56 protein-coding genes and 1 riboswitch (2 of these 57 cut by a window edge) are annotated in these 55,490 nt (G+C 63.4%); of the genes, 29 read left to right on the top strand and 27 right to left on the bottom strand.

Annotated features, from left to right (window positions below; all coding sequences use genetic code 11):
- The 4 genes from trpS to ACFUCV_RS04185 all read right to left on the bottom strand — a co-directional run.
- A protein-coding gene (gene trpS, locus ACFUCV_RS04200; protein ID WP_380812331.1) for a tryptophan--tRNA ligase crosses the window boundary here: on the bottom strand, positions 1-546 show its 5' portion. Its footprint begins 483 nt before the window's first position; the window shows 546 of its 1,029 coding nt (coding positions 1-546); its start codon is at positions 544-546; the stop codon falls past the left edge of the window.
- 14 nt (positions 547-560) lie between these two features.
- A complete protein-coding gene (locus ACFUCV_RS04195; protein ID WP_380812376.1) occupies positions 561-1,391 on the bottom strand; it encodes an exodeoxyribonuclease III in 831 nt (276 codons plus the stop codon).
- 66 nt (positions 1,392-1,457) lie between these two features.
- Entirely contained in the window at positions 1,458-2,057 is a 600-nt protein-coding gene (locus ACFUCV_RS04190) for a hypothetical protein (protein ID WP_380812329.1), read from the bottom strand.
- Positions 2,058-2,219: 162 nt separating this feature from the next.
- Positions 2,220-2,990 (bottom strand): GAP family protein, encoded by a 771-nt coding sequence (locus tag ACFUCV_RS04185; RefSeq protein WP_380812327.1) that lies wholly within the window; start codon positions 2,988-2,990, stop codon positions 2,220-2,222.
- A gap of 125 nt (positions 2,991-3,115) precedes the next feature.
- Between ACFUCV_RS04185 and ACFUCV_RS04180 the strand changes: the two genes are divergently transcribed.
- The 4 genes from ACFUCV_RS04180 (at position 3,116) to ACFUCV_RS04165 (ending at position 6,712) form a co-directional block, all read left to right on the top strand.
- Positions 3,116-4,465, top strand: coding sequence for a sensor histidine kinase (locus ACFUCV_RS04180; protein WP_380812325.1), 1,350 nt, complete (start codon positions 3,116-3,118; stop codon positions 4,463-4,465).
- Positions 4,462-5,133 (top strand): response regulator, encoded by a 672-nt coding sequence (locus tag ACFUCV_RS04175; protein ID WP_380812323.1) that lies wholly within the window; start codon positions 4,462-4,464, stop codon positions 5,131-5,133. The genes ACFUCV_RS04180 and ACFUCV_RS04175 overlap by 4 nt, the downstream gene beginning before the upstream one ends.
- Before the next feature lie 185 nt (positions 5,134-5,318).
- The gene (locus ACFUCV_RS04170) at positions 5,319-6,398 is read left to right on the top strand and encodes a M4 family metallopeptidase (RefSeq protein WP_380812321.1); all 1,080 of its coding nucleotides are present in this window, start codon (positions 5,319-5,321) and stop codon (positions 6,396-6,398) included.
- Positions 6,395-6,712, top strand: a complete 318-nt coding sequence (locus ACFUCV_RS04165) for a protealysin inhibitor emfourin (protein ID WP_380812319.1) — start codon at positions 6,395-6,397, stop codon at positions 6,710-6,712. The genes ACFUCV_RS04170 and ACFUCV_RS04165 overlap by 4 nt, the downstream gene beginning before the upstream one ends.
- 129 nt (positions 6,713-6,841) lie before the next feature.
- On the opposite strand, the gene ACFUCV_RS04160 is transcribed toward ACFUCV_RS04165, so the two are convergent.
- Positions 6,842-7,714: a bifunctional methylenetetrahydrofolate dehydrogenase/methenyltetrahydrofolate cyclohydrolase gene (locus tag ACFUCV_RS04160; protein WP_380812317.1), complete on the bottom strand. Its 873-nt coding sequence runs from the start codon at positions 7,712-7,714 to the stop codon at positions 6,842-6,844.
- Between the two features lie 5 nt (positions 7,715-7,719).
- Positions 7,720-9,006, bottom strand: coding sequence for a serine hydroxymethyltransferase (gene glyA / locus ACFUCV_RS04155; protein WP_380812315.1), 1,287 nt, complete (start codon positions 9,004-9,006; stop codon positions 7,720-7,722).
- 81 nt (positions 9,007-9,087) lie between these two features.
- Positions 9,088-9,176: riboswitch (ZMP/ZTP riboswitch) on the bottom strand.
- A gap of 64 nt (positions 9,177-9,240) precedes the next feature.
- On the opposite strand from glyA, the gene purU reads away from it, so the two are divergent.
- From purU to ACFUCV_RS04120, 7 genes are all read left to right on the top strand, one after another.
- On the top strand, positions 9,241-10,098 hold the full coding sequence (gene purU, locus ACFUCV_RS04150; protein ID WP_380812374.1) for a formyltetrahydrofolate deformylase: 858 nt from the start codon (positions 9,241-9,243) through the stop codon (positions 10,096-10,098).
- A 50-nt stretch (positions 10,099-10,148) separates the two neighbouring features.
- Entirely contained in the window at positions 10,149-11,138 is a 990-nt protein-coding gene (locus ACFUCV_RS04145) for an aldo/keto reductase (RefSeq protein ID WP_380812313.1), read from the top strand.
- Between the two features lie 26 nt (positions 11,139-11,164).
- Complete coding sequence (locus ACFUCV_RS04140) at positions 11,165-11,683, top strand: gamma carbonic anhydrase family protein (RefSeq protein ID WP_380812311.1); 519 nt, start codon at positions 11,165-11,167, stop codon at positions 11,681-11,683.
- Between the two features lie 138 nt (positions 11,684-11,821).
- Positions 11,822-13,009 (top strand): ROK family transcriptional regulator, encoded by a 1,188-nt coding sequence (locus ACFUCV_RS04135; protein WP_380812309.1) that lies wholly within the window; start codon positions 11,822-11,824, stop codon positions 13,007-13,009.
- 158 nt (positions 13,010-13,167) lie between these two features.
- The gene (locus tag ACFUCV_RS04130; RefSeq protein ID WP_380812307.1) at positions 13,168-14,457 is read left to right on the top strand and encodes an ABC transporter substrate-binding protein; all 1,290 of its coding nucleotides are present in this window, start codon (positions 13,168-13,170) and stop codon (positions 14,455-14,457) included.
- Between the two features lie 92 nt (positions 14,458-14,549).
- Complete coding sequence (locus tag ACFUCV_RS04125) at positions 14,550-15,455, top strand: carbohydrate ABC transporter permease (RefSeq protein ID WP_380812305.1); 906 nt, start codon at positions 14,550-14,552, stop codon at positions 15,453-15,455.
- A gap of 50 nt (positions 15,456-15,505) precedes the next feature.
- Complete coding sequence (locus tag ACFUCV_RS04120) at positions 15,506-16,348, top strand: carbohydrate ABC transporter permease (RefSeq protein WP_380812372.1); 843 nt, start codon at positions 15,506-15,508, stop codon at positions 16,346-16,348.
- Between the two features lie 106 nt (positions 16,349-16,454).
- On the opposite strand, the gene ACFUCV_RS04115 is transcribed toward ACFUCV_RS04120, so the two are convergent.
- Positions 16,455-17,153: a DNA alkylation repair protein gene (locus ACFUCV_RS04115; protein ID WP_380812303.1), complete on the bottom strand. Its 699-nt coding sequence runs from the start codon at positions 17,151-17,153 to the stop codon at positions 16,455-16,457.
- A gap of 79 nt (positions 17,154-17,232) precedes the next feature.
- Here ACFUCV_RS04115 and ACFUCV_RS04110 point away from each other — a divergent pair, with 79 nt between their 5' ends.
- Positions 17,233-18,330, top strand: a complete 1,098-nt coding sequence (locus ACFUCV_RS04110; RefSeq protein ID WP_380812301.1) for a Gfo/Idh/MocA family protein — start codon at positions 17,233-17,235, stop codon at positions 18,328-18,330.
- A gap of 69 nt (positions 18,331-18,399) precedes the next feature.
- Here ACFUCV_RS04110 and ACFUCV_RS04105 read toward each other — a convergent pair whose 3' ends face one another.
- From ACFUCV_RS04105 to ACFUCV_RS04075, 7 genes are all read right to left on the bottom strand, one after another.
- Positions 18,400-19,107, bottom strand: a complete 708-nt coding sequence (locus tag ACFUCV_RS04105; RefSeq protein ID WP_380812369.1) for an ABC transporter ATP-binding protein — start codon at positions 19,105-19,107, stop codon at positions 18,400-18,402.
- On the bottom strand, positions 19,100-19,933 hold the full coding sequence (locus ACFUCV_RS04100; protein ID WP_380812367.1) for an ABC transporter ATP-binding protein: 834 nt from the start codon (positions 19,931-19,933) through the stop codon (positions 19,100-19,102). Before ACFUCV_RS04100 ends, ACFUCV_RS04105 begins: the two co-directional genes overlap by 8 nt.
- Before the next feature lie 101 nt (positions 19,934-20,034).
- Positions 20,035-21,240: a branched-chain amino acid ABC transporter permease gene (locus ACFUCV_RS04095; protein ID WP_380812299.1), complete on the bottom strand. Its 1,206-nt coding sequence runs from the start codon at positions 21,238-21,240 to the stop codon at positions 20,035-20,037.
- Positions 21,237-22,244, bottom strand: coding sequence for a branched-chain amino acid ABC transporter permease (locus tag ACFUCV_RS04090; protein ID WP_380812297.1), 1,008 nt, complete (start codon positions 22,242-22,244; stop codon positions 21,237-21,239). The genes ACFUCV_RS04095 and ACFUCV_RS04090 overlap by 4 nt, the downstream gene beginning before the upstream one ends.
- 136 nt (positions 22,245-22,380) lie before the next feature.
- The gene (locus tag ACFUCV_RS04085; RefSeq protein ID WP_380812295.1) at positions 22,381-23,619 is read right to left on the bottom strand and encodes a branched-chain amino acid ABC transporter substrate-binding protein; all 1,239 of its coding nucleotides are present in this window, start codon (positions 23,617-23,619) and stop codon (positions 22,381-22,383) included.
- Positions 23,620-23,758: 139 nt separating this feature from the next.
- Positions 23,759-25,195: an MFS transporter gene (locus ACFUCV_RS04080; protein ID WP_380812293.1), complete on the bottom strand. Its 1,437-nt coding sequence runs from the start codon at positions 25,193-25,195 to the stop codon at positions 23,759-23,761.
- Positions 25,196-25,294: 99 nt separating this feature from the next.
- The gene (locus ACFUCV_RS04075; protein ID WP_380812291.1) at positions 25,295-27,514 is read right to left on the bottom strand and encodes an NADP-dependent isocitrate dehydrogenase; all 2,220 of its coding nucleotides are present in this window, start codon (positions 27,512-27,514) and stop codon (positions 25,295-25,297) included.
- A 182-nt stretch (positions 27,515-27,696) separates the two neighbouring features.
- On the opposite strand from ACFUCV_RS04075, the gene ACFUCV_RS04070 reads away from it, so the two are divergent.
- Positions 27,697-28,200 (top strand): ferritin, encoded by a 504-nt coding sequence (locus tag ACFUCV_RS04070; RefSeq protein WP_380812289.1) that lies wholly within the window; start codon positions 27,697-27,699, stop codon positions 28,198-28,200.
- 110 nt (positions 28,201-28,310) lie between these two features.
- Here the strand turns inward: ACFUCV_RS04070 and purH are convergent, their stop codons facing one another.
- On the bottom strand, positions 28,311-29,978 hold the full coding sequence (purH, locus tag ACFUCV_RS04065) for a bifunctional phosphoribosylaminoimidazolecarboxamide formyltransferase/IMP cyclohydrolase (protein ID WP_380812287.1): 1,668 nt from the start codon (positions 29,976-29,978) through the stop codon (positions 28,311-28,313).
- Between the two features lie 118 nt (positions 29,979-30,096).
- On the opposite strand from purH, the gene ACFUCV_RS04060 reads away from it, so the two are divergent.
- The 5 genes from ACFUCV_RS04060 (at position 30,097) to ACFUCV_RS04040 (ending at position 35,305) form a co-directional block, all read left to right on the top strand.
- Positions 30,097-31,647 (top strand): glycoside hydrolase family 3 protein, encoded by a 1,551-nt coding sequence (locus ACFUCV_RS04060; protein WP_380812285.1) that lies wholly within the window; start codon positions 30,097-30,099, stop codon positions 31,645-31,647.
- Between the two features lie 47 nt (positions 31,648-31,694).
- On the top strand, positions 31,695-32,633 hold the full coding sequence (gene murQ / locus ACFUCV_RS04055) for an N-acetylmuramic acid 6-phosphate etherase (protein WP_380812283.1): 939 nt from the start codon (positions 31,695-31,697) through the stop codon (positions 32,631-32,633).
- A 163-nt stretch (positions 32,634-32,796) separates the two neighbouring features.
- Positions 32,797-34,149, top strand: a complete 1,353-nt coding sequence (locus ACFUCV_RS04050; protein ID WP_380812281.1) for an MFS transporter — start codon at positions 32,797-32,799, stop codon at positions 34,147-34,149.
- Between the two features lie 235 nt (positions 34,150-34,384).
- Positions 34,385-34,687, top strand: coding sequence for a hypothetical protein (locus ACFUCV_RS04045; protein ID WP_380812279.1), 303 nt, complete (start codon positions 34,385-34,387; stop codon positions 34,685-34,687).
- Positions 34,688-34,690: 3 nt separating this feature from the next.
- On the top strand, positions 34,691-35,305 hold the full coding sequence (locus ACFUCV_RS04040; RefSeq protein WP_380812277.1) for a DedA family protein: 615 nt from the start codon (positions 34,691-34,693) through the stop codon (positions 35,303-35,305).
- Positions 35,306-35,358: 53 nt separating this feature from the next.
- Here ACFUCV_RS04040 and purN read toward each other — a convergent pair whose 3' ends face one another.
- From purN to ACFUCV_RS04020, 4 genes are all read right to left on the bottom strand, one after another.
- The gene (gene purN / locus ACFUCV_RS04035; RefSeq protein ID WP_380812275.1) at positions 35,359-35,922 is read right to left on the bottom strand and encodes a phosphoribosylglycinamide formyltransferase; all 564 of its coding nucleotides are present in this window, start codon (positions 35,920-35,922) and stop codon (positions 35,359-35,361) included.
- Between the two features lie 33 nt (positions 35,923-35,955).
- The gene (locus tag ACFUCV_RS04030) at positions 35,956-37,206 is read right to left on the bottom strand and encodes a DUF6350 family protein (protein WP_380812273.1); all 1,251 of its coding nucleotides are present in this window, start codon (positions 37,204-37,206) and stop codon (positions 35,956-35,958) included.
- A gap of 250 nt (positions 37,207-37,456) precedes the next feature.
- On the bottom strand, positions 37,457-37,660 hold the full coding sequence (locus tag ACFUCV_RS04025) for a cold-shock protein (RefSeq protein WP_038467205.1): 204 nt from the start codon (positions 37,658-37,660) through the stop codon (positions 37,457-37,459).
- Positions 37,661-38,234: 574 nt separating this feature from the next.
- Positions 38,235-38,708, bottom strand: coding sequence for a DUF1810 domain-containing protein (locus ACFUCV_RS04020; RefSeq protein WP_380812271.1), 474 nt, complete (start codon positions 38,706-38,708; stop codon positions 38,235-38,237).
- A gap of 424 nt (positions 38,709-39,132) precedes the next feature.
- On the opposite strand from ACFUCV_RS04020, the gene ACFUCV_RS04015 reads away from it, so the two are divergent.
- Positions 39,133-39,423 (top strand): hypothetical protein, encoded by a 291-nt coding sequence (locus ACFUCV_RS04015; RefSeq protein ID WP_380812269.1) that lies wholly within the window; start codon positions 39,133-39,135, stop codon positions 39,421-39,423.
- A gap of 187 nt (positions 39,424-39,610) precedes the next feature.
- Positions 39,611-40,000 carry a hypothetical protein gene (locus tag ACFUCV_RS04010; RefSeq protein ID WP_380812267.1) on the top strand — a complete coding sequence of 130 codons (390 nt, stop codon included), beginning with the start codon at positions 39,611-39,613 and terminating at the stop codon, positions 39,998-40,000.
- Here ACFUCV_RS04010 and ACFUCV_RS04005 read toward each other — a convergent pair.
- From ACFUCV_RS04005 to ACFUCV_RS03990, 4 genes are all read right to left on the bottom strand, one after another.
- Positions 39,984-40,913, bottom strand: a complete 930-nt coding sequence (locus ACFUCV_RS04005; protein WP_380812265.1) for a DNA-methyltransferase — start codon at positions 40,911-40,913, stop codon at positions 39,984-39,986. The genes ACFUCV_RS04010 and ACFUCV_RS04005 overlap by 17 nt on opposite strands.
- A gap of 61 nt (positions 40,914-40,974) precedes the next feature.
- A complete protein-coding gene (locus tag ACFUCV_RS04000) occupies positions 40,975-41,802 on the bottom strand; it encodes a glycosidase (RefSeq protein ID WP_380812263.1) in 828 nt (275 codons plus the stop codon).
- A 220-nt stretch (positions 41,803-42,022) separates the two neighbouring features.
- Complete coding sequence (locus tag ACFUCV_RS03995; protein WP_380812261.1) at positions 42,023-42,862, bottom strand: DUF3883 domain-containing protein; 840 nt, start codon at positions 42,860-42,862, stop codon at positions 42,023-42,025.
- A gap of 269 nt (positions 42,863-43,131) precedes the next feature.
- On the bottom strand, positions 43,132-44,631 hold the full coding sequence (locus ACFUCV_RS03990; protein ID WP_380812259.1) for a SulP family inorganic anion transporter: 1,500 nt from the start codon (positions 44,629-44,631) through the stop codon (positions 43,132-43,134).
- 244 nt (positions 44,632-44,875) lie between these two features.
- On the opposite strand from ACFUCV_RS03990, the gene ACFUCV_RS03985 reads away from it, so the two are divergent.
- From ACFUCV_RS03985 to idi, 4 genes are all read left to right on the top strand, one after another.
- The gene (locus tag ACFUCV_RS03985; protein ID WP_380812257.1) at positions 44,876-45,706 is read left to right on the top strand and encodes a tryptophan-rich sensory protein; all 831 of its coding nucleotides are present in this window, start codon (positions 44,876-44,878) and stop codon (positions 45,704-45,706) included.
- A 9-nt stretch (positions 45,707-45,715) separates the two neighbouring features.
- Positions 45,716-45,883: a hypothetical protein gene (locus ACFUCV_RS03980; RefSeq protein WP_380812255.1), complete on the top strand. Its 168-nt coding sequence runs from the start codon at positions 45,716-45,718 to the stop codon at positions 45,881-45,883.
- Positions 45,884-46,059: 176 nt separating this feature from the next.
- Complete coding sequence (locus tag ACFUCV_RS03975; protein WP_380812253.1) at positions 46,060-47,853, top strand: hypothetical protein; 1,794 nt, start codon at positions 46,060-46,062, stop codon at positions 47,851-47,853.
- A 36-nt stretch (positions 47,854-47,889) separates the two neighbouring features.
- Positions 47,890-48,438, top strand: coding sequence for an isopentenyl-diphosphate Delta-isomerase (idi, locus tag ACFUCV_RS03970; protein WP_380812251.1), 549 nt, complete (start codon positions 47,890-47,892; stop codon positions 48,436-48,438).
- Positions 48,439-48,441: 3 nt separating this feature from the next.
- Here the strand turns inward: idi and ACFUCV_RS03965 are convergent, their stop codons facing one another.
- Complete coding sequence (locus ACFUCV_RS03965; RefSeq protein WP_380812249.1) at positions 48,442-49,281, bottom strand: SDR family NAD(P)-dependent oxidoreductase; 840 nt, start codon at positions 49,279-49,281, stop codon at positions 48,442-48,444.
- Positions 49,282-49,514: 233 nt separating this feature from the next.
- On the opposite strand from ACFUCV_RS03965, the gene ACFUCV_RS03960 reads away from it, so the two are divergent.
- The 5 genes from ACFUCV_RS03960 to ACFUCV_RS03940 all read left to right on the top strand — a co-directional run bounded on the left by ACFUCV_RS03960 (position 49,515) and on the right by ACFUCV_RS03940 (position 53,585).
- Positions 49,515-51,071, top strand: a complete 1,557-nt coding sequence (locus ACFUCV_RS03960) for an FAD-dependent oxidoreductase (RefSeq protein ID WP_380812247.1) — start codon at positions 49,515-49,517, stop codon at positions 51,069-51,071.
- A gap of 165 nt (positions 51,072-51,236) precedes the next feature.
- Entirely contained in the window at positions 51,237-51,656 is a 420-nt protein-coding gene (locus ACFUCV_RS03955; protein WP_380812245.1) for a CBS domain-containing protein, read from the top strand.
- Between the two features lie 31 nt (positions 51,657-51,687).
- Entirely contained in the window at positions 51,688-52,107 is a 420-nt protein-coding gene (locus tag ACFUCV_RS03950) for a DUF6098 family protein (RefSeq protein ID WP_380812243.1), read from the top strand.
- Between the two features lie 117 nt (positions 52,108-52,224).
- The gene (locus ACFUCV_RS03945) at positions 52,225-52,422 is read left to right on the top strand and encodes a stress protein (protein WP_380812241.1); all 198 of its coding nucleotides are present in this window, start codon (positions 52,225-52,227) and stop codon (positions 52,420-52,422) included.
- Between the two features lie 281 nt (positions 52,423-52,703).
- Positions 52,704-53,585, top strand: a complete 882-nt coding sequence (locus ACFUCV_RS03940; protein WP_380812239.1) for a manganese catalase family protein — start codon at positions 52,704-52,706, stop codon at positions 53,583-53,585.
- A gap of 99 nt (positions 53,586-53,684) precedes the next feature.
- Here ACFUCV_RS03940 and ACFUCV_RS03935 read toward each other — a convergent pair whose 3' ends face one another.
- From ACFUCV_RS03935 to ACFUCV_RS03925, 3 genes are all read right to left on the bottom strand, one after another.
- Positions 53,685-54,167: a DUF4383 domain-containing protein gene (locus ACFUCV_RS03935; RefSeq protein WP_380812237.1), complete on the bottom strand. Its 483-nt coding sequence runs from the start codon at positions 54,165-54,167 to the stop codon at positions 53,685-53,687.
- 121 nt (positions 54,168-54,288) lie between these two features.
- Positions 54,289-54,990 carry a hypothetical protein gene (locus tag ACFUCV_RS03930; protein ID WP_380812235.1) on the bottom strand — a complete coding sequence of 234 codons (702 nt, stop codon included), beginning with the start codon at positions 54,988-54,990 and terminating at the stop codon, positions 54,289-54,291.
- A 35-nt stretch (positions 54,991-55,025) separates the two neighbouring features.
- Positions 55,026-55,490, bottom strand: the 3' portion of a protein-coding gene (locus ACFUCV_RS03925; RefSeq protein WP_380812233.1) for a TetR/AcrR family transcriptional regulator. The gene runs 288 nt beyond the window's last position; only the last 465 of its 753 coding nucleotides appear in the window; the start codon falls outside the window, past its right edge; the stop codon is at positions 55,026-55,028.

The raw sequence follows: 55,490 nt of genomic DNA, 5'->3' as shown, positions 1-55,490 counted from the left end.
TTCGGGCACCACAAAGGTCTCGCCAAAACGGAAGTTGAAGCGTTTGGCCAGGTCACGGGCCAGTTCCACATGCTGGCGTTGGTCATCACCCACGGGAACCCCCTCGGGGCGGTACAGCAAAATGTCCGCGGCCATCAGCACCGGGTAGGTAAAGAGGCCCACGCTGGACTGCTCCGCACCACCCTTGGCCGACTTGTCCTTGAACTGCGTCATCCGCGACGCCTCGCCAAAGCCGGTGAGGCAGTTCAGCACCCATGCCAGCTGTGCATGCTCGGGCACGTGGGACTGCACAAACAGTGTGGACTTCTCCACATCAATTCCGCCGGCAAGGTACTGGGCGGCGGTCTTGCGGGTACGGGCCCGCAGTTCCGCAGGGTCCTGCGTGACGGTGATGGCGTGCATGTCCGGGATGAAGAACAGTGTCTGGTAGTCGTCCTGGTTCTTCACCCAGTTGACCAGGGCGCCAAGGTAGTTTCCCAGGTGCAGCGAGTCCCCGGAGGGCTGCATGCCGGAAAGTACGCGTGGGCGGGCGGCGGTTTCACTCATGGGGGGAAGGTCCTTTAGAACTTGTAGTCGACGACGAGCGGGGCGTGATCGGAAAAGCGGCTTTCGTAGGACTCGGCCCGGTCCACCACTGCCTGCTCGGCCTTGGCCAGAAGCCCGGGGGTGGCCATATGGTAGTCGATCCGCCATCCAGTGTTGTTGGTGAAGGCCTGCCCGCGGTTGGACCACCAGGTGTAGGGGCCCTCCACCTCCCCCGCCAGTTCACGGGCCACGTCCTTCCAGCCAATTTCCGCTCCGAAGAACCTGTCAAAGTAGGCCCGTTCCTCAGGCAGGAAGCCGGCGCGCTTGACATTGCCCTTCCAATTTTTAATGTCCAGGGTGGAATGGCCCACGTTCAGGTCCCCCACCACCAGGGCGTGGTCGCTGGCCGCGGCCAGCTGCGGCAGACGGCCCACCATGGTGTCCAGGAAACGGAACTTGTCATCCTGCTTGGGGGTGCCCACCTCGCCCGAGTGCACGTAGGCGCTGACGATCGTCAAGGTGGTGGGTGCGCCGTCGGAACCGATAAGGGCGTAGTCGGCCTCCACCCAGCGGCCGGTGGTGGCAAAGTAGTCATCTCCAATGCCGCTGCGGGTCGCCACGGGGGCAATGCGGTCCTTGCGGGAGGCAATCAGCACCCCGGCCCGGCCCTTGGCCTCGGCTTCGGCATGCAACAGGTGCCATTCCTCCCCCAGGAAACCCTCCACAATGGCATCGGGTGCGCGCACTTCCTGCAGACAAAGTATGTCCACATCCCGCGCGGCAAGCCAGGGCCCCATCCCGTTTTTATAGGCGGCCCGCAGACCATTGACGTTGACACTGGCGACCCGCAGGCGACCGTTTTCCATAGCATTGCTCACTTGTTCAACCTTACCTGCAGGACGGCGTGGAGACCTTGATTGCAGCTGTGGCGGCTAGTCGACCACGACGCCGCTGACGGGTTCGTCGCCGTCGCGGGCGCTGGTGGGCTGCTGGGACCGCCCGGCGTTTTTCCGTGCCATGGCGGCGTCCATTTTGGCCTCTTGGGCCTCCCAGTTCGGGTTGATCATGCCCCGGCCGTTGGCTGCCGTGATGTCAATGGTTTCCAGGGCCCTGGCCACCATTGCGGAGTCCCTGCCCAGGTATTCGTTGACCACGCCCACCTGGACGTTGATGATTTTAAAGGAGTGGTCGAGTTTGAGGTCCCGGGCCTTTTGCGCCGAGCGTGAGTCCGAATCCTGGGATACCAGGCGCGTGCCGCCGTCGGATCCGGCGGCGCCGCCCTGCTGCGCCATTTGGGCCTGCGCCAGCGCCACCTGGCGGGCGCCAAAGGCTGCGGCCTTGTGCACGCCAATGTACACAAAGGTGGACAGCACCAGCCAGCCCAGCGCAACGGCGGCAATGACCCACCCCAGAATCGTGGAACTGTTGGCCGCGAACACCAGGGCCACCAGGAAAACGGCGGCCAGCACCATGGTGCCAAGTCCGGAGAACTTGCTGGGTTTGGACATTTTGCCGGTTCCAAGAGAAGTCATGGCTTCATTCTCTCAAATCCGCGGCGGCCGCAGAACCGGCTTCCACCAGTGGCGAACGGCGCAGCCCAATTCCACGCCGCTGCGCCGAGACCGACCCAGCGCCGTCGGGTCCGATGCGGCGCCGCGTCTGACCCGACGGCGCCGGGTCGGTCTCGGCGCGCACTACGTGAAAGGGTTCCAGGCGGCCGTGGGCGCAAGCGCTGCCAGGCCGGCCCGGAGCAGCAAAAAGCCCACAATTCCCAGCACCCACAGCAGGGTCTCGCCGGCAAACTTCCCCAGCTTGTGGTTCAGCCACTGGAAAAGCGGATCCAGCCGGGCACCGAGCGAGGCCCTGAGCGCCAGCAACAGCACCGCCGGCAGCAACATCACCAGGCAGTAGAGGGCCAACACGGATATTTCCCCCGGCAGCGCCAGCGTTGAGTGTGAAATTAATCCAATGGCCACCAGATACGGCAGCATGGTGGGCAGCTCCAGCAGACCCGCAATCAGGGCCAGGCCGAGCAATCCGCCAGGGCTGTGCAGTGCCCGGGACAGCCGTGTCCGCCATTTGACCTCCGGACTGCCTGGCGCGGGTGAAGACTGGCCGTCCGGTCCTGCCATGACTGCCTGTTTCCGGGCCTTCCTCGCCGGATCCGGGCGGAACGCGAACGCCAGCATGCCGCCGCCGCCGAGCACCATGGCCCACTGGACCACCGGCACGGCCGTCAGGGACTGCTCCCCCAACCCGTTGAGGATCCAATCAGCCCCGCTGAGGGCAGCGATTCCCACCAGGAAATAAAAGCCCGCCAGCACGCCCAGGTACAACAGGATCCGCGGGACAATCCGGCGGGCATCCGGGCGCAGCATGAGCCACAGCGGAATCAGCAAGGTGCCAATGCTGGTGCTGTCAATGAGCGCCAAAACCGCCAACTGGGCATGGATTGCAAGTGTCATGGCTTCAGCGTGCCAAGGACGGGCCCGGACGGCGTCGGCCAAGGGAACCATGCCCGTGTCATACCTTCGTCCCATTGCTGCGTGCCCGTCTTGCCCGGCGCCGCACCGCACCGGAAGATGGGGCTATGGAACAATCCCCGGCCGCCGCCCCGCACCTGCCCCGGCGGCTGCTCACCAGCTGGCTGGCACTGGACGTGCGCGCCCTGGCCAGGACCAGGGTCGAGGATCTGGCCTTGGCCGGGGGTTACTTTGTGCTTTTCTGGCTCCTGGAAGCAGTCAATTTCACTGCGTTCGGCAGCCTCAAGGTGCAGTGGCTGGCGTCGGCTTGGCCGGCTCTGGCGGTCCTTGGCTGCTGTGGCGTCTTGTTCCGCCGCACCGCCGCCCCTGCCATGGCCTGGATGTGCGGCATTGCCGCAATGGGGCTGCTGCTGGCCGGACATGCGGGAGCCTTCATCTTGATTTTTGAGCTCTTTTTCTCGGTGGTCCTCTTCGCCACGCCAAGGGCTTCCCTACGGGCCTCCCGCACCGCGTGGGTCCTCTCGGCCCTCCTGCTGCTCACCGTCTACGGCTCATCGCGGGACGCCGGCCTGACTGTGGCCGCTGGATTCGTGGCGGTGCTGACCCTCCTGACGCCGGTGGAGTGGGCCGGGAACCTGCGCAAGGCAACTGTCCTTGCCCAAAGCGAGTCTGCCCGTGCGGACGCCGTCCACGAGGCCGCCGCGCAAAGGCTTCTCGCTGAACGGAACGCCCATGACCTCGCCCTGGAACAGGCACGCCAGCATATGGCGCGTGAACTGCACGACGTGATCTCGGCCCGGCTCTCCGCCATCGCCCTGCAGTCAGGCGCGGCCCTCCACGCGGCCCGGAGCGGTCCCGAGTCGGCCCTCCTGCGCCAGATCCGCAAGGAAAGTGTGGCCGGCCTGGATGAACTCAACACCATGATCCGCTTGCTCCATTCGGGCGGGTCGAGCCAGGCTCCGGGCCAAATTTCAGAGCTGCGGGCACTCATTGAGGGTCATCGCGCAGCAGGGCAGAGGGTGGATTTCTCCATTGAGCTGCCCGACGGCGGCCAGCACCTGCCGCCGGCCGTACAGACCACCGTGTACCGGATTGCGGCCGAGGCGCTCGCCAACGCCGCCAAGCATGCGCCCGGAACAGCCGTGCACCTCTCCCTGTCCTCCGCGTCCGTCCCGGCAGCGGACACGCCGGCCCCGGAGATGCCGGCCCCGGACACGCCACCCGCCGGGCATGAACTTTTGCTGCGCGTGGGCAATGCGCTGCCCCTGCAGCCTGCAGGCCCCCCGTCCGGAACCGGAACAGGACTGCCCAGCATGCATTTTCGTGCCGCGCACGCCGGAGGATCACTAAGTGCCGGCCCGGTGGCCAATGCCTGGCAGGTTCTCCTGCGGTTGCCGCTTGCCGGCCCGGCAAACCCCGCAAGCTTCAAAACCGCCCACGAAGGGAACCTGGCATGAACACGCCCACCCCGGCCGCGCCCCGGCCCATCACGGTGCTTATTGCCGATGACCATGGGGCCATCCGGCTTGGCATGCGCATGGTGGTGGACACCTCGGCGGACATGGAAGTGGTGGGCGAGGCCGGTGACGGTGCAAGCGCCGTGGCCATGGCGCGGGCGTTGCGCCCCGACGTGGTGCTCATGGACCTGCGCATGCCCGTCATGGACGGCATCGAGGCCACCAGGATCATCACGGCGGAAGGCCTGTCCACGGTGCTGGTGCTGACCACCTTTGACCATGACACCCAGCTCTTTGGTGCCCTGCGCGCCGGAGCGGCCGGGTTCCTGCTCAAGACCGCGGAGCCGGAGGCAATCACCGCGGCCCTGCGCCGGGTCCACGAGGGCGACCAGGTCATTGCCCCGGAGGTGACGGCGCGGATCGTGGCCGCGGCGCTTTCAGCCAACATGCCTGCAGCCCAGGGCCCCGGGGAGCCGCCGGGCTGGGAGCACCTCACCGAGCGTGAACGTGAAGTATTCGGCGCCCTGCGCCAGGGGTTGACGAACTTTTCCATCGGCCGCCGGCTGGGCATTTCCGAAACCACCGTGAAGACGCACGTTTCGCGGGTGCTGGCCAAGTTGGGGTTGCAGAGCCGGGTGCAGGTGGCCCTTTTGCCAACGTGGCGCTGACCGGGCACGCCGAGGCCAGTGCAGTGCCATGCCGCCAGCAGCCAGCAGCCAGCAGCCAGCAGCGCCATCCTTGCCGTTGGCTGGCATTGGGCGCATCATGGTGGGACGGCGCATTCTCTGCCGGACAACGGCAGCACGGCCGCAGCGAGGGCCAAGTGAGCTGCCACGGGGGAAGGAACGGGACCATGCCGGCTTTGACGAGAACCACGCGGTGCACCATTGCCCCGCCGGATCTGCTGGGGCGTTTGGCGCTCGACGGCGACCCTGAACAGCGTGAAGCCGCCGTCCGGGCCCTGGCCACCTCCGCGGCCATGCGTTCCCAACGTGCCGTGATCGGCCGGTTGAACCGACAGCTCAACGTCAACATTGGGGCCATGGTGGGCTTCGACGTCGCCCCCGACCGCCGTTTGACCGTCTATGACAACCAGAACAAGGGCCGGACCTTCCTGCCCGGGGTCCGGGCCCGCGACTGGGGACAGCCGCCGGTGGCGGACGAGGCCGTCAACCAGGCCTACGACGGCAGCAGCGCCACCTACGAGTTTTACCGCCAGGTGTACCAGCGCAACTCCCTCGACGGCGCCGGACTGGAGCTTGTCTCCTCCGTCCACTACGGCGTCGCCTTTGACAACGCATTCTGGGACGGGGCCCAAATGGTTTACGGGGACGGCAGCGGCCGGATTTTCCAGGTCGGCGGACTCACCCGCTCCCTGGATGTGATTGCGCATGAATTGACCCACGGCGTCACCGAGTTCACCGCGGGGCTGGTCTACAGCAAACAGTCCGGGGCGCTCAATGAGTCCTTCTCCGACGTCTTCGGCTCGCTGGTCAAGCAGTACAGCCTCAAGCAGGAGGCGGCCGACGCCAGCTGGCTCATTGGGGAGGGGATCCTGGTTCCCGGTCTCGGAACCGCGCTGCGCTCCATGCTGAATCCGGGCACGGCATACTCCGGCGACCGGCAACCGGGCCACATGGACGACTATGTGGACCTGCCGGACAACAACGACCCCCGCAATGACAATGGCGGGGTCCACATCAACTCCGGCATCCCCAACCGCGCATTCGCCCTGGCTGCCACAGCCTTGGGCGGGCACGCCTGGGACAAGGCGGGCAGGATTTGGTACACGGCGCTCACCAACAGGCTGCGCCCCAACACCCAGTTCGACGAGGCCGCCCGGGCCACCGTCGACATTGCCGGATCCCTGTTCAGCTCCACCGAGCAGGACGCGGTCCACAACGCTTGGAAAGAGGTCGGCGTTCTGACATGAAATTGACAATCCGCAGGGGCGGCGGTCTGGCCGGCATTGTGGCGCAGACGGAACTCGACGCCCAAAAACTGCCGCAGCCTGCCGCCGAAGCCTTTGCCGGCGAGGTGGCCCGCGCCGAGCTCCAGCTCCAACCTCCGCCGCCGCCCCCGCCGGCCAGCCGCTGGGCCGATGCCCAGCTGTACGAAATCTCCTTGGAGGAGGCGGGCCCGCCGGTGTGCGTGCACTTCACGGATGAGACCCTGCCGGAAAACGTCCGCCAGCTCATGGCCTGGGTGGACGGCCGCCCGGAGCGCACCGAATCCATCGGGTACTAGGCCGTTTCGGCCCACCCACGAGGCGCCCCACCCACAAAGCGGCCCACGCACAAGACGGGCGCCGCACGGAAGGTGGTTTCCGTGCGGCGCCCGCCGCCGTGGCACCCGTGACGGGTGGGCCCGGCTGCCTCAGGCGCGCTCGGCGGCCTCCACCACGTTGGCCAGCAGCATCGCGCGGGTCATGGGGCCCACACCACCCGGGTTGGGGGAGATCCAGCTGGCAACCGACGCTGCAGCAGGCTCCACGTCCCCGGTGACAACTGCCTTGCCATTGCCGTCATCGACCCGGCTGACGCCCACGTCCAGGACGATGGCACCGGGCTTCAGGTCCGCGGCCTTGATCATGTGCGGCACGCCGGCGGCGGCAACCACCACGTCGGCGGTCCGCAGTTCGGCGGCCAGATCCTGCGTCCCGGTGTGGGCCAGGACCACCGTGGCGTTGATGTCGCGGCGGGTCAGCAGCAGGCCCATGGGCCGGCCAATCGTCACGCCGCGGCCCACCACCAGCACCCGCTTGCCGTTCAAGGCAATCCCATGGCGTTCCAGCAGCACAATGCAGCCCTTGGGCGTGCACGGCAGCGGCGAGGCCATGGGCCGGTTCACATTGGCCACCAGGCGCCCCAGGTTCATGGGGTGCAGGCCGTCGGCGTCCTTGGCCGGGTCAATGGCCTCCAGCACCACATCCTGGTCAATGTGCGCCGGCAGCGGCAGTTGGACAATGTAGCCGGTGCAGGACGGGTCCGCATTGAGCCGGCGCACGGCGGCCAGGACCTCTTCCTCGGTGGCGGTGTCCGGCAGATCAATGCGGATGGACTTAATGCCCACTTCGGCGCAGTCCTTGTGCTTTCCGCCCACGTACCACTGCGAGCCCGGATCCGAGCCCACCAGGATGGTGCCCAGACCCGGGGTGACGCCACGGGCGGCGAGGGCCGCAACACGTTCGGTCAGTTCGGATTTGATGGCGGCGGCGGTGGCCTTGCCGTCAAGAATTTGCGCCGTCATGCTTTTTACCATTCTTCCTGGCCGGGGTACAGCGGGAAGTTCGCAGCGAGTGCCTTGACGCGGGCGCTGAGGGCGTCGACGTCGGCACCCCCCTTCAGGGCAGCGGCAATGATCTCGCCAACTTCGGTGAATTCCTTGGCGCCAAAGCCGCGGGTGGCCAATGCCGGGGTGCCAATGCGCAGCCCGGAGGTGACCATCGGGGGGCGGGGGTCGAACGGCACGGCGTTGCGGTTGACGGTGATGCCCACGCTGTGCAGCAGGTCCTCGGCCTGTTGGCCGTTCATTTCCGAGTTGCGCAGGTCCACCAGCACCAGGTGCACATCGGTGCCGCCGGTCAGCACGGAGACGCCGGCTTCGGCAACGTCGGGTGCGTTCAGGCGCTCGGCGATGATCTTGGCGCCTTCCAGGACGCGGGCCTGGCGTTCGGCGAACTCTTCACCGGCGGCAACCTTGAAGGCCACGGCCTTGGCGGCAACCACGTGCATGAGCGGGCCGCCCTGCTGTCCCGGGAACACGGCGGAGTTGAGCTTCTTGGCCCATTCGGCCTTGGCCAGGATCACGCCCGAACGCGGGCCGGACAGGGTCTTGTGCACCGTGGAGGTGACGACGTCGGAGTACGGCACCGGGTTCGGGTGCAGGCCGGCTGCCACAAGGCCGGCAAAGTGGGCCATGTCGGTCCACAGCAGGGCGCCAACTTCGTCGGCGATGGCGCGGAAGGCAGCGAAGTCCAACTGGCGCGGGTACGCGGACCAGCCGGCGATGATGACCTGCGGCTTTTCGGCAATGGCCTGGGCGCGCAGCTTGTCCATGTCGATGCGGAAGGTGTCGGGTTCGACTTCGTAGGCGGCAACTTCATACAGCTTGCCGGAGAAGTTCAGTTTCATGCCGTGGGTCAGGTGGCCGCCGTGGGCCAGCGACAAGCCCATGATCTTGTCGCCGGGCTTGATCATGGCGGCGAGCGCCGCGGCGTTGGCCTGGGCGCCGGAGTGCGGCTGGACGTTGGCGTATTCGGCGCCAAAGAGGTCCTTCACGCGCTCGATCGCCAGGTTCTCGGCCACGTCAACGGCTTCACAGCCGCCGTAGTAGCGGCGGCCCGGGTACCCTTCGGCGTACTTGTTGGTCAGCACGGAGCCCTGGGCTTCCAGGACGGCGCGGGGGGCGAAGTTTTCAGAGGCAATCATTTCCAGCGTGTCGCGCTGGCGGGCAAGCTCGTCCTTGAGGACGGCGGCAATTTCCGGGTCCAGCTCGGAGAGCGGGGCGTTGGTCACGGACTGGGTGGGGGTGAAGGTCACTACAGGCTCCTGGATGGGCGGCACGAAAAAACGTCTTCGAAAAGGTTATCGCCAAACACGCAGGTGTTGGCTTTTCGTGACCAGAGCGTCCCAGGCGTACGATCGCTGCGGTCTTGTTTCGTGCTGCTCCCCGGTGGTGGACCACCTCATCGCCAGTTGCAACGCTTTCAGTGTAATGCAGGACCAATGCCCTGCCCGGCGGAATTGGGCGGTAACGTTGGGCGGGTGACTGAATTGAGTTCCCCCGCCGCCGCGCACGGTTATGTGCTGACCCTTTCCTGCTCCGACCGGCCCGGCATTGTCCACGCCGTGTCGGGTTCCCTCATGGAGGCCGGCTGCAACATCACTGATTCGCAGCAGTACGGCAATCCCGACACCGGCTCCTTCTTCATGCGGGTGGCGGTGGAAACGACGACGTCGTTCGGTGCCCTGCGCGAACAGCTCGCCGGCGTGGCTGCGGACTTTGACAATTGGTCCCTGCACCCGGCGGGCGCGCCCGTGCGCACCTTGATTTTGGCGTCCAAAGCCGCCCACTGCCTGAACGACCTGCTGTTTTTGCAGCGCTCGGGGACTTTGCCGGTGGAGATTCCCGCGATCGTGTCCAACCACATGGACTTGAAGCCGCTGGCCGATTTTTATGGCATCCCCTTCCACTACATTCCCGTCACCGCGGGCACCAAGGCCGCAGCGGAGGCCGCACTGCTGGATCTGGTGGCGGAGCTGAAGGTGGAACTGGTGGTCCTGGCCCGCTACATGCAGATCCTGTCCGATGGGCTCTGCCAGCAGCTCGCGGGCAAAGCCATCAATATCCACCACTCCTTCCTGCCCTCTTTCAAGGGTGCCAAGCCATACCACCAGGCCCATGCCCGCGGGGTGAAGATCATTGGCGCCACGGCCCATTACGTCACCGCCGCGCTTGATGAGGGACCCATCATTGAACAGGAAGTCATCCGGGTCGACCACGGGCATTCCGTGGAGCAGTTTGTTTCCATGGGCCGCGCCGTGGAGGCCCGGACTTTGGCGCAGGCCGTGCAGTGGCATGCCGAGCACCGGGTGCTGCTGGACGGCCACCGCACGGTGGTCTTTGGCTAGCATCCGCGTCAATGTCCGGCGGCAGGCCGGGCCGGGCCTAGGCTGGGTGCATGGAAAAGCACATATTGGGTCGAAGCAACAGGGAAGTTTCCGCCATTGGCCTGGGGACCTGGCAACTGGGCGGCGATTGGGGCAATGTCGATGAAGATCAGGCCCTGGCCGTCCTGAGCGCCGCAGCCGAGGCCGGGGTGACGTTCTTTGACACTGCCGACGTCTACGGCGATGGCCGCAGCGAGCAACTCATTGGCCGTTTCCTGCGGGAGCGTGCCGACGGGCGCGCCTTTACGGTGGCCACCAAAATGGGCCGGCGCCTGGAGCAGTTGCCGGAGAACTACGTGCTGGCGAACTTCCGCGCCTGGACTGACAGGTCCCGGAAACTGCTGGGCGCCGACACCCTGGATTTGGTGCAGCTGCATTGCCCGCCCACGGCCACGGTGACCTCCGATGAGGTGTATGACGCCCTGGACACGCTGGTGGACGAGGGCGTCATGGCCCATTACGGCGTGAGCGTGGAGACCAGCGCCCAGGCACTGGCGGCCATTGCCCGCCCCCGGGTGGCGAGCGTGCAAATCATCATCAACGCCTTCCGCCTCAAACCGCTTGAGCAGGTCCTGCCTGCCGCGCAGCAGGCAGGCGTGGGCATCATTGCCCGCGTCCCTTTGGCCAGCGGACTGCTGTCAGGCAAATACACCGCCCAGACCACCTTTTCCGACGACGACCACCGGAACTTCAACCGCGACGGCAGCCACTTCGACGTGGGCGAGACCTTCTCCGGCGTCGACTACGCCGTGGGGCTGGAAGCGGCCGGACGTTTCGCCGCCCTGGCCCAGGCGCACGGGCAGGACACGGCCACGGCCGCGCTGGCCTGGGTCGCCCAACTGCCCGGCGTCAGCTCGGTGATTCCCGGCGCCCGCACGCCTGAACAGGCCCGGGCCAACGCTGCCGCGGGCGCGGTCGCGGACCTTGGCGCCGGGTTCAACGCCGGCGTGCACAGCATTTATGACGAGCTTCTGCGCCCCACCATCCACGGGCGCTGGTAAGCCCCCTTTTCAAGATTGGACCTGTCATGAGCGAACTGCTTACCTTTGACGGCGAAAGCCCGGCTGTGCATGGGAGCGCCTTTGTGGCGCGGTCGGCAACGCTGATAGGACGCGCCAGCCTGGGTGCGGACTCCAGCGCCTTTTACGGGGTGGTGGTGCGTGCGGACACCAACTCGATCTCCGTGGGCCGCGGCAGCAATTTACAGGACAATGTGGTGCTGCACGCCGATCCCGGCTTCCCCACCACCATTGGGGACCATGTCAGTGTGGGGCATGGCGCGGTGGTCCACGGCTGCACGGTGGAGGACGGCTGCCTGGTGGGCATGGGGGCCACCATCCTCAATGGTGCCGTCATTGGCGCCGGTTCGCTGGTGGCCGCCGGCGCCGTGGTGCTGGAAGGGACCATTGTTCCGCCGGGATCGCTGGTGGCGGGGGTGCCCGCCAAGGTCAGGCGTGGACTCAGTGCCGAAGAACAGGCGGGCGTGCGGGAAAACGCGGCCAATTATGTGGCCCTGGCCCGCAGGCACAGGGAGCAGCAGGGTTAAGGAGCAGCAGGGTGGAGGCCGCGACAAAGGCCCCGGCACCAGCGCCGGCCTTTGAACGTTAACTGACAAGGCAGCAGGATTCCCGCCTTTGCGTTCATAACTTGACCATAATGCCTGCTGTGATGCACGCTACTACTCATGAGTGATGAGCACACCCCCACAGCTGCCCCGCGGCCAGGTTCCCAATCGGCGCTGCGCCGGCGCAATGAGCAGCTCATCACGGCCGTGCTGCAGGCCGGCGGGCCGCTGTCGCAGGCGGAACTGGCCCGCCGCACAGGCCTTTCCACCGCCACCATCTCCAACATTGTCCGGGCCATGGCCGCCCAGGGCTTGGCGCAGACCCGGCCCACCACCAGTTCCGGGCGCCGGGCGCTGGCTGTGTCCCTGCTGGAAAAACGCCAGGTGGCGGTGGGGATTGATTTTGGCCGCAGCCATGTGCGCGTCATTGTGGCCAGCCCCGGGTTCAAGCTGCTCGGGGAACGGCACGCCAATCTTCCCGAAGGCCATCTGGCGGCGGACAGCATGGCCCAGGCCCGGCGCATGCTCGCGCAGCTGCTGGCGGAACTGGACCTTGAGCGCAGCCACGTGATGGGCGCCGGGGTGGGCATCCCGGGGCCCATTGACCACCGGACCGGCACGGTGATCCGCGGCGCCATTTTGCCCGAATGGGTGGGCTTGAAGCTGGTGGCTGAACTTGAGCAGGCACTGGGCATCCCCACCATGGCGGACAATGACGCCAACCTTGGCGCCCTGGCGCAGATCACCTGGGGTGAACACCGCAGCGTGAGGGATCTGGTGTATCTAAAGATTGGCACCGGCATTGGCGCCGGCCTGATCCTCAATGGCGCCCCCTACCACGGCCACACGGGGATCACCGGCGAAATTGGCCATGCCACGATCTTTGATCAGGGGCTGATGTGCCGCTGCGGCAACCGCGGCTGCCTGGAGACGGTGGCATCCACGGCCCTCATGATCGAACTGCTCAGCCGCGGGGAAACGGCCCCCCTGACAGTGCCGGAGATCATCGCCCGGGCACAGTCCGGGGATGCCGCAACCCTGCGGGTGATTGACGACGCCGGCCTGGCTGTGGGCCGCGCTTTGGCCAATGTGGCCAATTTAATCAATCCCGCCGCCGTGGTGGTGGGCGGCCCGCTGGCACCCTTGGGGGAAGTGCTGCTGGGCCCCATCCGGCGCGGGCTCGTCCGCCATGCGGTCCCGGCCATTGGCGAGGTCACCGCCGTCTCCATGTCCGCACTGGGGGACCGCGCCGAAGCGCTGGGGGCGATTTCGCTGGTTCTAAGCCGCAGCCAGCCCGGCCACGGCTAAAACGGCCCCGCGGCGGTGCCGCCGGAGATTAAAGACCGTTACCAAGCCGTTGCGTTAAATAGTTGACGGCAATCAGTGATGCGGGTTACTTTTACATGGCAAGCCCCGCAGCGGGCTCCACAAACATCACTTTCGAACAATTTCCACGGAGGAAGCACATGCGACGACGCATATCCATGCTTGCCGGAGTTGCAGCCCTGGGTCTGACCCTGGCCGCCTGCGGCGGCGGCGGCGAAACCCCTGCAGAAGACAGCAACGCCCAGGACGCAAGCGGCAACGTGGGTGTGTTCACCTGGTGGGCGGACGGTTCCGAAAAGGCCGGCCTGGACGCCCTCGTCAAGGTCTTCGGCACGGACTACCCCGATGTCACCTTTGACAACCTCGCGGTTGCCGGTGGCGCCGGCTCCCAGGCCAAGAGCGTCCTGGCAGCCCAGCTGAAGGCCGGCAACCCGCCGGATTCCTTCCAGGCCCATGCCGGCGCCGAGCTGCAGGACTACATTGACGCCGACCAGCTCGAGGACCTCAGCAGCTTCTACACCGACAACGACCTCACCGCCCAGTTCCCGGCGGACCTGGTGGACCGGCTGACGGTGGACGGCAAGATCTACTCGGTCCCCTCCAACATCCACCGCGCCAACGTGGTGTGGGCCAATGTGGAGGTGCTGAAAAAGGCCGGCATTGATCCGGAAAAGCCCGCCGAGGACCTGGAAGGCTGGTTCGCGGACATGGACAAGATCAAGGCCACCGGCACCATCCCGCTGGCAGTGGCCGGTTCCTGGACCCAGGTGCAGTTGTTTGAAAACATCCTGCTGGCCAGCCTCGGCGCCGAGGGCTACAACGGCCTGTGGGACGGCTCCACGGATTGGAAGGGCGCCGAAGTGACCGACGCCATCAAGGCGTATGAGAAGGCGTTGAGCTACACCAACACGGACCGCGACTCCCTCAGCGACTGGGCCCCGGCCACACAGCTGGTGCAGGACGGCGCGGCAGCGTACAACGTCATGGGTGACTGGGCCGAGGCCAAGTTTGCCCAGGACGGTGACAAGCCCGGCGTCGACTACGTCTACTTCCCCACACCCGGAACGGAAGGCGTCTTTGACTTCCTGGCCGACTCCTTCACCCTCCCCAAGGGCGCCCCGAACCCGGCCGGAGCGAAGGCTTGGCTGACCACCATTGGTTCAGCCGAGGGCCAGGCGGCGTTCAACAAGGTCAAGGGTTCCATCCCGGCCAACACCACCGCCAAGACCGACGACTTCTCCGAGTACCAGAAGAGCGCCATTGCGGACTTTGGCCAGGACACCATTGTTTCCTCCCTGGCCCACGGAGCTGCCGTGCCGGTGGCTTGGCTCAATGATCTGAGCACCGCCGTCAGCAAGTTCGGCGGCGACAAGGACATTGACACCCTGCAAAGTTCATTGGGCGACATTGGAGAAAAGTTCGCCAAGTAATCACTGCCTGAACGCTGGGGGCGGGCGCAACGTGTTCGTTGCGCCCGCCCCCCAGTTCTGCGGTTCAAGTCTTCTTTGGAAGGAGGCAAACCATGTTAAAGCGCGTAAAAACGTGGGGCCCAGGCGTCTTGCTGCTGGCACCCACCATAATTCTGGTCGGCGTGTTCGTCTACTGGCTCATCATTGAAAACTTCCGTGTCAGTCTCACCAACCAGCACACGGCCAAGCCCAGCAACAAGTACGTTGGATTTGAGAACTACTCCAACCTGCTGGCAGACCCCAATTTCCAGCACTCCTTGTGGAATCTGCTCATCCTCACAGTCGTCTTCCTCGGCGGCACCTTGATCTTTGGCTTCCTCTGGGCATGGATCCTGGAGCAGCCCGCGCTGGGGGAAGGCTTCTTCCGCTCGGTGTACCTCTTTCCCATGGCGGTTTCCTTCATTGCCTCCGGTGTGGTGTGGCGCTGGCTGCTTTCGAGCCTGCAGACCGGCCAACCCGGCGGCGAGCGCACCACCGGGCTGAACCGCCTGCTGGACAGCGTGGGTCTGGGGGCTTTGCAAAATGACTGGTGGTCCAACCCCACCTGGGGCATTGCGGCCATTGCCGTCCCCGCCATCTGGCAGCTGTCAGGTTATGTCATGGCCCTGTTTTTGGCCGGTTTCCGGGGCATCCCCGATGAGCTGCGTGAAGCGGCCCGCATTGACGGGTGCACCGAATGGAAGCTGTACCGCCATGTGATCTTCCCCCAGTTGAGCCCCGTCATGCTCTCGGCAGTGATCATCATTGGCCACATGTCCTTGAAGCTCTTTGACCTCATCCGCGCCATTGTTCCGGACGCCAACACCTATGACGTGCAGGTTCCGGCCACTTTGATGTGGGTTAAATACATTGGCAGCGACTACGCCGATGCCGCCGCCATTGGCACGATCCTGCTGGTGCTGGTGGCCATGGCGGTCATCCCCTACCTCATGTACACCTCGCGAGCGGAGAAGCGCTAATGGCCACCGCCACAGTGAATAACAAGAAGCGCCTGCGGAGCGCGCAGGACATGAAATCCGATTCCAAGCGCACCAACAAGCGGCGTCTGAACCGGACCTTGAAGTACGCCCTGCTGATCTTCTTTGTGGTCATGATCCTGCTGCCGGCCTATGTTTTGATTGTCACCAGCTTCAAGGGAACCGCCGACGCCGATCCCTCCCGGGCCTGGTACCTGCCCCAGGTGTGGCAGACCGACGGCTGGTCCAAGGCATGGACCACGCTGGCCCCCTCCCTGGGCCGCACCGTCTCCCTGGTGGTCCCGGCCGCGCTGGTCTCGGCGTTCCTGGGCTCCATCAACGGCTATGTGCTGTCCAAGTGGAGGTTCCCGGGAGCGAACATTGTCTTCACCTTGATCCTGTTCGGCATGTTCATCCCCTACCAGGCCGTCATGATCCCCTTGACGCAGCTGGTCAGTGACCTGGGCATTCCCCAGGGCGTGCCGTCGCTGATGCTGCTGCACATTGTCTACGGCCTGCCCATCTGCACCTTGATCTTCCGCAACTACTACGCCTCCGTGCCCGATGAGCTCATTGAGGCCGCGCGCATGGACGGCGCCGGAATCCTGCGCACCTATGCCTCGGTCATTTTGCCGGTGTCCATGCCGGGCTTTGTGGTGGTCTTGATCTGGCAGTTCACCTCCGCCTGGAACGACTACCTCTTTGCCGCGTTCTTCTCCTCCGGCCGCAACGGGCCGGTGACCATTGCACTGTCCTTCCTGGCCGGCGGCCAGCTCACCGACTACGCCGCCTCCATGGCCGGGGCGCTCATTGCCTCGGTGCCCACCCTCATTGTGTACATGCTCCTGGGCAAGTATTTTGTGGGCGGCCTGATGAGCGGTTCCGTCAAGGGCTGAGAGGCCTGTAACGATGACAGCCTGCGTATCCGGGGCCGTTCCCCTGTTGTGGAACGGCCCCGGATGCGCAGGCTTTTCGCTGCCCTCGCCCCACTGCGGGGCCAGCTCAGCCCGCTTCCCTGCGCCGGAGTATTTCCTTGATCCACAGCGGCGCGTAGGGCGAGGTGCAGTTGGGCGGGGTGGGGTGGTCCTTGAGCACTCCCAGGCGCGCGCCAATGTCCAGCGCCTGGGCACGGTGTTCGGGAAGTTCAATGCCAATCTGCGCCAGACAATGGTTCATGGCCCATTGCAGCCGCTGCGGCGCAGTGGCCATGTGCTCCGCAATCTCCGCCAGCAAGTGGTCCACGTCCAGGCCATCAGGGCTTTTCACCACCCGTTCGCTGGTCAGCGCCCAACCGGAGGCGGCCACCACGGGGTCCGGGTCCGCCAGCCACGCCGGACGCAGCACCTGCGCATGGGGGCTTTTCTTCACCACGTAGTTCACCAGCCAGTCATTGACCTTGGGAACCGGCCCCTGGCGCACCATGGCGTCCAATTCGCCGGCAGTGAAGGCCTTGGGCCGGGAAATGAGCACTGACAGCAGCCGCGCGGCGGTGTCGCCCGTGGCCCACAGTTCCCTTGCCAGCGCCGGCTGCGGTTTCACCCGCTTGGCAATGGCGCGCAGCTGGCCCAGGTTCACGCCGTGGTCATCGCCGTGGCGTTCATTGACGGCCCTGACCTGGGGATCCTCCAATGCCGCCAGCTCGGACAAAAGCCCCTGAACCGTCGCGGTTCCGGCCGTTGCTGCGTTGGACTGCGCTGCCATGTCAACTCCCTGTTGTCACATTCAGTCTCCAGCCTAGTCCTGCCGGGCCGGCGGATGGCTTTGCTGGCAGACTGTTTTCATGACAATTCCTCGCTTTGTGGGCCGCCCAGACTGGTACTCCACGTTCAACCCGGAAACCCTCGCCGCCACCGGCACCCCCCTGCGCTGGGGGGTGGTGGCCACCGGCGGCATCGCCCACACGGTGACAGGCGACCTTGCCCTGCTCGAAGACGCCGTGCTGCAGGCTGTCAGTTCCCGCACGGAGAACAACGCGGCGGCCTTTGCCGAAGAGTTTGGCTTCGCCACACATTATTACGACGGCGGCGCGGATGGTTCCGCACCCGCCGGGCACCTGCAGCTGGTGGCCGATCCGGCCGTGGACGTGGTGTACATTGCCACCCCGCACGCCCAGCACTACGACATTGCCCGCGCCGCCCTGGAAGCAGGCAAACATGTTCTGTGCGAGAAGGCCCTGACCATCACGGCCGCGGAGGCCCGCGCGCTGATTGCACTGGCCCGCACCAGGAAACTGTTCCTGATGGAAGCTGTGTGGGCCAGGTTTGTGCCAGGTTTCCAGCGGGCCATGGAAATCATTGCGTCAGGTGAAATTGGTGAGGTGAAGTGGGTGCGGGCCGATCTGGGCTTCCCGGCACCCGCAGACCCCTCGGCACGCATTTGGGCCCCGGCCGACGGCGGCGGGGCCCTGTTGGACATCAGCGTCTATCCCCTGCTGTGGGCCTGGGCCACCCTGGGCAAGCCGGACTCGGTGGTGGCCAGCGGTGAAATCACGGAGCAGGGCGTGGATGCGCAAAACTCCCTGAGCCTGCAGTACAGCAATGGTGCCCAGGCCCAGCTCATGAGCTACCTGGGCGCCCAGGGCCCGCGCACCGCGGCGGTTGCCGGATCCCGCGGCTTTGTGGAAACCGTGGGCTCGGTGAATAATCCCAAGGGCCTGCGCATTGGCGTGGGCGGGGACAGCGAGCGCACCGAGTGGTTCGAGCATCCGGGGCGCGGATACACCTACCAGTTGCGTGAGGTGACCCGCTGCATCCAGGCGGGCCGGACCGAAAGCACCACCATGCCCCTAGATGACAGCCTGGCCATCATGGAACTCTTTGACCAGGCCCGCCGGCAAATGGGTGTCAGCTACTGGAATGATTCCCGCACCGACCTCTGATGCCCACAGCCGCACCGGAGCGGCAGGCGGCTCCACGGGACATCCCGTGGAGCCGCGGGTGCAAGGCGGTCAACCCACGCCCAGGTAGGCTTCCTTAATGGCCGGGTTGGCCAGCAGTTCCTTGCCGGTGCCGCTGTGCGTGATGGCTCCGGTTTCCAGCACGAAGGCCCGATGCGCCCGCGCCAGCGCCTGGTTGGCATTTTGTTCCACCAGCAGCACGGTGGTGCCCTGGGTGTTGATCTCGGTGATGATTTTAAAAATCTGCCGGATGAACTGCGGGGCCAGGCCCATGGATGGCTCGTCCAGCAGCAGCAGCTTCGGCCGGGACATCAGTGCCCGGCCAATGGCCAGCATTTGCTGCTCCCCGCCGCTCATGGTGCCGCCCAGCTGCCGTTCCCGTTCCTTCAGGCGCGGGAACAGGGTAAACACGCGTTCCAGGTCCTCGCCCACACCGTTGCGGTCCTTGCGCCCAAAGGTGCCCATGTCCAGGTTTTCCAGCACCGTCATGGCCGGGAAAATCCCACGGCCCTCAGGGGCTTGGGAAATGCCCTGCACCACCCGGATGTGCGCCTTCATTTTGGTGATGTCCGAGCCCATGAACTTGATGGAGCCGGTGGAGGGTGCCAGGAGCCCGGAGATGGTGCGCATGGTGGTGGTCTTGCCCGCACCGTTGGCCCCAATGAGGGAGACAATCTCCCCCTCCTGGACGGTGAACGACATGTTGTGGATGGCTTGGATGCGTCCGTAGTGGACGGATACGTCCGTCAGCTCAAGCAAAGTCATCTTCAGGTTCCCCTAGGTAGGCGGAAATGACCCTGGGGTCTTCCCGAATGATGTGCGGGAGGGCGTCGGCGATTTTTTTGCCGAATTCCAGCACCACGATCCTGTCGGTCACCCCCATGACCAGTTTCATGTCGTGCTCAATGAGCAACACCGTGTAGCCGTCGTCGCGGATGCTGCGGATGAGCGCCATGAGCTCTTCCTTTTCAGCCGGGTTGAAGCCGGCGGCCGGTTCATCCAGGCAGAGCAGTTTGGGGTCGGTGGCCAGGGCCCGGGCAATTTCCAGGCGCCGTTGGCTGCCATAGGACAGGTTGCGGGCCAGGGAGCCTGCATGCTGGCCAATGCCCACAAATTCCAGCAGGGCCATGCCCCTGTCAATGGCTGTTTTTTCCTCCCGGATGTGCCGGGGCAGGCGCAGCAGCGCCCCACCCACGGAGGTGCGGTGCCGGGCATCCAAACCCACCACCACGTTTTCCAGGGCGGTCATTTCACCAAAAAGCCTGATGTTTTGGAACGTTCTGGCCAGACCGGCGCGGGTGATCTTGTGCCGTTTCACCCCGTTCAAGACCATGCCCTCCAGCAGCACCTTTCCGCTGGTGGGCCTGTAGACACCTGTCATGGCGTTGAAGCAGGTGGTTTTTCCGGCCCCGTTGGGCCCAATGAGGCCCAGGATTTCACCACGCTTAATGGTGAAGCTGACGTCATCCAAAGCCACCAGGCCACCAAATTTCACCGTGAGGTTCTTAACCTCCACCAGGTCATCCCCCACCGCCACGTCAATTTCACGTTCCGGGGCGGCCGCTTCCGCCACCGCCTCCTCCACGTCCAGGGCTTCAATGGTTTCAATGGGTGCCTTGTGCGCTTCTGCCGCCGCCTCATGGCGTCCGGCACCCTCCGGCACGTCCTTCTCATGTGCACCCAAGGTCAAGCCTCCTTTTCAATGCTGGCGACGGACGTTTTGCTCTTTGCTCCCCGCACCCGGGCGTAGGCCTGTTGCCCGTACGCCAAAAGCCGCTGCCTGGCAGGAAGCAGGCCCTTGGAGCGGTAGATCATGATCAGCATCAACGCCAGGCCAAAGATCAAATACTTGTACTCGGCAATGGCCGTGAACCGCAGGGGAATGTAGGCCACGAGCGCGCCGCCAAAGACGGCCCCCACCTTGTTGCCCACCCCGCCCAGGACCACGGCGGCGACGAAGAGGATGGAGGTCACGACGTCGAACTTCTGGTTGTTCACGAACCCCACCTGTCCGGCGAACAAGGCCCCGGACATGCCGCCGACGCCGGCGCCCAGGGCAAAGGCCCAGACCTTGTATTTGAAGGTCGGCACGCCCATGGTCTCGGCGGCGTCCTCATCCTCGCGGATGGCGATCCAGGACCGTCCCACGCGGCTGCGCTCCAAATTTCCGGCCAGGAACAACACGATGATCAGGATTGTCAGCGTCAGCCAGTACCAGGGCGTGCCATTGGAGTTGGCGAACAAGGGGATCCCGTCGGCCCCCTCCCCCGGCGGCCGGCCCACGTTTTGAAATCCCACCTGGCCCTTCATGGCCGGCACCAGGGTGGCCAAAATACGAATGATCTCACCAAAGCCAAGCGTCACAATGGCCAGGTAGTCTCCGCGCAGACGCAGGCTCGGCACGCCCAGGACCACCCCCACACACATGGCCACCACTATGGCCAGGGGGATTGTCCACAGGTAGGGGATCTTCACAAAAGGCGAGTCGGGACTGGTCAGCATGGCCGCGGTGTAGGAACCGACGGCGAAGAAGGCAATGTATCCCAAATCCAACAGGCCGGCATAGCCAATGACAATGTTCAGCCCCACCGCCACCAGGGCGTAGACGGCCATCGAGAACAGTGCCAGGGGAAAGTCGTTGCCGGGTTCGGTGGAGAGGATGGGCGGGTTGAGCACGGGAAGCGCATACGCCACCAGCACAATGACAATGAGGTACAGCCACTGTTTTTGGCGCGGCATGGCCTGCCATTTTTCGCCCCAACGGCCAAAGGGACCTTTTTTGCCGCGCGCGTCGGCGCTGGCGCCCACCACGTCCCGGCGGCTTTGGCGGTTGGCTTTCACCTGGCTGGCGGCTGCCCCCGGCAGGGGTGTGGGTCCGTCGGTGGTGCTCATGCCTTGCTCCTTCCCAGCGAGGTGCCCAGGATGCCTTCGGGGCGCAGCAGCAGCACCAGCACGAGCACCACGAAGGCCACCACGTCCGTCCACTGCGAACTGCCCAGCAATATCTGGCCGTAATTTCCAATCAAGCCCAGCAGCAGGCCGCCCAGGAGGGCTCCCCTGACATTGCCAATGCCGCCCAGCACGGCTGCGGCGAAGGCCTTGATGCCCAAAATGAAGCCGCCGTTGTACTGCACCCCGGAGGGAATCTTCATGACGTAGAACAATGCCGCCGCCCCTGCCAGCACACCGCCAATGATGAAGGTGGTGACAATGATTTTTTCCTTGTTCACACCCATCAAGGTGGCTGTGTCAGGGTCCTGGGCCACGGCCCGGATGCCGCGTCCGGTGCGGGAGCGGCGGATGAACTGGTCCACAAAAACCATCATGATCACAGCTGCCACCACAATGATGATCTGCTGGGAGTCGATGATGGTTCCGAAGACCTCAAAGACGGGGGTGGGGATGAACATGGTCAGCGCCGGCTCCGGCAGCGGGCCGCGCCAGAGAAAGATCAAGTATTGAATGACGAAGGAGGCGCCAATGGCTGTAATCAAGTACACCAGGCGCGGGGCGTTGCGCCTGCGCAACGGCCTGTAGGCCAAACGTTCAACCAAAAGGGCCGTGATGGCCGAGGCAATGATGGCCGCCATAAGGGCCAGCACTATGTTCACCAGTATTTGGCCAAAGTTGAGGTTGGGGGCCGAGGGGCCAAAGCCGAGGAAGCTCAGAGTGAAAAAGACCGCATAGCAGCCCATGATGAAAACTTCCGAGTGGGCAAAGTTGATCAAGTTCAACACCCCGTAGACCAGGGTGTAGCCCAGTGCCACGAGCGCGTAGATGGCTCCGAAGGTCAGCCCGTCAAAGGTGGCACTCCAAAAGTTTTCCGTCAGGGCGTTGACATCAAAATTAATCCAGTCACTGTCGGCGGGAACAGCTGTAAGAACTGTTGAGAGCATGGGTGGGATCCAGTTCCAGCCAGCCCGGCACCGAAAGCGCTGCAGGGCTGCCTCGTAGGGCGGATGTGGGTGCAATCACGGCAATGCTGTGGAGCGTGCGTGCTTAGGCACGCTCCACAGCACTTGCGTGGTGGAACTACTCGCCGATGGCGCCGATCGGCACGATCTTTCCGTCCTGGACGCGGTAACCGTAGACGGTGGGTGCCTGCAGTTCGCCCTTGTCATCCCACTTGTAGAACTTGCTCAGCCCTGAGGCCTCGTAGTTGTTCACCCAATCCAACAGGGTGGGCCGGTCCTGGTTGCCCGCGTCGATTCCGGCCAACAGGATCGTGGCGGCGTCGTAACCTTCAATGGAGTACGTGCCGGGATCGGCACTGGTCAATTCCTTGTAGGCCTCGGCAAAGTCCGGGATCAACTCGCCCGGGATGCAGGGGCAGGTGAAGAAGGCATTGTTGGAGGCGTCTCCGGCCTGCTTGATGAACTGGTCATCCTTGACGCCGTCAGGACCCACAAAGGCACCCTTGAAGCCCTTGGCCACCAGCTGCTGGTTAAAGGGTGCACCTTCAGCGAAGTAGCCGGAGTAGAAGACCGCATCGGCGTCGGAGTTGATGATCTTGGAAATGGTGGCGGAGAAATCCTTTTGCCCCGTGGTCACCTTGTCCGAGCCCACCAGCTTGTCGCCCAGGCCTTCGGTGGTGGTGGCGCCCAGGCCGATGCCGTAATCGGAGTCGTCCTGAACCAGGTAGACCTTTTCGGCGCCCATGGTTTCAGTCATGAACTGTGCGGCGGCCGGGCCCTGCACCGCGTCATTGCCCAGCCCCCGGAAGAAGGTGGTCCAGCCATTGGTGGTCAACCCGGGGTTCGTCGCAGCCGGGGTGATGTGCACCAGCTTCACCTGTTCAAAAATGTTGCCGGTGGCCTTGGATTCGCCGGAGAACGGCAGCCCCACCACGCCCACGATGTTTTCTTCCTTGGTGGCCTGCGTGACCGGGCCGGTGGCCTTGGTGGGATCGCCTTCCGTGTCGAACTTCTTGAAGGCGACCTGGCAGCCGGGGTTGGCCTTGTTGTGCTGGTCGATGGCGAGCTGGATGCCATTGAAAATATTGATGCCCAGCTGCGCATTGGCTCCGGTTTCAGCGCCAATGTAGCCCAAGGTGGTGCTTGAGGGGCAGACAGCCTCTCCGTCCCCTGCCGGCAGCACCGCGTCTGCGGGGGTTTCAATGGAGGTCAGGACCGGGATGTCAAGATTCAAATTTGAACCTTCACTGCCGGCGCTGGTGGAACCCGGAGCTGGTTCTTGATTTGCACAGGAGGTCAACAACAGTGTCACGGTCGCGGCCGTGGCAAACGCTGTCATTACTTTTTTGCGATTCATTAAAACGCCTTCCCTAGTAAGCATCCCTGTCCACGAACTTCTTTGTCCGCTGGGACATTCGGCCTCACGTCAACTGACCCTACTCTTGAGTATGTGACTTAGGACACATGTGTCCATAAAGATCTGGTAACGGATGCGCTCAGGGTGTTGTTGGCGAAAGTTCCTGCCGCGCCGCGTCGTCGTAGGCCCGGGACAGCAGCCGGTAGTGGCGGGTGCCCATGGCCGCGACGGCAATGAGGACGGTGGCAACACCGGAAATGAGGAACACCAGGGCCATGCCGCGGGCCTCCCCGGGTCCCAAAAGCCAGCCCCAGGCGTCTTGGCCTGAGGGCGTTTCCATGTAGGGAATGAGCCAAAACTGCGCCAGCGGGGCAATGGCGAAGGCTGTGACGGGGGTGGCGGCAGCCTCCACCGTCATCGCCAGCCCAAAGACCCGGCCCTGGGTTTTGGCCGGCACCACCTGTTGAATGATGGTCTGTTCCGCCGCCTCCACCGCCGGCATGAGTATCATGAACAGCCAGATTCCAAGCGCGTAGAGCCACCACCATTCGCGCAGCGTGAACAGGGCACCCAACACGCCCGTGCAGGCCACCAGCAGGAGCATGGTGCGCAGCGGGCGCCTGCCCAGGCCAAACTTTGCCACCAGGGCGCCGCCAATGATGAATCCGGTGGCTGTGACACCCAGCACCACACCCCACATTTCCACCGAGAACAAGGTCAACCCGTAGGGATCCATGAGCGCCATGTACACGCCACCGGTGAGATTGTTAAAGGTGGTGAAAATTATGAGGGCTGCCAGGCCCTGTGTGGCACGGACCGCGGCGATTCCCTGGCGCAGTTCGCCCACAGTGGTGCTTTCCGCCCCACGGACCACCACGGGTTCCGGGATGTCGATGGTGAGCAGATGCACCAGCATCACCGCCGTTGCCAGCAGGGCCATGAGCAGCGTGCCGGCCATGCCCACCAGCCCAATGGCCAGGCCGCTGAACACGCTGGTGACCAGAAACGCCAAACCCTGCACGGAACCCACCAGGCCGTTGGCCTTGGCCCGGCCCTCGGCAGGCACCAGCAAGGTCACGGTGGTGGACAGGGCAATGTTGCGCAGCTGCTCTACGACGGCACCGAGGAGGATCACCACGGAAAAAACCCAAAACCAGGGCCGGGTCAAATCCAGTAAAAGCGGTGTGGGCAGCACGGCGAACATGACCATGGCCAGGGCGAAGAACGCCAAGGTGGCCACGGCTGAAACCACCATGACGGCGTGCTTTTTATACCTGTCGACCAACACCCCAAAAAACAGCCCAAAAACCGACACCAGCAGCATGTAGGCGCCGCCCACCAGCCCGGTGGCCAGCACCGATTTGGTCTCCAGGTAAACCCAGAAGGTCAGGGCAAACCAGAGGAAGCTGGTGATCACATTGGCCGCTGCCGTATTGATGAGCACGTGCAGGAAGGCGCCACGGTTCCGATCCCTGCCGGGCAGGAAGGCAGGGTGGTGGCCATCCCCGGGCGTGGACGCCACGCCGGCCGGGTTTACGGCATCCAGTGGCGCTGCGGGGACCTCTTCCTGCGGCATGGTCCAAGCCTAGAACTCCAGCTACGCCGCGCACACCCCTGCAGCGGAAAAACCCGCCTCCTGTGGAAGCGGGGTTTTTCGGCTGCAGGGGTGTGGTCCTTAGCCCAGCGTGGCAAGTGCCTTGTTCAGCAGTGCCGAGGGGCGCATGATGGCTGCAACCTTCGCAGCATCCGGACGGTAGTAGCCGCCCAAGTCCACGGGCGAGCCCTGAACGTTGGCCAGTTCGGCAATGATGGCGTCTTCATTTTCGGTCAAGTCCGTGGCGACGGCGGCGAAGGCCGCCGCCAGCTCGGCGTCGGCCGTTTGGGCTGCCAGTTCCTGAGCCCAGAACTTGGCCAGGTGGAAGTGGCTGCCGCGGTTGTCAATCTCGCCCACGCGGCGCTTCGGGGACTTGTCCTCCAGCAGGAAGGTGCCTGTGGCACGGTCCAGGGTGTCGGCCAGGATCTGCGCGCGGGCGTTGCCCTTGGTCACCGCCAGGTGCTCAAAGCTCACTGCCAGGGCCAGGAACTCGCCGAGTGAATCCCAGCGCAGGTGGTTTTCCTTGACCAGCTGCTGCACATGCTTGGGAGCGGAGCCGCCGGCACCGGTCTCAAAGAGCCCACCGCCTGCAATCAACGGCACCACGGAGAGCATCTTGGCGCTGGTGCCCAGTTCCAGGATCGGGAACAGGTCCGTCAGGTAGTCACGGAGCACATTGCCGGTGACGGAGATGGTGTCTTCGCCGCGGCGGATGCGTTCCAGGGTGAACTTGGTGGCCTCGATCGGGGACAAAATGCGGATGTCCAGGCCCTCGGTGTCGTGTTCGCGCAGGTATTCCGTGACCTTCCCAATGAGGTTGGCGTCGTGCGCGCGGCTCTCGTCCAGCCAGAACACGGCCGGGGTTGCGGAGGCGCGGGCGCGGGTGACGGCCAGCTTGACCCAGTCGCGGACGGGAATGTCCTTGACCTGGCAGGCACGCCAAATGTCCCCGGGCTCCACAGCGTGTTCAATGAGGACCACGCCGGCGGAGTTGACGATCTGCACGGTGCCAGCTTCAGCAAGTTCGAAGGTCTTGTCGTGGCTGCCGTATTCCTCCGCCGCTTGGGCCATGAGCCCCACATTGGGAACTGTGCCCATGGTGGTGGGGTCGAAGGCGCCGTTGGCGCGGCAGTCGTCAATGGTCGCCTGGTAAATGCCGGCGTAGCTGCTGTCCGGCAGAACAGCCAAGGTGTCGGCCTCGGCGCCGTCCGGGCCCCACATGTGGCCGGAGGTGCGGATCATCGCGGGCATGGAAGCATCCACAATCACGTCCGAGGGCACGTGGAGGTTGGTGATGCCCTTGTCCGAATCCACCATGGCCAAGGCTGGGCCGTTGTCGTAACCGCTCTTAATGGCAGCCTCCACCCCGGCACGCACGTCCCCGGGCAGCTCGGAAAGGCCGTTGAGGATGGACGCCAGGCCGTTGGCCGGGCTCAGTCCGGCAGCTTCCAGGGCCTGTCCGTAGTTGGCGAACAGCTCCGGGAAGTAGGCCTTGACCACGTGGCCGAAGATGATGGGGTCGGAAACCTTCATCATGGTGGCCTTCAAGTGGGCCGAGAGGAGCACGCCCTCTTCCTTGGCGCGGGCCACCTGGGCTGCCAGGAATTCATCCAGGGCCGCGGCGCGCATCACCGTGCCGTCGACGATTTCATTGGCCAAAACGGCGATGTTGGACTTCAGTGTCGTTTCGGTGCCGTCCAGGGCAACGAACACAATGGCGAGCCTGTCGTCGTCGTCAATGATGACGCTTTTTTCATTGTGGCGGAAGTCGCCGCTTTCCATGGTGGCCACGTTCGTTTTGGAGTCGGCGCTCCAGGGGCCCATGCTGTGCGGGTTGGCCTTGGCGTAGTTCTTCACCGAGGCGGGTGCGCGGCGGTCCGAGTTGCCTTCACGCAATACCGGGTTCACGGCACTGCCCTTGATCTTGTCGTAGCGGGCGCGGATGTCCTTTTCCTCGTCGGAGGAGGGGTCGTCCGGGTAGCCGGGGAGGGCGTATCCCTGGCTTTGCAGTTCGGCAATGGCAGCTTTGAGCTGCGGGATGGAGGCACTGATGTTGGGGAGTTTGATGATGTTCGCATCCGGGCTCTTGGCCAGGGCGCCGAGTTCGGCCAGGGAGTCGGCAACGCGCTGTTCTTCGCCGAGGTGATCGTTGAACGCTGCAATGATGCGCCCTGACAGTGAGATGTCGCGGGTTTCCACATCCACCCCGGCGGTGGAGGCAAAGGCCTCAACAATCGGTAGGAGTGAGTACGTGGCCAGCATTGGCGCTTCGTCGGTGAGGGTGTAAATGATTTTCGCCATGGGTGTTGTCTCTCCTGCTGAAATTCAATGGATTACTAAGAATCTGGTGACATTTCTTTCCCTTCTAACTTACCCGAGCCAGCGCCTTTGCCCGCCATTGTGTGCAACCGGGCCCTGTGGGCGAAGTGAGATTAGCCTTACTTACGGTGCGTTGGCGCAGTTTTACTCCTACCGTGGGGGTTATGGAACTCAAAGGAATGCTTGCAGAAGCCATTAACACCCAAATCACGTTGGAAATTCAGGCCTCGGTGGTTTACCGCCAGTTGTCCATTGAAATGGCGGTGCGGGACCTGCCGGGGATTTCCGGCTGGTTCCTGGCCCAGTCGGCCGAGGAGCTCGAGCACGCCCAAAAATTCACCGACCACATGACCGACAGGAACGCCACCCCGAAGATTGGCATGATCACAGCCCCCAATGTTGCCATCAACTCGGTGCTGGAGGCTTTCGAGGCGTCCCTTGCGCACGAACAAAAAGTCTCTGAATCAATCCGCAACCTCTACCGTCTGGCGCAGCAGGAAGGGGACATTGACTCCATTCCGCTGCTGAACTGGTTCGTTGAGGAACAGCTCGAAGAAGAAGCCACGGTGGGCGAAATCATTGGCCGCGTGCGTTTGATCGGCAATGACGGCAACGGCCTGCTGCGTCTTGACGCGGAGCTCAGCGCCCGCAAGGAATCCGGCGAGTAGCCAACACCCCTTTTCCCCAGGCACTTAAAGCCAGCGCTCCCCCACCTTGAACCATCCGGTGAGGGAGCGTTGGCGTTTCACCCCGGCACAGGGTGCGGGGGCGTTGCCGCTTAGTGGAAGAAGTGGCGGGCACCCGTGAAGTACATGGTGATGCCGGCGGCATTGGCTGCTGCAATGACTTCCTCGTCACGGACGGAACCACCGGGTTGGACCACTGCACGCACACCGGCGTCGAGCAGGATCTGCAGGCCGTCGGCGAAGGGGAAGAACGCATCCGAGGATGCCACGGCGCCGATGGAGCGCTGCTTTGAAACACCCGGGGCGCCGGAGGCACCACCGGCGGCGTCCACATCCGATTCCACGGTGACGCCCAGCGAATTGGCGCGTTCCACGGCCAGCCTGCATGAATCCACCCGGTTGACCTGGCCCATGCCGATCCCCACCGCGGCGCCGTTGTTGGCGAGCAGGATGGCGTTGGACTTGGCGGCGCGGACAGCTGTCCAGGCGAACTTCAAGTCCGCCAGGGTTTCCGGATCGGCGGCGGCACCGGCGGCCAGGGTCCAGTTCTCGGGGTTGTCACCCTCGGCGTCGACCTTGTCGCTCATCTGCACCAGCATGCCGCCGGAGACCTGCCGGACCTCCGCCGGGTACCGGCCGTAGCCTTCGGGCAGGGCGAGCAGGCGGATGTTCTTCTTCGCCGAGAGGATCTCCACGGCTTCGGGCTCAAAGTCCGGGGCAATGACAACCTCGGTGAAGATGCCGGCCACGGTGCGGGCCATGGCCGCCGTGACGGTGCGGTTGGCGGCAATGACGCCGCCAAAGGCGGAGAGCGGATCGCAGGCATGCGCCTTGGCGTGGGCGTCGGCAATGGGGTCAGCCGCGTCCGGGGAGGCCACGGCCACACCGCAGGGGTTGGCGTGCTTGATGATGGCCACGGCGGGGGCGTCAAAGTCGAACGCGGCCCGCAGAGCCGCGTCGGCGTCCACGAAGTTGTTGTAGCTCATGGCCTTGCCGTGGAGCTGGTCAGCCTGGGCAATGCCCGACGGCGCGCCCTGGTCCACGTACAGCGCCGCCTGCTGGTGGGGGTTCTCTCCGTACCGCAGCACCTCGGAGCGTTCCAGGGAGTACCCGGCGTAGGCGGGCCAGTCAATGACGCCGTCACCGTCTTCATCCAGGAACTGCGCGGCGGTCCACGCGGCCACGGCATTGTCATACGCCGCAGTGTGGGCGAAGGCCGATGCCGCCAGGCGCTGGCGTGCGGCCAGGGTGAAACCGCCCTCCTGGGCTGCCGCAATGACGGCGCCATAGCGTGCAGGGTCAACCACCACGGCCACGGAGGGGTGGTTCTTGGCCGCGGCGCGGACCATGGAGGGACCGCCAATGTCGATTTGCTCCACCACGGCGTCCTGGCCGGCACCGGAGTTGACGGTGTCCACGAAGGGGTACAGGTTCACCACCACCAGATCAAACGGTTCCACATGCATTTCCTCGAGCTGGTGCACGTGGTCGGGCAGGCGGCGGTCGGCCAGGATGCCGGCGTGGATCAAGGGGTGCAGGGTCTTGACGCGGCCGTCCAGGCATTCACGGAAGCCTGTCACCTCCGACACCTCCGTCACCGGGACTCCGGCGGCGGCAATCTTTGCTGCCGTGGAGCCGGTGGACACAATTGCAACACCGGCGGCGTGCAAGCCGGCGGCAAGCTCCTCCAAACCGGTTTTGTCGTAGACCGAGATGAGGGCACGGCGGATGGGAACACGGTTGGGGGAAACGCTGGTCACAGAAAAGCTCCAAAGGTGGCGTGATGGTGGCGACACATAAAGTTTAGGTCACTGCGGCAATGATTGCTGCCCGGCCCGCCTCCGCGGCTGCCGCGGGAAGCCCGGTAGGATTCCAAGCATGACTTCCAGTGAGCTGTACCACACTCCCCTGACGCCCCGGGAAGGTACCGGGAAAGCGGGCCAACTGCCGGCGGATCTGCCCCGGCTCATCAATTCGGTGATCCTGCCCGGCTTTGTGGGCACCACGGTGCCGCCGTGGCTGGAACGTGCCCTGCGCGAAGGCTTGGCCGGTGTGGTGTATTTCAGCCATAATCTGGTTCCTGATGTCCCCGGCCAGGCCGCGGCATTGTCGGCGGCCATCAAGGCGGCCAATCCCCGGGCCGTCATTGGGGTGGATGAAGAGGGCGGCAATGTCACGCGCCTGCAGGCCCGGGACGGCTCCACCATTCCCGGGGCCGCGGTGCTGGGGGCCTTGAATGAGCCGGCCACCACCGAGTCCGCCGGACGGGCCCTTGGGCAGCTGTGCCGTGACGCCGGCATCACCTTGACCATTGCCCCCGTGGCGGATGTCAATACCAACGTCGACAATCCCGTCATCGGGGTGCGCGCCTTTGGTTCCAGCACGGGGCTGGTGCAGGTGCACACGGCCGCAGCCGTCACAGGCATTCAACAGTTGCGGGTGGCTGCGTGCGCCAAGCATTTCCCCGGGCACGGGGACACCGTGGCCGATTCCCACATGGATGTGGCCCGCGTTGAACTGTCCTTGGCGGACATGGCCGAATTTCATTTACCGCCGTTCCAGTCAGCCGTGGATGCCGGCGTCATGGCCATGATGAGCGCCCACATCATCGTCCCGGAACTCGGTGGGCTCCCTGCCACATTGAACCCGGCCGCTGCCAAGTTGCTGCGCGGGATGGGTTTTGAGGGGGTGCTCATCACCGACGCCCTGGACATGGCCGCCGTGCGCGCCACCGTGGGCCCCGGTGAGGGCGCGGTGCTGGCCCTGCTGGCCGGCAATGACCTTCTCTGCGTGGGGAACCCCCTGAACGCGTACACCAGTGGCCAAAATGATGAGGCCTGCTACCTGGAAGTGTTCGACGCCGTCCACGCTGCGGTGCTCTCCGGCCGCCTCCCGGTGGATGTGCTGCGCAGCGCCGCCGGTCGGGTGCAGGCAATGGCCCGTTGGTCCGCCACTGCCTTGCCGCAGCCCTCAACGTCCCCGCAGAACGACGTCGATTGGCTCGGCGCCGCAGCGCGCGCCTGCCGCCTGGACGCATTGGGCGACGCTCCCGTGCTGACAGGAGCGGGAACCGTCACCTTGGTGGATGTGCGCACCGGTCACAATATGGCCGCAGGTGTCACCGGGAACTTCCTGGCGGAGGCCTTGTCCAATTATGCCGTGACGGTGCTCGAGGCAGCCCGGCTTTCCGCCGTGGAGCTGGAAGTGGCCCTCCTGCAGGCTGTAGGTGCTGTGCTGGTGCTCAGCGATTCCCTGACCTCGGCCGCACAGTTGGAGGCCTTGGAGCTGGTGTTTTCCACGGCCCCGCAGGCCGTGTGCATCAATGCCGGTCTGGCACCCCGGGAAGCCAGCAGCTTCCCGGCCGTGCATTGCCACGGTTTCAGCCAGGTCACGGCGCGGGCCGTGGCAGCGTTGCTGGAAGGCGCCTAAACGGCCCTGCCCCGTCCCGCCCGTTGACCTCTTTTGCAAGGAACCCCATGAACCACCCTGAAAACAACCCCGCCGAGGTGCTTCGCACCGAGATTGGCACACTCGTGACCGAGGCAGCCAATCCGAAGTATCCGGATCTTGCCGCCTTGTCCACCACCGAGCTGGTGGCCGGCATGAACAGTGAGGACGTTCTGGTTCCGGCGGCCATCGCCCGGGCGCAGGACACCATTGCCGGGATCATTGATGAAATTGCCGCCCGCATGGCCGGCGGTGGCCGCCTGATTTATGTGGGCGCCGGCACGCCGGGCCGCATGGGGATTTTGGATGCCAGCGAATGCCCGCCCACCTTTGGCACGGACCCAGCCCAGGTGGTGGGCATCATTGCCGGCGGCCAGGCTGCCGTAAAGCAGGCGGTGGAGAACGCCGAGGACAGCATGGTGGCGGGCGCGGCGGACATGGCCGCACTGGAACCCTCAGCCCGTGACAGTGTCATTGGGATGGCCGCCTCCGGGCGCACCCCCTACGTCATCGCCGCCGTTGAGGCTGCGCGTGCGGCCGGTGCCTACACGGTCGGTTTCGCCTGCAACAACAACTCCGCGCTGGGTGCAGCGGCGCAGACAGCCCTGGAAATCGAGGTGGGCCCGGAATTTTTGAGCGGTTCCACCCGCCTGAAGGCGGGCACCTGTCAAAAAATGGTGTTAAACATGATCAGCACCATCACCATGGTGCGGCTGGGCAAAAGCTACAAAAACATGATGGTGGATCTGCGCGCCACGAACGCGAAGCTGCATGCCCGCAGCGCCCGCACGCTCATGCAGCTCACAGGCTGCGACGCGCAGGCGGCCACCGCGGCATTGACGGCTGCGAACGGGCACCTCAAGACGGCGATCTTCAGCATCCTGACTGCCCTGCCCGCCGACGAATCAGCCCGGCTCCTGGCGCAGCACAAAGGTTTTCTGCCAGCGGCCCTGGCCGCCCACCAGTAAACATGCACGGACAGCCCGCGGTGTTACCCCCCGTTACCGTGCGGTGCAAGGGCATTGTTGGCCAACGGCGCGAACCCACCCGGGGTTGGCGGTGGCGCGGGGGGACTGCGCGCCGCCAGGATTAATCTCGTCTATTGTTTTGCCTTATGAAACGACAGGCGACATGAGCACCCCCACAGTACCTTTGACAGGCGACCACGTGGTCCAGGAACTGCCATGGCGTTGGCGCGTGCAGGGCAGCATTTTCATCATTGGCGGTTTGGGCTTCATGTTTGATGCCTGGGATGTGACATTGAACGGCTTCCTCATTCCGTTGTTGTCCAAGGAATGGGGACTCAGCACCGGGCAGGCGGCGTGGATCGGCACCGCGAACCTTATTGGCATGGCAGTGGGCGCGTTTGCCTGGGGTTCCATAGCGGACGTCATTGGCCGGAAGAAGGCCTTCACCTTGACGCTGCTGATCTTTTCGCTGTTTACGGTGCTGGGGGCCTTTTCCAATGAAATTGTCCTGTTTTGTGTGTTCCGCTTCCTGGCCGGCTTTGGTCTGGGCGGCTGCATTCCTGTGGACTACGCACTGGTGGGTGAATTCACGCCGCGCAAACACCGTGGCCGGGTGCTGACAGCCATGGATGCCTGGTGGCCCATTGGGGCAACCCTGTGCGGCGTGGTTTCCGCGGCACTCATGGCCTCTTTTGGAAACTGGCGCTACCTGATGCTGGTGATGGTGCTGCCGGCATTGCTGGTCTTTTGGGTGCGTGTGGGCGTGCCGGAGTCCCCCCTGTATTTGGTGCGGGCAGGGCGTCCGGCCGAGGCGAAGGCAGTCATCAACACGCTCATTGAACGGACGGGTGCACAGGTGGGGCCGTGGACGCTGCCGGATCCGGTGGCGGTTCCCAAACTTTCCTTCGCCAAGGTCACGGACCAGCTGGCTGGCCTGTGGCGGTTCAATTGGCGTGTTACGGGCGTGGCCTGGTCCCTGTTTTTAACCATCCTGCTGGTTTATTACGGGGCCCTGACCTGGATGCCGTCCATTTTGGTGGCCACCGGCTACGCCCAGAACAAGGCGTTCATGGCCACGGCGTCCATGACCGGAATTGGTCTGCTGGGGGTGGTTGCCGCTGCCTTGCTGGTGGAGCGGGTGGGAAGGAAATGGTTGCTGGCCATCACCGGGCCACTGTCGGCTTTGTCTTTGGTGATCTTTGCGCTGCTCCTGGAGGCCCCCGTTGCGGCGCAACTGTGGTTGCTGGTCTTCGGCTTCGTGGTTCAAGTGGCCATCCCCGTGCTGTACACCTACGTTTCGGAGCTGTACCCCACCCATTTGCGGGCCACCGGCTTCGGCTGGGCCTCAACCGTTTCCCGGGTGGGGGCCGGACTGGTGCCGCTGATCTTTGGCTCGCTGCTGTGGCCCCTGCTGGGACTGCCACTGACTTTTGCCATCACGGGTGCTTTGGTGGTGCTGGCCGTTCTTTGGATGGCACGCTCGGCGCCCGAAACAAAGGGTGCGGCCTTGAACTGAGCCATTTCCCCGGTTCGGCGTGGGCAAACCTCCGCGGGGCAGTGGATCCAACACCTCCTGGACGTTTGCACCGCTGCCCCTTTACCCAGGGCAGCCCCCCGGACCCGGGCAGCCGGCGGTCTGGGCAAGGTGTTCCCAGACCTTGACCACGGCGCTGTCAGGGCCAAATGGTCAGCGCCCGCAGCGACGCAGTAGGCTGGGATGATCACCCACCCCCCTGATTGAGGACTGAGCTTTGAGCGCCTTGCTTCCCACCACATTTGCCGCCACCGGACTATTGGGGGGCTATCAGACTGCGCGTGCCACCAAGAACCGTCAGCTGGGCGGCGTCGTGCTGGCCGCCGCAGCCGCCGGCGCATTCCAGGGCTGGAAGAGGAATGCCGGGACTGGGACGGCAGTGGCCTTGACCGCAGGCTACGTGCTGGCTTTTGGGGGTTCACATCCGCTGGCGAAGCGAATGGGCTCCTGGCCGGCCGTGTACACGGTGACGGGGGCAACAGTGCTTGCCTCATTGCTGTTCGGACGCCGCAGAAAATAACCCATGGAATTTTTGGACAGCAGCACCGGCATCCCTGCCGGCTCTTGGGTCTATATGGTGGGCGGCATTTTTGTGATGCTCTCCGCAGTGCTCCCGCCCGTACCCAGCACCACTGTTTTTGTGGGCTTGGGGGCCGTCGCCGGATTTGACCACGGCCTTAGTCCGCTGATGTTGGTGTTGGCCATGATGGGCGGAGCCGTTGCCGGTGATCTGCTCACCTACTGGGGCACCCGCAAGGTCGGTGGGAGCAGGTGGGGATCAACCCGGGGGTCACGGCGCAAACGGGCCATGGATTCCGCTGCCCGCAGGCTCAAGGAACGGCCCTACATGTTCATGCTCACCTCCCGCTTCATTCCGCTGGGCCGGCTGTCATCAAATGTCGCGGCAACCGTGGCTGGTTATCAGCTAAAGGCCTTCGCGACGTATTCGGTGGCATCGGCGGCCCTGTGGAGCGTGTACTCGGTGGGAATCGGCATGCTCACCCAACAGTGGCCGAATCTTTCCACCCAGCTGGCAGTGGTGGCGGCGATTGTCTTTTCCATTGTGCTCGGATGGCTCGTTGGCAAAATTTCCGGCTGGTTTCTTGACCGCAAACAAAGCAGCCCCGCCGCCCAGTAGTTCTCAGGCGCCGGTGGTTCTCAGGCCCAGTAGTTCTCAGGCGCCGGTGGTTCTCAAGCGCCGGCCAAGCTCCCCAGAACTTCCAGCAGCAGTTCCCGTTCAGCAATCTTTATCCGCTCGTGCAGGCTTTCCTCGGTGTCCCCGGGAAGCACTGCCACGGGCGTTTGGGCAATGATGGGCCCAGTGTCCACACCGGCGTCCGCATAGTGCACGGTGCAGCCGGTGACCTTTACCCCGTAGGCCAGCGCATCACGCACCCCGTGGGCCCCGGGGAAGGCCGGAAGCAGCGCCGGGTGCGTATTGATGTAGCGGCCGGAAAAGGCATCAATGAAGGTCGGGGCAACTATCCGCATGAACCCGCTGGAGACCACGTAATCGGGCTGGTGGGCTGCCACGGCGCTCAGGAGGGCCGCGTCCCAGTCGCTGCGCTGGGCGTAGTCCTTGAAATTCACGACAAAAGTTTCCAGTCCGGCGGCGGCGGAACGTTCCACGCCGAGGGTGTGGTGCCGATCAGCGCCCACGGCGGCAATCTCAAGGGGAAGGCTTCCACTGTCCACGGCGTCAATGACCGCCTGCAGATTTGACCCGGTCCCGGAAACTAAAACAACTATGCGCATGGTTCCAATTTTAGGGCCCAAGAGAGCCATCCCCTATTCCTGCGCCGCCGCCTGCTGTGATCCCTGGCGCGGGTGCGGGGCCAGTGCGGCGTCGCCCTCCAGCCAGGGTGCCAGCAGGGAACCCAGAACGACGCCGGCCCCCACCTCCGCGCCAATCCACAGCGCCGCCGTGAACGGCTCGGGACCCAGTTCGCTGAAGCGGCCAATCCCGAGGGAGCCTTGGGAAAGCCAGAACAGCAGCCACGCCATGGCTGCCGCTGCCAGCCCCGTGACCATGCCCAGGAACAGGGTGGAGCCAGGCAGCGAGAGCCAACGCACGCGCACCTTCAAGGACAACCACTCGTCAAAATGGTTCTCCCCGGCCCGGACAAACCACCAACCGGCCAGCACACCCGCGGCAATGGGGATCAGCAGTGCCGCATAGCCCAGGGTCAGTGGTCCGGTGGGCAGGGCGGCCAAAATGGGAATGGGCGGAACCGGAGCGACAGCTGTTGCCAGGGGTGTCACGGTGGATCCTGCACCCACGCTAAAACCATCCCCACCGGCCCACGCCATGGCCCAAATTGCCAGGTTGGGCATATAGGCCAGTTGGCCCAGCGTCAGCGCGGCTCCCCCCACTGGCCCTGGACGCAGCGCCTGGTAAACGGCCACGATGTCATTCCAGCGGGCCAGCAAATTCACCGTCAGCAGCAGGGCCGAAAGGGACAGTGCCGCCACTGCGGCCACGAAGGCTGAACGGAGCACCGCCCAAGCATAGGATCCTGCCCAGCGCTGGTCCTGGCTGGTTTTGGCTATCCAATCCGCAGCGCTGAGGCCAATGAGCCGGCTCCAGGAACCGGCTTCCAGGCGCGAACCAACAATGAGTCCGGCGACTGCGGGGATCAGCGGCACCAACATGCCCGCCAGCAGGGGCGCCTCCACTCCGGGGGCGCTGCAAACAAAGGCTGTTGCCAGGCCGGCAGCACCGTAGACCAGCGCAGCGGCGCAGAGGGGTTGCCAGAGCTGATCCGTGTAGGAGGCACGTGCCAGGCGGCGCCCGGAGCGCCAGGAGAGGAAAAAGGGAATCAACAGCAGGCCCAGGGGCAGCAATGTGTAGGACCCCACCTCCACGGTGGCGGAGCTTGGCCCACTTGCCAAGGTGACGCTGAGCGGCACGCCGTGGCCCAGCAACCAAATTTGGCCGGCAAGGCTGGCAATGGCCGAGCCATCAGCTGCCGCAAAACCACCGGCAAACCATGTCGCCGCCAGCGGAATTGCCACCACCAGCGCAGAGATGACAAACATTTGGGCAGCCTCAAATGCTCCCTGCAGCCATAGCGGCATAGGAATCCCATTGTGTTCACGCTTGGCCGCTGTGCTGTTCATCGTCTTCAATGGTGCCACACGGCGGGCTGCCTTTTGACGCAGGCACCGGTGCAATGGCCCACAAATACCGCCGTATTAACACAAATAGGGCCCGAGATAAACTCGGACCCTATTTGTTCAAGCCACTTGGCCTAAAGAATGAGCAGTTGCCTGCTTATTTACTTTAGAATTAGATGGCCTGGATGTTGACTGCCTGGGGACCCTTGGGACCCTGCTCAACATCGAAAGAAACCTTCTGGTTCTCTTCGAGGGAGCGGTAGCCTGAGGAGTTGATCGCCGAGTAGTGAGCGAAAACATCCTGTGACTGATCATCGGGTGAGATGAAGCCGAAGCCCTTTTCAGCGTTGAACCATTTGACGGTGCCTGTAGCCATTATTTCTATTTCCTTCTGAAGTTGGAGATTCCGCCCGACTTTCGGGCCTCCGTATACGGTGTAAGTCCGCTTCTCCAGAAAAGCGACGTCTCCCCAAGGGGTGGCATCGCTTCAACTACAAAAAACGCAACACTACAACTACGAACAAGTATACATGCGAAAAAGCCTGGCGCCGCTTAATTTTGAGATACGGCTCACCCTGCCGGGTTTTCTGCAAGCCTCGGGCACCGCCAGCCCCGTGTTTGAGCGGTTTATCAACCCAAAACACCTTTCGACATATTTCCGTCATGAACGTTGGGAGGGCCCCGCTGCGGGGAAAGGGCGCGGTCGCTTGGAGCTAAGTTTCAAAAAAGTGGGCTGTTCCCCCGCCGCGGACTTGCTGGCGGGACCAGGGCGGTCATTGGCCTGCGCTCCCGGTTAAGGATTTCCGGAAGTTGCCGCAGCCCAGAAAGGCAAGGCCTTGACCTGCCTGCGAGGCGATCCGGAACCTCTCCTGCTCCATGTGCCGCCCCGACGGCAGGAGCAGGTGGTCACCTTGCTGTCATTGCTGAACCTTCGTGCCGGTGCGCGTCCCTCATGGTTCCACTGCGCCAGCCTCCCGGGCACCGGGAGGCTGACGGCGCCAGGACGAGACCATGGATTCCGTGGCAGGGTCGGGAACACCGCCGTAAAATTTTTCCAACACCTGGCCAAACAGGGGCTCCCCAGGGGCAGCCGCCTGAAACAGGGTCATGGAGGAAGCCAGTTTTTGCGCATCAGTATGGCCCAGCACTTGTTCGGCACTTTGCCCGCTGGTGGACAACAGCAGCCTGGAGCATTCCCGCAACCTGTGGCCAAGGACAGGATGGGCCGCGTATGCCACGGCCTCGGCCCAGGAAGCAATGGCGTACCGTTTGGCAGTCGGGCTGTGGCCGAGGCCCTGCACCTGCGGGAAAATAAACCACATCCAGTGGCTGCGCTTCCGCCCTGCGCGCAGTTCCTGCAGCACCTCCCTGTACACCTGGTCCTGGGCGGCCAAGAAACGCGTGAGATCAAATTGTCCAGCCATGGAACACCTTCCTTTAACGTCTGGGAGCTGCTGCCACATGTTGCCGACGGTAAACGCCACGGTTCCGCGGCGACGTCTGCCCTGCAGAAACACCAACACCTTATGCCCCCAGTATCGAGGCAACGCTGCTGCCAGGAAAGCGCGGTGCGCTGGGCCAGCATTGATCAGCACGCTAAAGGGGCCATGCGTCAGCGGACTTGCCGGCCCTCCGGGATGTGGGGGCGCGCCTGAACTCCGCCGTACCCGTGGCAAACAGACGTCAACCATCCCTTCCGGGTTTGAGCCAGGAATGCCTGTGGGCATCACGCGCGACGGCGGCTGCCAATGCTGGTAGACATGGAGCATGAACGACACCACAGGGCGCCCTGCTTCACACGGCCACGCGCATGGAGCCAATCCGCAAAGGACCCAACTGACAGGGACTATGGTCTCACTTGTGGTGTGGGCGGTGGTGGCCCTTCCCATCGTCCTGCTGGCTTTGCTCATTTTCGCCCAACTCATGCAGGCTGACAGTGGTTTGGCTGCCCCCCGCAACCTTGGCCTGATCTTTGGCGGCGCCATACTGTTGTTGTGCATGCTGGCCACCCCGCATTTGATGGGCCAGGCGGCACGCTTCCGTGAACGCGCCATGTGGCTGGCAGCCCTTGCCACCGGCGTGCCCACAGCGGGCGTCGTTGTTTACTTCATCTTCCGCTGGCTCGGGAACCTCGGCTGATGCATGAGTTCGGAATGGGCCGCGGCAGGGGCCCTTTCCGACAAGAGGTCCATCCTCTCAAGGCCGGGACGGGGACAGCCGCGTGGGCATGGATCGGCGGTTGGGCGCCCGCCACAGCACAGGACGGCGGGCCGGATGTGGGGGCCTTGGGGTGGACCTCCCGGCTTCACATGCCACAATAATTGCCATGGCCTACCGTGAAATCCCCTCCCAGCGACTGGCAGTCCCGCGCAGCAGCCCATCCGCGCAGCCGGCGGCCCAGCACCGCTCCATCTGGTGGGCCGTGGGCGTTTCAGTGGCCGGTTGGGCACTGTTGGCGTACCCGGCGTTCCTGCTCTGCATGCTTTCACTGCTCATTGTGAACGGCTCGCTGGATGGAAATGTGACTGCCGGCTCAACCATTTTGGGCATCTTGGGCTTTATGTCCACGGCATGCATGGTGGTGTTTCCGCCGTTGCTGGGCTTTGCCGTGAAAACACGACGCCGGTCCCTCTGGCTTCCGGCAATTCTCACCGGGGCACTGTCCCTGGTCATGTCCTTTTACCTGCTCGTGGGCTGGATCATTCCCTTTGCGTAGCTCCGGGTGGAAGTTGGCCGTGTTTTAAAAATGTCACAGCGTCGGGGCCCAGTCGCGTCCGCATGACCTCGATGGCTTCCGGGTTTTGGTCCACCAGCACAAAGCGGCGCCCCAGTTCCAGCGCAGCGGCGCCCGTGGTGCCGCTGCCGCCAAAGAAGTCCAGCACCCAGTCCCCGCGTTCGGTGCTGGCGGAAATGATGCGCCGCAAAATTCCCAATGGCTTTTGCGTTGGATAACCGGTCTTTTCACGCCCACTGGGTGAAACAATCGTGTGCCACCAGGTGTCTGTGGGCAGCTTGCCCAACGCCACTTTCTCCGGCGTCACCAGCCCGGGCGCCATGTACGGCTCCCGGTCAACCTCGGCACTGTTGAAGAAGTACGTCTTCGGATTTTTGACGTACACCAAGATGTTGTCGTGCTTGGCGGGCCATTTCCTTTTGGTGCGGGCGCCGTAGTCATAGGCCCAAATGATCTCGTTCAAAAAGCACTCGCGGCCAAAGAGCGCATCCAGCAGCACCTTGGCGTAATGCACCTCGCGGTAATCCAGGTGCAGGTACAGGGTGCCGTCGTCGGACAGCAGCCGCCAGGCTTCCTCCAGCCTGGGTTCCAAAAATTCCCAGTAATTGCCGAAGGAATCGTTGTAGCTAAGCGTCAGGCCCTTGATGGTCTCGTAGCTGCGGCCCTGGAAGCCCACCCTTGAACCCGAGGCACTGCGCACATTGGTCATGTTCTGGCGCGCCTGGACCTTGCCGGTGTTGAACGGCGGGTCAATGTAAATCAGCCGGAAGCTCTCATCGGGCAGCGTGCCCAAGAAGCTGAGGTTGTCACCCTCGGCGACCAGGTTCCCCCCATCCGCCTGCCACGCGGTGGCCGGTGCCGGGCCCAGGGGGGAACTGCTCGCGTCCAATGTCATGCTTCAAGGTTAATGGCGCAGCTGGAAAGCAGCTAAACCAGTGTCGGTGCCCCGTCGACCCTCAGTAGCTGTCAGGGCGGTGCACGTCTTTTGTGACATGGCTGTAGTGGAAGGTGACGGGTCCGCCCGGGTGGACGAATTCGTGGTTGGCGCCGTTGGGCACACCGTAGGCGCCATAGTTTTCATCCCATGAGCCATTGACCACCACTTTGTAGCTGTAATGGCCGGCGGGAAGATCAAGCGTGAGCTTCCAGACCGACTCATCAAGGCGCATCTGCGTGCCATCGTGCGTGGGGTCCCAGTCCTCGGAGCCGCCAAGCAGGCTGTTGAAATCCCCTGCCAGGGACACGGAGTTGGGCTGCTCGGCAGACGCTCCACCATCCACCCCGACTGCCGCCGTTTCATCGGTGGAGTTGACACTGGCCTGTATGGACGCCTTCTTGGCCGTGGATTTTTTGGCTGCCGCCTTTTTGGCCGCCTTCTGCTCCGCAGGCTCTTCCGCCTTCTGCTCCGCAGGCTGTTCCGCAGGCTTTTCCGGCGGTGGTGTGTCTGCAGGGACCGGGGTGTTGTTGTTGAGGGCGTCAACAAGTTTTTCCACGGTGTCGAAGGCAACTGTGGCGCGCAATCCATTGTCGGTGATGGCCCAGCCGCTGCGGCCCTTCGTCATCCAGCCCACCTTGGCCAGGCTGGCTGTGGCCTTGGTCAGGTTCTTGTGGCCACGGGGAATGCCGCCGGTCAGGAGCTCGGCCTCTTCCGGGGTGAAGGGCACCCGCTTGACGGCCTCGGCCAGGATCTCTCCGCCATTGGGCTTTTTATCCAGCCACGAAGCTGCGGCCATGATGTCCAGAACTTCTTTAAGGCGACGGTTGGTATTGTCTCGGATGGTCACAGTTGTCCTCCTGTTGGCACGGGTCGTTTCCACTTTTGCACGCAGAGCTGTTACCGCGCAGTAGATGACGTGATGCGGCACTAGGGCCACCACGCACCAGCTTACTGTCACGTTCCCCCGTCAGTCCCCTTGGCTGGGGCTGTGGGGCGTTTTGGCAAAAGATTTTCACATGAATCCGGTCCTGCCCGCCCGCCGTGGCGTTCACCCGCACCGGCCCTGCTTAGCCCGGAAAAGCCTCAAACACATGGGGCACGAGGGTGCAGGTGTTCTCCAACGATCCCCTCATGGTGAATAGTCCTGCGGTGGCGCCGCCAAACCCATGTAAACGGTACAAATAAAATTTTTCCGGCACTTCCGAGGACAATGAGATTTCATTTTTGGTGGCCAAAAATGGCCAATATTCTGTGCGGCGGGTGGTTTTTACCTCAATCAATTTCTCGGAACCGTCGGCATCGTACGACAACACATCGAACCCCAGCCCGTCTCCCTGGGTCACTGCCACGTGTTCCACCGCCTTGGCCAGCCGCGGCAATCCTTGGGCCACAAGCTGCGAACGCTCGTAGTTGACCACTGCCACTTCACCGGCAAGGCCAAGTTCACGCCTGTCCGATTCAAGGCGCACAAAGTCGTGTTTGATGGCCTGCCGGTGGTAGATGCGCTCCGCAATTTCCACCACTGGCGCCTCTCCCAGCTGAAGTCTCAGATCCGGGGAGGGCGTGGATACAGGCCCAGCCACTGACTTAAGCATCAGGGCCTCCAATTCGCTGTCCAGCTTAAGGCGCCGTTCCACTTCCCGCCGGAGGGCGTTCTGCACGTTGCCACGGGGCTTGTAACCGTCAATGTAAAAGGATCTGAGCGCAAGCAGCACTGCACTGATGTTGGCATGCTTGAACTCGATGGCACCCCGGCTGCGCCCGGTGACGTCCTGCAGAGTTCGATTGAAATGGGCCTTGTTCACTGGGATTCCGGACAGTTCCGCGCGAAGCATCTCAAAATAAGTGTCCACCGTGACGGCAATTTCCTTTTGGGTCCATGCGCTCCCGGCACCGTTTGCCTTCATCCGGCCAGGCTACAGCAGTCCGTACCAATCACCCGGACGGGGAGGCAAGCCGCGCCCAGCCTGCCGTGGGGGCCGTGCTCCGCCCCCTGCCCGCGCGTTACAAACCGGTTTTGCCACCCTGAATGGACGACAGTTGGCAGCTGCGCCCGTCAGCATTGCACAGGCGAACGGGAAACCCACCGGTCCTGCAGGCCCCTCAAGGCAGCCAAGCCTCTGGGCCACCCCGGCAAAGGCGCACGCGCACGGAAAGTTCCGGCGTCGCCCACGCCCTAATTGCCGCCCAGTTTGCCGGCCAGGCGGCGGCGCATTTCCGTGCTGGCCTCATTGAGTCCCACAATCTCCACCTGCTTGCCGCTGCGGCCATATTTGTCGGCAATGGCGTCGAGGGTGGCGCTGGTGGAGGCATCCCACAGATGGGAGCGGCTCATGTCAATGATGACGTGGGCGGGGTCCAGGGCATATTCGAACTGGGTGTACAAATCATTGGAGGAGGCGAAGAACAGCTCCCCGTTGACGGTGTATGTGACGCTGCCCCCGCCCACTGTGCGCTCCACGGTGACGAAGTGCGCCACCCGGCGGGCAAACATGACCATGGCCAGCACGGTTCCCGAGCCCACCCCAATGGCCAGGTTGTCAGTGGCCACGGTGGCCACCACTGTGATGACCATGACGAACGTTTCACTTTTGGGCAGCGCCTTGAGGGTCCGGGGGTGGATGCTGTGCCAGTCGAACGTGGCCCAGCAGACAAAGATCATGACAGCCACCAGGGCGGCCATGGGGATCAGGGAGACCACGTCGCCCAGCACCACCACCAGCAGCAGCAGGAAGACCCCGGCGCTGAACGTGGAGATGCGGGTCCGTGCGCCGGAGGCCTTGACGTTGATCATGGTCTGGCCAATCATGGCGCAGCCGCCCATCCCGCCACAGAAGCCCGTGACGATGTTGGCCACACCCTGCCCCCACGCCTCGCGGGTCTTGCTGGAGCGGGTGTCTGTGATGTCATCAACCAGTTTCGCCGTCATGAGCGATTCCAGCAGACCCACAAAAGCCATGGCGAGCGCAAAGGGGAAAATGACCTGCAGCGTCTCCAAGGTCATCGGAACGTTCGGGATCAACAAACCGGGCAGGGAATCGGGCAGCTGGCCCTTGTCCCCCACCGTGGGAACCACCACGGCTGCCAGCACCGTGATGAGGGTCAGCACCACAATGGCCACCAGCGGCGCCGGAACCACCTGGGTGAAGCGCGGCAGCACAAACATGATCAGCAGGGCCACTGCCACCAGGGGGTACACCAGCCAGGGCACATCAATTAGTTCCGGCAGTTGGGCAAGGAACACCAGGATGGCCAGGGCGTTGACAAAGCCCACCATGACCGAACGCGGGATGAAGCGCATCAGCTTCGCCACCCCGGACACGGACAACACAATTTGCAGCACGCCTGCCAGGATGACGGCGGCAATGAGATGGTCCACGCCGTGGGATTTCACCAGAGGGGCAATCACCAGGGCCACCGCGCCGGTGGCGGCCGAGATCATGGCTGGGCGGCCGCCGGTAAAGGCAATGGTGACTGCCATGGTGAATGCGGCGAAAAGCCCAATACGCGGATCCACCCCGGCAATGATGGAGAAGGCGATGGCCTCCGGGATCAGGGCCAGTCCCACCACCAATCCAGCCAGCACCTCGGTCTTTAACCGCCGCGGGGATTTCAAGGTCCCCCAGACCGACTGCAACTGTTCGGGGCTGAGGGGTGTTGCTGGTTTCACGGCCATGGCTGGCTCCGTTCATGGTCGATCACAGTGCTGCGGGGGCAGTGGATTGCGGCTTGTTCCAGATCAGGATGCACCTCGGGCCAAAATGGGGGCGCGGAAAATCCCGGAACGGGAACCTCCTTTACTTTAACGCACAGACAACTGCTTGCCTGCCCGGAATGCAGCGCCCTGCAGGCGTTGGGAGGCGTCAATGAACTCTCCGGGTCGTTGCAATTGCCCCACTATGACGTGAGGATTGTGTTGCATGAAGACCCTCAGCGAAATTGACGCCGGTAGAAAGGACCTTCAACGTGCTTTGATAGTTGCCATCAGCGCAATTATTGCCATCGTGGGTTCCTTCATTGGTTCCGGCGCGGTCATTGGCACTCCGGTTCAAGAGGCCTCCGGCGGTGCGTTGTCGGCCGAGGCCACCCTCATTGCCCCCTACGGCAGCGCCTTTTCCATCTGGTCGGTCATTTATGCAGGCCTGTTGATTTATGCCGTCTGGCAGTTCCTGCCCAAACAACGCAGCCACCTGCGTCACCGCCGGATGGGTTACCCGGCGGCCGCCTCGCTCCTTTTAAACGCCGCATGGATCCTCAGCATTCAAGTGGATCTGCTGCCGTTGAGCGTCGCCGTCATTCTTGCCCTGCTGGCCGTGCTGCTGTGGATCCTGGTGATCATGCACGACCTCCCTCCGGTCTCACGGGCGGACGGCATCATCACCGACGGTTCATTTGGCCTGTACCTGGGCTGGATCAGCGTGGCCACGCTGGCCAATGTTGCCGCCTGGACAGTGGCCGAAGGCTTTGGCGGCTTTGGCCTGGACCCGGTCTATTGGGGCATCAGCGCCATCTTGGCCGCAGTGTCCGTGGGTGTCGTCATTGCCGTGTATGGGCGGGGCCGCCTTGCGCCGGCGGTGTCATTGGTCTGGGGTATTTGCTGGATAGCCGTGGGCCGGACCATGGGCGAACCCCAGTCGACTCCCTTGGCCATTGTGGCGGTGGCGGGGGCCGTGATCATTGCGGCTGTGACGGTGGCTGCACGCCTCAAAAGCAAGGAAAAGGCCATGGCGGGCGTCACGGCAGGAAGCTAGTGTGTGTGCATGAGCGAAAATTCAAGTTATGAAGATAAAGATCTAATCAACGAGCCCGCTGCAGACGATCCCCTGGGACAAATCCATTCCAGCCTCGTCACTCCTGACATTGCCGAAATCAATGAAGACGCCGCTGAACTCCGCAGGGAAAAGGAAGCGGAGACGGATAAGTTGTAGCTCCAACACAGGGCGGTGGCGCCTCCCTTCGGACCGCGTCACCGACATGCCCACAGGCGTCCTTCGTCCTGGAACGGCCGCAGGCCCTGGCTCACTTGAACGCCGGAAACTGCAGGTCAAGCCAGGTAAGGGAAGTCAGTCGTACCGCCCAATGTGGGAAGCGGGAAGGGGACAGCATGCCTGCACAAAAAAACAGGAATCGACTCTCCCAGCCTCAAAAAGGTCCGGTTCCACAGCCCCTGGTGCATCAACTTGACGGCGCCGCCTTGGCGCGGGAGCTGATGGACCCGGCGCGCGGGCAGACAATTGTGGTGGTCTCCTACGCCGCCGGCGATCCGCTGCGCCTGGACGCCAGGGTGTTGGCCCGGCGGCTGGGAAGTGAAGCGCAGGTCTACGAGATCGCCAATGGTCCGCAGACCCGCCAGCTGGAAAATGGTCTGCCTCCCCGGCTGCACATCTTTGGTGTGGGCGCCCGGGTGTACCCGCACGGCCAGCAGTGGACCCTGCGCGTCCCGCCCCCTCATCTGGCCCGTCATAACTGGCAGCTGAACAAGATCAGCGATTCCCTGGAACTGGAAGTTCTTGCCGCCCAACATTTTTCCGCTCCCCAGGCTGTCCCAGCACCCCTTGCCACGGTGACCCAGGCGCACGTGCTGGGCTTCCCCTCCCAGGACCGCGCCCTCGTGGAACTGCTCCCCGGCGGCAGGCAAGCGCTGATCCGCAGTGAGGATCTGCTGCCCGGGGTCCCCTTGAACTGGCTGGTGCGCAAAGGTCAAAGGCTGGACGGTTTTCTGGATCCAAGGGGGCACGTCCTGAACGTGCGGGGGCTCCTTTTGCCCCAGCCCTCCCCCATCACCGTCTACCGGCAAGGTGACGTGGCCCTGGCCCGGGTCAAGTCCGTCTCCCCCACCCAGGCAATTGTGGAACTTTGGCCCGGACAGGAGGCACGCATTGGCATTGAAAGCATCTCCTCCAATGAACTTGACTCCGCCCAGGACCTATTGACCGAAGATGAGGTGGTCCGGGTCCGGGTTCTTTACGAAAGCGGAGCCGTCCGGCTGTCCATGCTGGACGTGGACGACGACGAGCCCGCGGTCCCGGCGCCGGCGCTCCTTCGTGGCGGGCCGCCGTGGCTCGATGCGGACAGGCCCTATGCCAGCTTCCTCACCGCACCACCTCCGGCAGCGCCGGCAGGGCCCGGCGTTGCCGCATGTGAGGACGGCAGCGGCGGGCCGGCAGAACCCCCGCAACCCGGGGCAAGTTCCGCCAAAAGACGCACAGCCCTGCAAAGCACCCAGATGCAGTTGGAGGCGGCACGTCATACCATTGCCGAACTGATGGCCGGGCAGAAAAGACGCGGGGCCACTGACAAACTGGCGCGTTCGCTGCAGGACCAGCTGGCCCAGGAACGGGATCGGAGCCTGCAGCTAAGCCGGGAAGTCAACGACGCCAACCACCAAATGGCCACGCTGAAAGAGGATTTGGCAAAGACCAAGGCCTCCTTGGTGAGCCTGCGGCAAAAGATGCGCTCGGCGAGCTCACGCACCGAAGAGGTGCAGGAAGTGTTGTTCACCGACCGGGGCGAACAGTTCACTTTTGAGCTCCTGCAGCTGTGGGCACGGGTGGTGCCGGCTGCGGAAAAAGCCACTGCGCCGCTGGGCAGCTTCACGGCCAGTGAACAGTTTTTGGACTCCTGGGCACGTCTGACGGGGGCGCAGCGGAACAAGACGCTGCGGGCAGTGGTGGATCTGGTGGCCGAACGGCAGGGGCCCCTGCGCAAACGGGAACCACACCTTTTACGTCAAAACGAGGGCGCCCATGCCGCCCCCACCCTGCGCGGTGAGGACGTGTGCATGCGTCTTTATGTGGAGCAGGGAACGGCGGGCGCTTTGCGGCTGCATTACTGGAAGCTGCGCTCCGGTGGGGTGGAGCTTCATGAAGTGGTGCGTCACGACGTGGTGAAACCATAGACTGGTTCTTCACGTGTACGAAGGAGCTGTGCGCCCATGGGGCAAAATATTGAGCTGGTGCGATTGTTGGATGACAACGGGGCGGAAATTGGCACTGCCAACAAGGCCGAGGTCCATACCAGCGGCACCCCCCTGCACCTTGCCTTTTCCTGCCACCTTTTTGATGCTCAGGGCCGCACGCTTCTGACCCGCCGTGCCTTGGCCAAAACGGCATGGCCGGGCGTCTGGACCAATTCCTTTTGCGGGCATCCCGCACCCGGCGAATCGTTTGAGGACGCAATCATTCGCCGGGCCGCGGTGGAGTTGAACATCACCGTCGCCAACATCAAGCCCGCATTGCCCCACTTCCGTTACCGCGCCGTTGATGCGTCCGGCATTGTTGAAAACGAGGTCTGTCCGGTGTTCACGGCCAGTTTTGAGGGGGAAGCGAAAATTTCGCCCAACCCTGATGAGGTCTCTGATTGGGCGTGGTCGGAGGTGGTGGACGTGGAGGAAGCTGTCGCAGCCGCCCCCTTCGTCTTCAGCCCCTGGCTGGTGAAGCAACTGTCCGAAGGCGTCTACACCGGCGGCTCACTGCACCCCTGAGCCTTAACGGCCGCGGGGCCGCGGGTCACAGCTGGCCACCATGGCTTCGCTGCGCTCCCAGAGTTGCCGGGCCAAATCCGTCTCCTGGGCCGTGGCACTGATCTTTGCCTGCTTCCGCTTGACGTAATACTCCCCGGGCGTCCACACCACACCGGGTTCGGTGGACGCCAGCCACACCAAAGTTTCAGCGCCCTGTGTGGGGGTGAGCATAAAACGGTTGAGCAGGCTGTACCCCATTTTCAGAATTCCCGCCGATTCGGCTGAGAAGTTGCTGCCCACCACCCCTGGATGAAACGCCGCGGCGTTGATGCCCCGGTGGCCGTGGCGCTTTTGCAGCTCCTTGGTGAACAGGATGTTGGCAAGCTTGGCGTTGCCATAGGCCGCCCGGTTGTTGTAGCCCTTTTCACTGTCCAGATCGGCCATGTCGAATTTCGCCATGAACCGGTGGGCGGCGCTGGAGGTGTTGATGATGGTCGCCTGGCTGTCCACCAAAACCTCCATGAGCAGCTCGGTGAGGAGGAAGGGCGCCAGATGGTTGACCTGAAAGGTTTTCTCATGCCCATCAACAGTCACCTCCCGGGATCCCATGATGCCGCCGGCATTGTTGGCCAGCACATCGATCCGCGGGTATTTTTCCTTCAGAGCGGCTGCGAGTTCGCGCACTTGGAGAAGTTCGGTGAAGTCGGCCAAAAAATGGTCGGCGCCGATGTCCTGCGCCACCGCCTTTGTTTTGGCTGCGGACCGGCCAACCACCACCAGCCGATTGCCCTCTTGGGCCAACGCCCGGGCCGCGCTGGCCCCAATGCCATCGCTGGCGCCGGTTATCACAATGGTGCGTGTCATGAAGTAATCCTCTGCGCTGTTCTTGGGGTGGACGGATACGACAGTGTAGCCAGTTCCGCTGTGGAGACGCTGCAACCGCAGAAATGCAGGCACCGGCGTCCTGCTGCCTTGAGGCAGACTCTTGCCATACGGCACAGAACCCGAAAAGCTGGAAGCTAAGGGGCCATCGGTGCCCCGCGGTGGGAAACTTTGCCGCGACTTTACCGCCTTGGAAGTGTTGGAGGGAAGTAGACGTGAAATCACTTTGGTTGGATACGCCTAAGCCAGTGCAAACGGATGCCTTTGAGCCCGACGGAAATTATGACGTGGTGGTGGTGGGTGCCGGCCTGACGGGCCTCACCACGGCCCTTCTGCTCAGCCGTGCAGGGTTGAGCGTTACGGTTCTGGAGGCCCGGTCAGTTGGTGCCGTCACCACGGGCAACACCACTGCAAAGCTGAGCCTGCTGCAGGGCACGGTGCTTTCGGGCATCCGCAAGCACTTCTCCCAGGAAATCGTTCAAGCCTATGTGGAGGGAAACCTGGAGGGCCAGGCTTGGTTGCTTGGCTTCCTTGAGGAACGCAATATTGCCGTGCAACGACGCGACGCCTTCACCTACACCACCTCCGATTCCGGCCTGAAGTCCCTGGAACAGGAAGCCGAGGCCGGCCGCGGGGCCGGCCTGGACATTGCCTGGATGGAAGGCAACATTGCTTTGCCCTATCCCACCCGGGCCGCGCTCCGCCTGCAGAACCAGGCCCAGTTCCATCCCCTGGAGGTTCTTCAAGCACTCAGTGAGGATCTACGCTCGCATGGCGGAAGAATCGTGGAGGGGACCCGTGTACGCGATGTATCCCTGGGCACCCCCACCGCGGTGATCACCGACCACGGCAGCAATCATGCGCAGCATGTCATTGTGGCCACAGGCATCCCCATTCTGGACCGCGGTTTGTACTTTGCCAAGATGAAGCCTTCCCGCTCCTATGCCGCAGCCTTCCGGGTTCCCCCCGCTGCCGGCAGCCTGCCACAGGGCATGTACCTTTCCATTGACCAGCCGGCACGGTCCTTGCGGACAGCCTTTTACGGTGATGAAGAACTTTTGATTGTGGGTGGCAACGGCCACCCCGTGGGCAAGGACCTTTCCGAACAAGGGAAAGTTGATGACTTGGATGCCTGGACGAAGAAAAACTTCCCTGGCGCGGAGGCAACCCATCACTGGTCCGCACAGGATTACCAATCCGCGAATATGGTGCCCTTTGTGGGCAAGCTGCCCCGGGGCGGGGGCAACATCCACGTTGCCACCGGTTACAACAAGTGGGGCATGACCAATGCAGTGGCGGCAGCGCTGACCCTGAGCGCGGAGATTCTGGGCGGCAACGTGCCTTGGGCCAAGACGCTCTCCCACCGCATCACCGGTCCCGCGGATTTGGCTTCCGGGGCAAAGATCAACGCCGAGGTTGCCGCAAAAATGACGAAGGGGTGGTTCAGTGCGCTCTTCAACGACAGCGACGGACCAACTTCCCGGGAGCAGGATTCCACCCACCACGTTCCTGCGGAGGGAGAAGGGCATATGCTGCGCCATGGGCTGCATCCGGTGGGAGTGTCCACCGTGGACGGGCGCAGCTGCAAGGTTTCCGGAGTCTGCACGCATCTGGGCGGCATCTTGTCCTGGAATGATGCCGAAAAGTCATGGGACTGCCCCCTGCACGGCTCCCGGTTCGCAGCAGATGGCAAAATCCTGGAGGGACCGGCGACCGAAGACCTTGAAATGCATGAATCTGACACCGCCGAGGCTGCCGGCACGCCCGGCTAGGCTGCCGGCAGTGCAACTTTAAGGGATCCTGACTCAAAACCCTGGACACTTTCAGGAGGTTGTACCTAACGTAAATAAGGTAAGCCCCATTGCCTGAAAGTTGCATGTGGCCTTGGTTGTGGGAACCCGCGTGTGACAGCTGGCAGAGAACCCATAGGAGGAACCATGACCACGGCACGCGACATCATGACAGGTTCTGCCGAGTGCGTTGGCGAAAACGAAACGCTGGCCGACGCCGCAAGGAAGATGCTCCAGCTCGACGTCGGCTCCCTGCCCATCTGCGGGGAAGACAAGCGGCTCAAGGGGATGGTGACTGACAGGGACATTGTCATCAAGTGCATTGCCCAGGGCCAGGATCCCAGCAGCACCCGTGCAGGGGCGCTGGGCCAAGGGAAACCGGTGACCATTGGCGCCGAAGACAGCGTTGAGGAAGCCATCAACACCATGCAGGAGCACCGCGTGCGTCGGCTTCCGGTGATCGACGGTCACGAGCTGGTGGGGATGCTCAGCCAGGCGGACATTGCCAAAAACCATCCGGAGGACCGCGTGGGCGAACTGCTCAAGTTCATTTCCATGGAGTACTGACACAGGACGGGCAGCGGAAAGGCGCAGGACAATGGAACTGCAACAGCTCACCTCAATGCAGGACCTTGAAGAGCTCATCTCTGAAGCTCCGGAGCTTTACATCAGGTACTCCGAGGGGCCCGAGGCAGATGACAGCCGTGGCAGCCTTGACACGGAAAGCCAACTGGAACTGCCAGGACTGTCGGTGAACCCCCTCGCTCCGGAATCATGGTGGTCCCGCCCGCTGACGGATTGGCTGGCCCGGCAGCTGTGCCAGTACAAGACTCTTCGGGAGAAAAATCCCGAACGCCGTGCCTGGGTGGTCAGCGGCCGTGAAGTGGCCCGCGGTCCCGACTGCGAGCCGCTGCTTACCGAGGTAAAAGTTGTTGCCAAGCTTTCAGACACCGTCCTGGAGGAAGCGGAAGCGCTTTACAAGCAGCGCTTCAACGCGGGCCGGGGACCTGAGGATTAGCAGCATTTCCCTTTACCGGCGGCCACTGTGGCAGGGTTGAAAACTTTTTGAGGCTTGGTTATTTTAGGAAATGTCAGCCCGGTACATCGGGTGGAACGATCGACAAGGAGACAATTCATGGCAGATGAAAACAACTCTGGACAGTTCGGAAACCGCAGCGACACCGAAGAACAGGCCAGCAAGGGTGGCCAGGCGAGCACCGGAAGCTTTGGCGGCGTGAACGGGGCAGACCCCGGCGCAGCCGGCAGGGAAGGCGCCGCGGCCCAGCCGCGGGAGGCCAAGGCCGAAGGCGGGCAGAACAGCCACCAAGGCTAGGCTGAACCCCATTCAAAAAACGGTGTGGAAGCCATCAGTTGATGGCTTCCACACCCTTTTTTAAAGGGTTCATTGACGGTGCCTGGTTCGCCGGCCGCCCGCCGTGAAATGCACGGGCGGGCAGAAAACTCAACTTCAGCCCTTGCGGGCCACAGGGGCGGCTGATTGACTGGGCTTTACCGTCCGGAAGCAGCCCGGACACCACCTGCTAGAACCAAACGCACATCCATAAGCAGCCAAAGCACCCCTGCGGTACCGCGGCCAGGAAGTCGAGGAAAAGCATGTTTTTGCACAAGCAAGCCCTGCAGTACACGGCCAAGCCGGAGAAGCCGGATGCCGTCTATGCAAGAAAACTCCAGGAAGTCATTGGCGGCCAATACGGTGAAATCACCGTGGCAATGCAGTACAGCTTCCAGGCATGGAACGCCCACATTCCCGGCAAGTACAGGGATCTGTTGTTCGGAACGGCCGCGGAGGAATTCGGCCACGTGGAAATGCTCGCCACCATGGTGGCGCAGCTGCTTGAAAAGGCCCCCCTGGGAATCACTGAGAAGGCCATTCAAAATGATCCTGCAGTTGCCGCCGTCATTGGCGGCACCGACGTGCAGGATGCCATTGTTGCCGGCGCCGGGGCCCGTCCAGTGGACAGCAACGGCAACCCGTGGACTGCCGGATACGTCACCGCCAGCGGCAACTTGTTGGCCGACTTCACCTCCAACATCAACGCCGAAATGCAGGGCCGGATCCAAGTGGCCCGGCTGTACCACATGACCGATGACCCGGGAGTGCGGGATTTGTTGTCCTTCCTGCTGGCACGTGACACCATGCACCAGAACCAGTGGGTCGCAGCCGCCAAGGAACTGCAGGCCGAAGGCATTGAATCATTGCCGGCGCCGAGCAACTTTCCGATCAAAAAGGAACACCGCGACGCCTCCTACCAGTACATCAACTTTTCCGACGGGAAGGCCGCGGCGGAGGGTTCATGGGCCAAGGGCGACAGCCCTGACGGCTTGGGTCAGTTCACCTACATTGACACTCCGCCGGAAGGGGTTCCCATGCCTCCGCCAACACATCCGGATGCGCGGTTCTTTGGAACCACGGAACTTCCCAATGTGATGGAGAAAATGGCCGGCACCGTCCAAGACAAACTCCATCGCGAGTAGCTTGTTGGCCGTTCTGAACATAAAGATGCCGGTGGGGGCCGCTGCGGCCCCCACCGGCATCTTTATGTCCGGTCCGGCCATGCTTGGCCAGAAGGCCTTTCAGCGGCGGGTGGTGGTGTTTGCGGCGCCTGTCCGATCACGGGTCAGCAACAGGGCCAAGGCAATCATGCCCACACCCAGCACCAGGTGTAGCCAGTTGTCGGCGCCGTTTACGGGGACAAAGTTGGCGCTGCTGTCATGGTCAATCAGCAGGCCGTAAATCCACAGCACCAAATAAACCACCCCGCCCCACAGCAGGTAGTTTTTGGCACCCGGGCGCGTCTTGGCCATCGCAATGCCGGCAACGCCAAAGAGCAGGTGCACAATATTATGCAAAATGGATACTTGGAAGACGCCCAGCAGGAGGGCCTCAGAATGGTGGCTTGCAAAGGAGAGTTGATCGTAATTGGAAGTGATCCCGGGAACGAATCCTAGGATTCCCACCAAGAGGAAAACCACGCCCACGGCCAGTGCGGCCTTTTGGACGTTGCTTCGCTCCACTCCGTTGCGCGCGGTGTTCGTATGAGCTGTATTTCCAGTCATGGCCTCGCCCTTTCCGAAGATCAAAACCACAGCAAGGTGCTGCTGTCTCTTATAATGCCCCTTCCCCCGTGCGGAGGGAATACCCTCTGCACGCATGCATCCGCTTTGTTGGAAATCCCGCTCAGGAGGTTTTGTCGATCATGCGGGCAACCTTTTGTTCCAAGGCCGCAATGGTGACGTCGGGCAGGACGATCAAGCCATCCAACTCCCGGCGGGCACGCTTGTAGGCCGTTTGCCGCTCGGCCGGACTGGCTGCGTCGTCCTGGGCTATTTTAACCAATTTCCGGGCAGTGCCCAGGCGCTGCCGTTCCGGGGCGCTGTAGGCGGAATCCTTGATCCGGTGAGCTTCCCTCTCCGCAACGTCAAAGGCAACGACGAAGGCATTGACGGCATTGCGGTAGTCATCCCAGCGGCTTTTCGCCATTTCTTCGCCGGCATCGAGCGGGCGGAGGGCATCGGCGTCGCGCTTGGACCGCAGAAAGGCCACCGTCAAGGGCTCCCTGACATCGCTCATCATGGGGAAATCAATCAACTTTGCCACATCGAGTTCATAGGCAAGCCAGCGCCTGTTCAGCCCGTCATGTTCGGACATGACCCGTTCCACGTCGGCAGTGGAGTGGCCGTTTCCAGAAGGGCCGACGCCGGGACGGGGTTCCGCATCCCCCTGGCCGGCAAGTTCGGGGTGCTGGAGCTTGTAGAGCTCAATCTTGCGTTGGTGGGTGCGCTCACGTGCGGACGTCAACGCCTGAAAGCCCCCGGCCGCCATGCCTCCAAGGGGAAACAGCAGCCACCAATACGCCGCGAAAAGTTCGGGAAAGGACATGACCCCATAGTGCCACCTTCACTGCCGCTTGGCACTTACATTGCAGGATTTGCCAGCGCCCGGATTCCGTTGGCGGCGTTGCACATCAATTCAAGCGCCACCTCAATGATGGGGCCCGTGTTGGCGGTGGTGCCGCCCAGCAGGGCATCCAGCAACATGTTGTTAATGGCGCCGACGGAGGACACTGCGGTAAGCCGGGCGAATTCCATCGAGCGGGCCAAGGGACCGGGGCCCGCGTCCATGCCCTGCTGCGCCTGCGCCTGCTCGGGGTCAATGCCGCCGAGCCGCAGCAGCTGCACCATTGATTCGGCGGCGAAAGCCCGCAGCGACGCATGCCGCATGGCTTCCAGTTCCGCGGTGACCCCGACAATCTCCACCAGTATTATTTGGGCGTGGCGGGGATCGTTGAGCATGAAGCTGGCCACCGCGGTGATCCCGGCATGGATCGCATCGCGCGGAGCCTTGCCGGGCACCCGCATGACTGCCAGGAAATTCACCAT

The sequence above is a fragment of the Specibacter sp. NPDC057265 genome, assembly GCF_042668835.1.
Classification (GTDB): domain Bacteria; phylum Actinomycetota; class Actinomycetes; order Actinomycetales; family Micrococcaceae; genus Specibacter.
The sequence above is the reverse complement of the archived record's forward strand: the minus strand, read 5'-3'. Positions and strand labels throughout refer to the sequence as shown.

Coding starts and splice junctions, on each gene's coding strand:
- ACFUCV_RS04195 (WP_380812376.1), bottom strand. CDS start 1,391: ATGGAAAACGGTCGCCTGCGGGTCGCCAGTGTCAACGTCAATGGTCTG.
- ACFUCV_RS04190 (WP_380812329.1), bottom strand. CDS start 2,057: ATGACTTCTCTTGGAACCGGCAAAATGTCCAAACCCAGCAAGTTCTCC.
- ACFUCV_RS04185 (WP_380812327.1), bottom strand. CDS start 2,990: ATGACACTTGCAATCCATGCCCAGTTGGCGGTTTTGGCGCTCATTGAC.
- ACFUCV_RS04180 (WP_380812325.1), top strand. CDS start 3,116: ATGGAACAATCCCCGGCCGCCGCCCCGCACCTGCCCCGGCGGCTGCTC.
- ACFUCV_RS04175 (WP_380812323.1), top strand. CDS start 4,462: ATGAACACGCCCACCCCGGCCGCGCCCCGGCCCATCACGGTGCTTATT.
- ACFUCV_RS04170 (WP_380812321.1), top strand. CDS start 5,319: ATGCCGGCTTTGACGAGAACCACGCGGTGCACCATTGCCCCGCCGGAT.
- ACFUCV_RS04165 (WP_380812319.1), top strand. CDS start 6,395: ATGAAATTGACAATCCGCAGGGGCGGCGGTCTGGCCGGCATTGTGGCG.
- ACFUCV_RS04160 (WP_380812317.1), bottom strand. CDS start 7,714: ATGACGGCGCAAATTCTTGACGGCAAGGCCACCGCCGCCGCCATCAAA.
- ACFUCV_RS04145 (WP_380812313.1), top strand. CDS start 10,149: ATGGAAAAGCACATATTGGGTCGAAGCAACAGGGAAGTTTCCGCCATT.
- ACFUCV_RS04140 (WP_380812311.1), top strand. CDS start 11,165: ATGAGCGAACTGCTTACCTTTGACGGCGAAAGCCCGGCTGTGCATGGG.
- ACFUCV_RS04135 (WP_380812309.1), top strand. CDS start 11,822: ATGAGTGATGAGCACACCCCCACAGCTGCCCCGCGGCCAGGTTCCCAA.
- ACFUCV_RS04130 (WP_380812307.1), top strand. CDS start 13,168: ATGCGACGACGCATATCCATGCTTGCCGGAGTTGCAGCCCTGGGTCTG.
- ACFUCV_RS04125 (WP_380812305.1), top strand. CDS start 14,550: ATGTTAAAGCGCGTAAAAACGTGGGGCCCAGGCGTCTTGCTGCTGGCA.
- ACFUCV_RS04120 (WP_380812372.1), top strand. CDS start 15,506: ATGAAATCCGATTCCAAGCGCACCAACAAGCGGCGTCTGAACCGGACC.
- ACFUCV_RS04115 (WP_380812303.1), bottom strand. CDS start 17,153: ATGGCAGCGCAGTCCAACGCAGCAACGGCCGGAACCGCGACGGTTCAG.
- ACFUCV_RS04110 (WP_380812301.1), top strand. CDS start 17,233: ATGACAATTCCTCGCTTTGTGGGCCGCCCAGACTGGTACTCCACGTTC.
- ACFUCV_RS04095 (WP_380812299.1), bottom strand. CDS start 21,240: ATGAGCACCACCGACGGACCCACACCCCTGCCGGGGGCAGCCGCCAGC.
- ACFUCV_RS04090 (WP_380812297.1), bottom strand. CDS start 22,244: ATGCTCTCAACAGTTCTTACAGCTGTTCCCGCCGACAGTGACTGGATT.
- ACFUCV_RS04085 (WP_380812295.1), bottom strand. CDS start 23,619: ATGAATCGCAAAAAAGTAATGACAGCGTTTGCCACGGCCGCGACCGTG.
- ACFUCV_RS04080 (WP_380812293.1), bottom strand. CDS start 25,195: ATGCCGCAGGAAGAGGTCCCCGCAGCGCCACTGGATGCCGTAAACCCG.
- ACFUCV_RS04075 (WP_380812291.1), bottom strand. CDS start 27,514: ATGGCGAAAATCATTTACACCCTCACCGACGAAGCGCCAATGCTGGCC.
- ACFUCV_RS04070 (WP_380812289.1), top strand. CDS start 27,697: ATGGAACTCAAAGGAATGCTTGCAGAAGCCATTAACACCCAAATCACG.
- ACFUCV_RS04060 (WP_380812285.1), top strand. CDS start 30,097: ATGACTTCCAGTGAGCTGTACCACACTCCCCTGACGCCCCGGGAAGGT.
- murQ (WP_380812283.1), top strand. CDS start 31,695: ATGAACCACCCTGAAAACAACCCCGCCGAGGTGCTTCGCACCGAGATT.
- ACFUCV_RS04050 (WP_380812281.1), top strand. CDS start 32,797: ATGAGCACCCCCACAGTACCTTTGACAGGCGACCACGTGGTCCAGGAA.
- ACFUCV_RS04040 (WP_380812277.1), top strand. CDS start 34,691: ATGGAATTTTTGGACAGCAGCACCGGCATCCCTGCCGGCTCTTGGGTC.
- purN (WP_380812275.1), bottom strand. CDS start 35,922: ATGCGCATAGTTGTTTTAGTTTCCGGGACCGGGTCAAATCTGCAGGCG.
- ACFUCV_RS04030 (WP_380812273.1), bottom strand. CDS start 37,206: ATGTTTGTCATCTCTGCGCTGGTGGTGGCAATTCCGCTGGCGGCGACA.
- ACFUCV_RS04025 (WP_038467205.1), bottom strand. CDS start 37,660: ATGGCTACAGGCACCGTCAAATGGTTCAACGCTGAAAAGGGCTTCGGC.
- ACFUCV_RS04020 (WP_380812271.1), bottom strand. CDS start 38,708: ATGGCTGGACAATTTGATCTCACGCGTTTCTTGGCCGCCCAGGACCAG.
- ACFUCV_RS04015 (WP_380812269.1), top strand. CDS start 39,133: ATGGTCTCACTTGTGGTGTGGGCGGTGGTGGCCCTTCCCATCGTCCTG.
- ACFUCV_RS04010 (WP_380812267.1), top strand. CDS start 39,611: ATGGCCTACCGTGAAATCCCCTCCCAGCGACTGGCAGTCCCGCGCAGC.
- ACFUCV_RS04005 (WP_380812265.1), bottom strand. CDS start 40,913: ATGACATTGGACGCGAGCAGTTCCCCCCTGGGCCCGGCACCGGCCACC.
- ACFUCV_RS03995 (WP_380812261.1), bottom strand. CDS start 42,862: ATGAAGGCAAACGGTGCCGGGAGCGCATGGACCCAAAAGGAAATTGCC.
- ACFUCV_RS03990 (WP_380812259.1), bottom strand. CDS start 44,631: ATGGCCGTGAAACCAGCAACACCCCTCAGCCCCGAACAGTTGCAGTCG.
- ACFUCV_RS03985 (WP_380812257.1), top strand. CDS start 44,876: ATGAAGACCCTCAGCGAAATTGACGCCGGTAGAAAGGACCTTCAACGT.
- ACFUCV_RS03980 (WP_380812255.1), top strand. CDS start 45,716: ATGAGCGAAAATTCAAGTTATGAAGATAAAGATCTAATCAACGAGCCC.
- ACFUCV_RS03975 (WP_380812253.1), top strand. CDS start 46,060: ATGCCTGCACAAAAAAACAGGAATCGACTCTCCCAGCCTCAAAAAGGT.
- idi (WP_380812251.1), top strand. CDS start 47,890: ATGGGGCAAAATATTGAGCTGGTGCGATTGTTGGATGACAACGGGGCG.
- ACFUCV_RS03965 (WP_380812249.1), bottom strand. CDS start 49,281: ATGACACGCACCATTGTGATAACCGGCGCCAGCGATGGCATTGGGGCC.
- ACFUCV_RS03955 (WP_380812245.1), top strand. CDS start 51,237: ATGACCACGGCACGCGACATCATGACAGGTTCTGCCGAGTGCGTTGGC.
- ACFUCV_RS03950 (WP_380812243.1), top strand. CDS start 51,688: ATGGAACTGCAACAGCTCACCTCAATGCAGGACCTTGAAGAGCTCATC.
- ACFUCV_RS03945 (WP_380812241.1), top strand. CDS start 52,225: ATGGCAGATGAAAACAACTCTGGACAGTTCGGAAACCGCAGCGACACC.
- ACFUCV_RS03940 (WP_380812239.1), top strand. CDS start 52,704: ATGTTTTTGCACAAGCAAGCCCTGCAGTACACGGCCAAGCCGGAGAAG.
- ACFUCV_RS03935 (WP_380812237.1), bottom strand. CDS start 54,167: ATGACTGGAAATACAGCTCATACGAACACCGCGCGCAACGGAGTGGAG.
- ACFUCV_RS03930 (WP_380812235.1), bottom strand. CDS start 54,990: ATGTCCTTTCCCGAACTTTTCGCGGCGTATTGGTGGCTGCTGTTTCCC.